Genomic DNA, 56,057 nt, shown 5'->3' with positions numbered 1-56,057 from the left:
GACCGAGATCCAGTCCTCGGCGCGGGCCCCGTCGAAGGCGGGCAGCAGGGCCGTGGCCGCCTTGTGGAAGCCGTTGGACCAGCCGGTGGCCGGGTCGCCGTCGAGCACGGCGGCGGGCAGGGTGTCGGGTCGGCCGGAGTAGCTCGCGTCCGCGTGCGGGTGGTCCACGGGAGCGGGGTGCTCGGGGCGGAACTCCGGGGCCGGTGTGGTCGCCCGGTCCGCGGCCCGCCGGGCGCGGACCGTCGCCGTGCCGGTGCGCAGTCCGTCCGCGCGGGCGGTCACGCGGACGGCGCCCGGGCGGGTGGCGGACCGGACGATCGCCAGCGCCTTGCCGTGGAAGGCGGTGCGGGTGCTCGCCTGGTAGCGCTCGGCACTCTCCTGGCGGCCGTTGTCGAGCCCGGCCAGCGAGCCGCCCGCGACGTCGAAGGAGATCAGGTGCTCGGCGCCCGGCACCACCACCCCGTGCCGGTCGACCACCTCGGCGGTGACGAAGACCAGGGAGCGGCCGTCGGCGTCGACGCTCTCGCGGTCCGGGGTGAGGCGCAGGGCGTGCGGCGCCCCGGCGGTGCGTAGGACGTCGGTGGCGACCGCCCTGCCGCCGCGCCGGGCGACGGCCTTCAGCTCGCCCGCCTCGAAGGGCACCCGCCAGGTCAGGTGCAGCTTGCCCGCGCTGCCGTTCGGGCTGGTGTAGCTGCCGGGGTGGGGGCCGTCGGTGAAGGTCTTGTCGTCGCCGGTGGCCTCGGTGGTCTCCAGGTAGGTCCGGCCGTCGACGGTCTTCTTGGTGTCGAAGCGGCGGGTGCCGAGCGAATTCCCGTTCAGGTACAGCTCGACGGTGTCGACATTGGTGTACGCCCAGACCTCGACGGTGTCGCCCTCGCGGTGGTTCCACGTCGTCGGCAGCAGGTGGACCATCGGCTCGTCCGTCCACTGGCTGCGGAACAGGTGGTACATGTCCTTCGGGAACCCGGCCGTGTCGACCGCGCCGAAGAAGGACGCCTTCACCGGGAAGACGTCGTACGGCGTGGGCTCCCCGATGTAGTCGATGCCGGACCACAGGAACTGCCCGGCGAACCACCTGCGGTCCCGGTCCTTCTTGTGGCCGTACTCGCCGCTCATCGTCCAGGAGGCGAGGTTGTTGTCGTAGGAGGAGGTGGCCCGCCCGCCCGGGGTGTGGTTCTCGCCGGTGTTCAGGTGCTCGGGCTCCTGGTAGGTGCCGCGCGTGGAGGTCTCGGAGGACGACTCGGACTCGAACAGGAACAGGTGCGGGTAGGCCGCGTGCAGGTCGTCCACCGACTTGGCGGTGTTGTAGTTGAGGCCGAGTCCGTCCAGCTTGGCCAGCATGAGGTCGGCCGCGGAGCCCTTTGCGGGCAGCCGGCGGTACTTGTCGGAGCCGATGACCAGGGGGCGGGTGTCGTCGGCGGCGCGGATGGCGTCGATGATCCGGTCGGCCATGGCGAGTCCGGCGGTGGCGGTGGAGTCGGGGACCTCGTTGCCGATGGACCACATGACGACGGCGGGCGAGTTGCGGGCGGCGAGCACCATCTCGGTGGCGTCCTTCTCGCACCACTCGTCGAAGAACCGTCCGTAGTCGTAGCTGTTCTTGCCGGTGCGCCAGCAGTCGAAGGCCTCCACCAGCATGATGATGCCCATCTCCTCGCAGACCTCGATCATCTCGGGCGAGGGCGGGTTGTGCGAGGTGCGGAAGGCGTTGACACCCATCGACTTCATGATCGTCATCTGGCGGCGGATCGCGTCGACGCTGACGGCGGCGCCGAGCGCGCCGAGGTCGTGGTGCAGGTCGACGCCCTTGATCTTGGCGTACCTGCCGTTGAGGTGGAAGCCCTCGTCGGGGTCGACGCGGAAGGTGCGGATGCCGAAGGGAGTGCGGTACGTGTCGACGGTCCGGCCGCCGACGCGCAGTTCGGTGTGCAGGGTGTAGCGGTGCGGGCTCGCGAAGTCCCAGAGCCGCGGGCGGGCGACGGTGAGTTCATGGGTCTCGGACGCCGCGTCCGTGACGTCCACCGTGGAGGCGGTGCGGGCCACGGTACGTCCGTCCGCGTCCTTCACCACCGAGCGGACCTCGACCTCGCGCGCGGTCCCCGAGGCGTTCACCACCGACGTCTCCACCCGGACGACGGCGCTGTCCTCGCCCACCCGCGGTGTGGTGACGTACGTGCCCCAGCGCGGTACGTGCACCGGCTCGGTGACGACCAGGCGGGCCTCTCGGTAGATGCCGCTGCCCGAGTACCAGCGGCTGCTCGGCAGTTGGTTGCGCACCCGCACCGCGAGGACGTTCTCGGTGCGGCCGTCGGTGTGCACCAGGTCGGTGAGGTCGAGGGCGAAGCCGGTGTAGCCGTAGGGGTGGTGGCCGGCCTTACGGCCGTTGCAGTGGACGACGGAGTCCATGTAGACGCCGTCGAACTCGACCGAGATCCGCTTCCCGGCGAGGGCGGGCGACAGCGTGAAGGCGAGGCGGTACCAGCCCAGGCCGCCCGGCAGGAAGCCGGTGCCGCTGGTGGTGCCGTGCTCGGTGGTGGGTGTCTGCTCGATGCTCCAGTCGTGCGGTACGGCGACCTCGCGCCACGCCGAGTCGTCGTGGGCGGGGTCGGCGGCGTCCGTGGTGTCCTCGGCCGCGCCGTCGAGGTCGACCAGCCGGAAGCGCCAGCCGTCGCGCAGGGCGACGGTGCTGCGGCCCGCGGCGCCGCCGGTCGCGTCCGCGGCCCACGCCGACGGGGCGGCGAGCGCCATCCCGGCGGCGGGTGTGGCGGCGGAGGCGATCAGAACCGATCTGCGCGTGACCGTCATGGCGGATCTCCCTCATCAGAACTCATCGAGGCTCATCAGAACTCAGAAGTACTCACAAGCGATCGCGAACAAACAGATTCTGACGTCGAGCCATACGCGCCCGTCAAGGCCACGGAAAGCACTTTCTGTCCCGCCCCGACCGGCCCGCGCGGTGACCTGCGCGGCGGCCGGTCCCCGTGTGCCCGGTGGGTTCGGGTCCGCCCGAGGCCCGAACCCACTAGGCTGGGAAGAAGGTGACGCGCTGATCACTGTGAGTGTGCGCAATGGAGTGGCGACGATGAGTCCGGTCAACCCGTTCGACGATGCCGCCACGGCCCGCGCCGTCGTCGACGGCTCCGGCACCTTGCGGGAGTGGAACGAGGGCGCCCGCCTGCTGCTCGGCCACCCGGCCGCCGAAGTCGTCGGCCGCCCCGCCGCCGACCTGCTCGCGGACGACCGCGACGGCACACCTCCCGGACACGACGACGACCGGTGGAGCGGCACCCTGGACCTGCGCCACCGCGACGGGCACACCGTGTCGGTCTGGGTGCTCGCGCACCGCAGACCGGCGGCGGACGGCGCCCCACCCACGTGGCTCGCCGTCACCCCCTTGCGATCCGGTCCCGAGCCGGAGGACGACCCACTGGTCAGAGCGGCCCTCACCCAGTCGCCCTGCGCCATGATGATCTTCGACGACCGGCTCCTGCTGCGCGGGGTCAACGACGCCATGGCGCGGCTGCTGGGGCTCCCGCCGGACCGTGTGCGCGGACTGCGGGCCACCGACTTCGGCGACCGGCCGCAGAACGCGGAACTGGAGCGGCAGATGCGGCGCGTGCTGGCCTCCGGTCGCCGGCACGACATGCAGGCCAGTCTCAAGGCCGTGGGCCAGAGCCGCGCCCACGCGTGGAACGCCCGTATCGCACCGCTGACCGACGCCGGCGGCCAGGTACTCGGCGTGTGCGTCAGCGCCCACGACTTCACGGAGCAGCACCGCGCCCGCGAGCGGCTGCAACTGGTCAACGAGGCCAGCGTGCGCATCGGCACCACCCTCGACGTCACCCGTACGGCGCAGGAGCTGGCGGACGTGTGCGTCCCTCCGCTCGCCGACTTCGTCAGCGTCGACCTGCTGGACCCGCGCGAGCACGGCGGCGAGCCCGCCACCGTGGTCGAACCGCCGGTCGGCCTGCGCCGCACCGCGCACCGCTCGGTCTCCGCCGACTGCCCGCAGTCGGTGGCCGAGACCGGGCAGCTGGACGTCTATCCGGCCGGCTCGCCCCAGGCCGAGTGTCTGCTCTCGGGCCAGGCCATCGTGGCCTCGGTGGCCTACGGCGACCTCGAACGCTGGCTCCAGTGGGACCCCGCCCGCCTGCGACGGGTGCGGGAGTACGGCATCCACTCCACGATGTCGGTGCCGCTCCAGGCCCGCGGCACCACCCTCGGCGTCGCGGTCTTCACCCGGTTCCGGCGCCCCGACCCCTTCACCCACGACGACGTGCTGCTGGCCGAGGAGGTCAGCGCCCGCGCCGCGGTCTGCATCGACAACGCCCGCCGCTACTCGCGCGAGCGCGAGGCCACGCTGACCCTGCAGCGCAGCCTGCTGCCCCGGTGGCTGCCGCCAACCGCCGCGGTGCAGGCGGCGTCCCGCTACCTCCCCGCGGCCCGCTCGGGCGTCGGCGGCGACTGGTTCGACGTCATCCCGCTGTCCGGGATGCGGGTGGCCATGGTCGTCGGGGACGTGGTCGGCCACGGCATCCCCGCCTCGGCCACCATGGGACGGCTGCGGACCGCCGTGCGCACCCTCGCCGACATCGACCTGACGCCCGAGGAGTTGCTCACCCACCTCGACGACCTGGTGGTGCGGCTGTCCGAGGAGTCCGGCGACGACCGGGCGGGCGAGGTGGGCGCGACGTGCCTGTACGTGGTGTACGACCCGGTGTCCCGGCGCTGCTCCATGGCCCGGGCCGGACACCCGGCGCCCGTCCTGGTCCCGCCGGACGGTCCGCCCGAGCAGGTCGAGCTGCCCTCCGGGCCGCCGCTGGGCGTGGGCGGGCTGCCGTTCGAGTCGGCCGAGCTCGAGCTGCGCGAGGGCAGCGTGCTGGCGCTGTACACCGACGGTCTCGTCGAGAGCCGGGACCGGGACACCGACGCCGGCCAGGCGCTGCTGCGCGAGGCGCTGGCCGCCCCCGCCGACTCCCTGGACGCCGCCTGCGACCGGGTGCTGCACCGCCTCCTGCCGTCGGGCAGTTCGGCCGACGACGTGGCCCTGCTGCTGGCCCGGACCCGGGGACTGCCCGCCGGTCAGGTCGCCACCTGGGACATCCCGGCCGACCCGGCCCTGGTCGCCCCGGTTCGCAAGCAAGTCCTCGAACAGCTTTCCGACTGGGACCTGCTGGAGGCCACCTTCACCGCCGAGCTGGTCGTGAGCGAGCTGGTCACCAACGCCATCCGGTACGGTTCCCCGCCGATCCGGCTCCGGCTGATCCACGACACGGCCACCCTGATCTGCGAGGTCTCCGACACCAGCCACACCGCGCCGCATCTGCGCCGGGCCAGGACCTGGGACGAGGGCGGGCGCGGTCTGCTCCTGGTGGCTCAGCTCACCCAGCGCTGGGGCAGCCGGCACACGGCCGAGGGCAAGACCATCTGGGCGGAGCTGGGACTGCTCGACGACGAGGAGTGAGCCCCGCTCGACGGTGAGCCCCCTCGATGCGGAGTGCGCCCCCTCGTTTCCCGGACCGCGCGGCGGGACACTCGGCAGTACGGGCGTACGGGCGCCGGCTGCGCCGGGACCGTGCGCGAGAGCCTGACGGGAGTGTGGAGAAGCGATGGCGAACACGCCCCAGCCACTGCGCCGGACGGCCCTGCTCGCGAGCGGGGTGGCGCTGCTCGGTCTGCTGACCGCCTGCGGCGACGAGAGCGCCACGTCGAGCGGCACCCCGCAGCCGAGCGAGGCCGTCCGCACGGTCGGCGCGGACCCGGGCAGCGGTACCGCGACGCCCGGCGACACCGCGCCGTCGCTCGGTGCCAAGCCCACCGACACCGCGGGCTCGGCCTCCGCCTCGGCCCGCACCGACGCCCGCTGCCACACCTCGGAGCTGCGGGCCGCCGTCGGCCGCGTGGACCCGGGGGCCGGTCAGCGCAACTTCCCCGTCGTCCTGACCAACACCTCCGACCGCACCTGCACGGTGTACGGCTATCCGGGCGCCGCCTTCGTGGACGCGTCCGGCAAGCAGCTGGGCCCGGACCCCGAGCGGGCGCCGGGCTCCCCCGACACGGTCACACTGACGCCGGGCAAGAGCGCGTGGGCCGGGCTGTCGTTCTCCAGTCCGCAGATCAGCGGGGCCCGCACGGCCACCCCAGCGGCGCTGCTCGTCACCCCGCCGGACGAGCGGGAGCCCCTCAAGGTGAAGTGGACGGCCGGCGAGGTCCCGGTCGGCGGCAACGCCTCGTCGGTGTCCGTCACCGCCCTGGACGCGGGCACCGGCCCCTGAGACGCCGGTCCCCTGGTCAGTGACCGGCGATCGGGTGCGGCGCGTAGGGCCGCTCCAGTTCCTCGGTCTCCTTCTCGGTGAGCGTCAGTTCGACCGCCGCCACGGCGTCCTCCAGGTGGCCCGGCCGGGAGGCACCGACGATGGGCGCGGTGACCGTGTCCCGGTGCAGCAGCCACGCCAGGGCCACCTGGGCGCGCGGAACACCGCGCTCGCCGGCGATGCGGGTGACGGCCTCGACCACGGCGCGGTCGCCCTCCTGGTAGAGGGTGCTGCCGAAGGTGTCGGTGGTGCTGCGCTCGGTGGCGGTGTCCCAGTCGCGGGTGAGGCGGCCGCGGGCGAGCGGGCTCCAGGGCAGCACGCCGACGCCCTGGTCCGCGCAGAGCGGCAGCATCTCGCGCTCCTCCTCGCGGTAGACGAGGTTGTAGTGGTTCTGCATGGACACGAACTTCGTCCAGCCGTGCCGCTCGGCGGTGTACTGCATCTTGGAGAACTGCCATGCGTACATCGAACTGGCCCCGATGTAGCGGACCTTGCCCGCCTTCACGAGGTCGTGCAGGGCCTCCATCGTCTCCTCGACCGGGGTGTGCGGGTCGAAGCGGTGGATCTGGTAGAGGTCGACGTAGTCGGTGCCCAGGCGGCGCAGGCTGTGGTCGATCTCGGTCATGATCGCCTTGCGGGACAGTCCGGCGCCGTTCGGGCCGGGCCGCATCCGGCCGTTCACCTTGGTCGCGAGCACGATGTCGTCGCGGCGGGCGAAGTCGGCCAGCGCCTTGCCGACGATCTCCTCGCTGGTGCCGTCGGAGTAGACGTTGGCCGTGTCGAAGAAGGTGATGCCGGCCTCCAGCGCCTGCCGGATCAGCGGGCGCGAGGCCTCCTCGTCGAGGGTCCACTCGTGCGTGCCGCGGTCGGGAACGCCGTAGGTCATGCACCCCAGGCAGATCCGCGACACGTCCAGGCCCGTCGAACCGAGCTTCACGTACTGCATCGTTGCCGCTCCTGTCTTCGTCGATCACCGCTACCAGGGCGAGCGTACGTCGTCGTGCGGGCTGGAACCTGGTCCGGGTCAGTGCCGTTCGAGCAGGTCCAGGGCTCGTTGCCAGCCGAACTCCGGGCGCCCGCCGTCCTCCCCCGGGTCCCCGGTGTACGGGTCGCCGAAGCGCACGCCCATGCCGCGCAGCCGGGCCAGGCTCTCCCGGTACGCGGGGTGGGAGGCCAGTGCGTCGGCCACGCACGGCAGGACGGCGACGGGGACACCGAGGCCGCACGCCTCGCACAGGGTGGCCACGGCGAGGGTGTCGGCCAGGCCCGCGGCCCACTTGTTGACCGTGTTGAAGGTGGCCGGCGCGACCACGACGGCGTCGGGCGCCGGGAAGGGCCGCGGCTCGCCCGGCGTGCGCCAGGCCGAGCGGACCGGGCGGCCGGTAAGCGCCTCGACGGCGGCCGCGTCGAAGAAGCCGCCCATGGCGACCGGCGTCGCGATGACCCCGACCTCCCAGCCGCGCCCCCGCGCCGCGTCGATCAACCCACCGACGCCCTCGGCCACGCCCGCGGCGCAGACGACGACGTAGAGGAAGGGCCTCGCGGCCCGGTCGCTCCCGCTTCCAGCCTGTTCGCTCACCCAGGAACCCTACTGGGCGGGCCCCGGGTTGAGGTTGCGCCGGTCCCGCCCGTGGACTCGTACGGGAACCGGACGGCGACAAAAGGGGGACGCGCCGATGTCAGCGGGCGCCCGGAAGGGTCCCGGCGTCCTCGGCGGTCTCGACGCCGATCGCGCCCACGGGGCAGGCGCGGGCCGCCTCCCGTACCAGCGCGCTGCCGCCGCCGTCCTCCCGTCCGGGCCGCAGCGTGCTGTAGCCGTCGTCGTCCTGGGTGAAGACGTCAGGGGCGGTCAGGGCGCACTGTCCCGCGCCGATGCAGGTGTCCTTGTCGATGGCGATACGCATGTCCGGAGCCTCCTACCAGGCCACGGGGAGTTCCAGCATGCCCTGGATCGTGTCGCCGGGTTTGAAGGGGATCTCGTCGGCCGGTGCGGCCAGGCGCAGCGCGGGCAGCCGGTCGAAGAGGGTGTGCAGGGCGATCTCCAGTTCGGCGCGGGCCAGGTTCTGGCCGAGGCACTGGTGGATGCCGAAGCCGAAGGCGACGTGGTGGCGGGCCGGGCGGTGCCAGTCGAGGGCGTCCGGGTCGGGGTAGACACTCTCGTCGCGGTTGATGACGGAGGTCGAGAAGACGACCCCGTCACCGGCCCGGATGGTCTGCCCGTCGACGTCGATGTCCTCGGTGGCCATCCGCAGCAGCCCGTCGGCGATCGACAGGACGCGCAGCAGCTCCTCCACGGCGTCGGGCAGCAGCGCGGGGTCCGCGCGCAGTTCGGCCAGCCGGCCGGGGTTGGTCAGGAGGGCGTAGGTGCCCAGCGAGATCATGTTGGCGGTGGTCTCGTGGCCGGCCACCAGCAGGATCACCGCGAAGGCGATCAGCTGCTCGCGGTCGATCGCGCCGTCGGACGACTGCCGCCGGACCAGGTCGTCCAGCAGGCCGTCGCCGGGTGCCCGCCGCTTGCGGTCGACCAACTCCCCCAGGTACGCCTCCAGTCGGTCACGGGCGTCCGCCGTGTCGGCGGGCAGGGGGCCGCGCAGCAGCCGGCGGGACTGTTCCTCGAAGAAGTCGTGGTCGGCGTAGGGGACCCCGAGCAATGCGCAGATCACCATCGACGGCACGGGCAGCGCGAAGGCCGACACCAGGTCGGCGGGCGGGCCCTGGGCGATCATCGCGTCGAGCCGTTCGTCGACGATCCGCCGGATGCGCGGGCGCAGCGCGGCAGCGCGTTTGAGGGTGAACTCCGGGAGCACCATCTTGCGCTGGGCGCGGTGCTCGGGGTCGTCCACTCCCAGCAGGGCGGTCCTGCGCCCGCGTACGGCGGCCAGGCGCGCCGAGGTGGCGGGGAAGCCGTCGCGGGTGCGGTCCGTCGACAGCCGCTGGTCGGCCAGCAGCCGGCGGGCGGCGGTGTGCCCGGTCACCAGCCAGGCCGGGCGGCCGTCGAAGAGCGTGATCCGGGTCAGCGGCCGGGCGGCGCGCAGCGGGTCGTAGCCGGCGGGCGGCTGGTAGGGGCAGGTCCGGTCCTGCGGGAAGGCGACGGCGGGCGCCGCGCCCTCGTCCCGCGCCGGGTCCGGGTTCGCCGTGGTGCCGGTGTTCGTCGTCGTGTCGGTGTTCGTCGTCGTGTCGGTGTCCGTCATGGAAGACCTCGCAGACGAAGAGTGCGTCGTGATCTTCATTAGATGCCCCAGGCATCTATGAGGCGACGTCAAGTTCGGCCAGATCGGTGGCGGGGGCAGACTGGCCGGGGAACACCGGTCGGGGACGGCCGGGCCCCACCGTGCCGGTCGGGTGCGCGTCGCACGTGGCTCGTTCGCGACCTCCGGCGGCCCCGGCGGTGCCCGCGGACTGGCCGAGCGGCACGGTGTGCCGACCGGCCGCCGGACCCGCTCCGTCCGGTTGCCCGCGCGGCCCTGGGGTACGAGGGGCAGGATGCGGTAAGGATGGTCACGCGCCGGTCGGGGGCGCCCATCGGTCCGGCCGGCCTGACGACACGACGACACGGACGGATGCACATGCCTCTTGACGGTGAATACGAACCCAGCCCGACGCAGTGGGTGCGCGAACAGGTCGAGTTGTACGAGAGCTCGGGCGGCACCGAAGGCACGACCCTGATGGACACCGGTCTGCCCGTGATCCTGCTGACCACCCGGGGCGCGCGGAGCGGCAAGCTGCGCAAGACGCCGCTGATGCGCGTCGAGCACGAGGGCCGGTACGCCGCGGTCGCCTCCCTCGGCGGGGCTCCCAAGCACCCGGTCTGGTACTTCAACGTGACCGCCGATCCCCGGGTGGAGCTCCAGGACGGCCCGGTGAAGCGGGACATGACGGCCCGTGAGGTCACCGGCGCGGAGAAGGCCGAGTGGTGGGAGCGCGCGGTCGCGGCGTTCCCGCCGTACGCCGACTACCAGAAGAAGACGGACCGGGAGATCCCCGTCTTCGTCCTGGAGCCGTCCGACGCGGGCTGAACCGGGTGCGCCGAACTTTCCCGGATCGGCGCGCATGGACCGGCGGGTGCCGGGAAGACGTCGCTCAGGCCCCGCCGCGTTCCCCCGTCGCGGCGGGGCTTTCCGCCGTCTCCCGCGCCAGCCGGTCGGTGACGTCGAGGAAGACCTGCCCCGCCTCGGGGACGGTGCGCGCGATCGACCTCTTGATGCGCACGGCGACCTCCTCCACCCGTTCGCTGTCCAGGCCCGGCACCAGGTCGACGCGGGCCGCCACCAGGGTCGAGTCCAGGCCGGTCTTCATGGTGAACAGCGCCTCGACGCTGTCGATCTCCGGCTGGGCCCGCAGCAGCGCCCTGATCCGGCCGCTGGCCTCCGGGTCGGCGGCCTCGCCGATCAGCTGGTCGCGGGCCTCGCGGCCCAGGCGGTAGGCCACGTAGACGAGCAGTGCCCCGATGGCGAGCGAGGCGCAGGCCTCCCACACCACCTGCCCGGTGACCATGTGCAGCACCATGCCGGTCATGGCCAGGCAGACGCCGAGCACCGCGGTCCCGTCCTCGGCGACGACCGTGCGCAGCGCCGGGTCCCGCAGTCCGTCGGCGAGCCCGCCCTGACCCCGCACCTGGTGCAGGGCCCGCAGCAGGGAGCCGCCCTCCGCGAGCAGGGCGACGCCGAGCACGATCAGTCCGGCCACATAGCCGCTGAGCTTCTCGTCCGCCCCCGTGCGCAGGGCCTCGACGCCCTGGAAGAAGGAGAAGCAGCCTCCCATGACGAAGATGCCGACGGCCGCGAGGAGCGACCAGAAGAACCGTTCCTTGCCGTAGCCGAAGGGGTGCCGCCGGTCGGCGGGGCGGCGGCTGCGGCGCAGGGCGGCGAGAAGGAAGATCTCGTTCATGCTGTCCGCGACCGAGTGTGCCGCCTCCGACAGCAGCGCGGGCGAACCCGCGACGAACCCGCCCACCGCCTTGGCGGCGGCGATCACCAAGTTGGCCACCAGGGCCACGAGCACGGTGACGCGCGTCCTGCGGTCGGCCTTCCGGCCCGGCTTGTCTTCCCCACCTGTCCCACTCACGAAGCCCCGACTGCCCCGGCCGGCGCGACTCACACCCCGCTTTGCGGGTGGCCGCCAGTGCCGACCGGCGAAAACGGGGAACGCCTACACAGGGACACACGGACAGCGGAAGGGCAGGGCCATGAGCGGCGACGACGGGACGCCCGGGAACAGCGGCTACGGAAGGAAGGCGTTCAAACGGTCCCGGAGCCACTTCGCGGACCGGATCACGGCGGACGGCCGGGACGGCTGGCCGGTGGCGGCCGGCCGCTACCGGCTGGTGGTGAGCCGCGCGTGTCCGTGGGCGAGCCGTGCTCTGGTCTCGCGGCGGCTGCTCGGCCTGGAGGACGCCCTGTCCCTGGCGGTCGCCGACCCGATCCAGGACGACCGCAGCTGGCGCTTCACGCTGGACCCGGACGGCCGCGACCCGGTCCTCGGCATCCGCTACCTCAGCGAGGCCTACGACCGGCGGGAGACCGGCTACCCGGGCGGGGTGAGCGTGCCCGCGGTGGTGGACGTGCCCAGCGGGGCCCTCGTCACCAACGACTACCAGCAGATCACCCTCGACCTCGCGACGGAGTGGACCGCCCTGCACCGGCCGGGCGCCCCCGACCTGTATCCGCGGGCCCTGCGCGACGAGATCGACGAGGTGATGGCCGGGGTCTACGAGGACGTCAACAACGGCGTGTACCGGGCGGGCTTCGCCACCGGCCAGGAGGAGTACGAGACCGCGTGCGCGGGTGTGTTCCGACGCCTGGAGCAACTGACGCCCCGGCTGGAGCGGCAGCGCTACCTGGTCGGGGACACGATCACGGAGGCGGACATCCGGCTGTTCACCACCCTGGTCCGCTTCGACGCCGTCTACCACGGCCACTTCAAGTGCAACCGCTGGAAGCTGACGGAGAACCCGGTGCTGTGGGCCTACGTCCGTGATCTCTTCCAGACGCCCGGGTTCGGGGACACCGTCGACTTCGACCACATCAAGCGCCACTACTACCAGGTGCACACCGGCATCAACCCGACCGGCATCGTGCCCATGGGCCCGGATCGGACCGGCTGGCTCACGCCCCACCACCGGGAGGAGCTGGGCGGGCGCCCGTTCGGCGAGGGCACCCCGCCGGGACCGGTCAGGGCCGACGAGGAGGTTCCGGTGCGGGGCAGGCCCTGACCCGCACCGGAACACGAACGACCACTCGACAGATACGGCCATTCAGCGCACAGCAGGCAAGGAGATCCTCATGGCGAAGCTGAAGAAGAAGAAGCTCCCCCTCGCCTACAAGCCCGTCGGGTTCGCGCTCGGCTGGCTCGGCGGCACCCTGGCCGGGATGGCGTTCCAGAAGACCTGGAAGATCATCCGGGACGAGGACGACGCGCCCGACGCCCTGGACCCGGACCGCGGCTGGGGCGAGATCCTGCTGGCCGCCGCGATCCAGGGCGCCATCTTCGCCGCGGTGCGCAGCGCCGTGGACCGCACCGGCGCCAAGGCCATCCAGCGCTCGACCGGCACCTGGCCGGTGCCCGACAAGGGCGGCCGGGACTGACCGCCTAGCCCTGCTTGGGCGCCGTCGGCGCGAGGGCGTTGCGGAGGGTGAAGGAGTGCCCGGCCGGGTCGGAGAAGCCGCGCTCCTCGTGCGGGCCGGCCGGGTCCTTCGCCTCCACCGGGCGCCCGCCGAGCCCCACGATCGCGCGCTCGGCCTCGTCCAGGTCCGCCACCACGAAGTCCAGGTGGACCTGGAGGGAGTTCTCCGGGCGCGGCCAGCTCGGCGGGGTGGCGTTCACGTCCCGCCGGAAGGCCATGCGGAAGCCGCCGGGGCCCTCGATCTCGATGCGGTTGGCGCTCACGTCGCTCTCCTCGGCGCCCAGCAGCTCCTTGTAGAACTCGGCGAGCCGCTCGGGTTCGGCGCAGTCGAGCACCACGACGCCCGCGTTGACCAGTGCCATGTCTCCTCCGAAGGATTCCGGGCGCGGGGCGTCGTGCCCCGTGCCCTGTACCTTGCGGATATCCCGGCCCGGCCGAAGCAGTCGGTGGGCAACCGCCCCCGACGCCATGACCGGTTGGTCACGACGGTGCCGCGGCGGGCCCGCCCCGTCCCGGTCGCGTCGGCCCGTGCTGCCGGGTGGCCGCGGGAATGGCACGATCACTTCGGAGGTTGCAGTCCCTGCCGCCCGTTCCGTCCCCTAGTTGCGAGGTCCCGATGAACACCATGCGCGCCGTCGGCCAGGACGTCCTGGGCGGTCCCGAGGTCCTGAAGGAGGTACGGCCCGAGCGTCCCGAGCCGCGCCCGAACGAGGTGCTGGTGCGGGTGCGCGCCGCCGGGGTGAACCCGACGGACTGGAAGCACCGGGCCAACGGCGGCTTCCTCGGCGAGCCGCCCTTCGTGCTGGGCTGGGACGTGTCGGGCGTGGTGGAGTCGGTGGGGATCGGCGTCGCCGCGTTCCGGCCCGGTGACGAGGTCTTCGGCATGCTGTCCTATCCCTTCGGCCACGGGTCGCACGCGGAGTTCGTCACCGCTCCCGCGCGCACCTTCACCCACAAGCCGTCGGGGATCGACCACGTCCAGGCGGGCGCCCTGCCCCTGGTCTCGCTGACGGCGTGGCAGGCCCTGGTGGAGCGCGCGGACGTACAGCCGGGGCAGCGGGTGCTGATCCACGCGGCGGCCGGCGGTGTGGGCCATGTGGCGGTGCAGATCGCCAAGGCCCGGGGTGCTCACGTGATCGGCACCGCCAGCGCGGGCAAGCACGAGTTCCTGCGCTCGCTCGGGGCGGACGAGACCGTGGACTACCGGGAGACGGACTTCGCCGAGGCCGTCAAGGACGTCGACGTCGTCCTTGACACGATCGGCGGCGACACCTCCCTGCGGTCCCTGCGCGTGCTGCGCCCGGGTGGAGTCGTGGTGTCGATCCTGCCGGTCGGGTCGGACGAGTTCTTCGAGGAGGCCGACCGGCTGGGCGTGCGGGCGGTGCGGATGCTGGTCGACGCCGACCGGGCCGGCATGGAGGAGATCGCCCGCCTGGTCGAGTCGGGGAAGCTGCGGGCCACGATCGCACAGACGTTCCCGCTGGCCGAGGCGGCACGGGCACACGAACTGGGCGAGACCGGCCGCACCACGGGCAAGCTCGTCCTCGTGGTCGACTGATCGTTCACCCCTCCCGGTCGGCGGGCCGGCGGTGCCGCTGTGAGATTTCGATGACATATGTCAATCGAACATGCTCAAACTCGCTCGATCGGGGTAACTTTCCGAGCGGACTGGGTAGTTGAGCCCCCGGAAGCAGGCCGGAAAGGCCGCGACAGGCTGGAGGCAAGGTTCGTGCGGCAGGAATCCGCGTCGCCCACCCGGCATCTCCGTGTGCGCCACCACCGAGGGCACACGGTGCTGGAGTTCCGGGGCGAGATCGACATCGCCTCCGCGGCGGAGATCGCCCCGCACCTGGACCGGGAGACGGCACGTCCCGGCGCCCGGGTCGTGCTGGACCTCGGCGGCATCGAGTTCTTCGACTGCTCCGGGCTGCGGCTGCTGTACCGGGCCCGCAGCCAGGTGCTCGACCGGGGCGGGCAGGTGCGCCTGGTGTGCGCCCACCCGCTGACCCTGCGCATGCTGCGGATCACCGGTCTGGCGCGGCTGCTGCCTCCGTGGCCGACCCTGGAGGAGGCCCTGGGCGTCAGCCGGCCGGCCGGGCGTCGAACAGGGCGCTGACCGACTCGCCGTTGTGGATGCGGCGCACCGCCTCGGCGAGCGCCGGGGCGATGGACAGGATCCGCAGCTTGTCCGTGTGGTCGTCCACCGGCACCGGCACCGTGTTGGTGCACACGATCTCCAGCACGTCCGGCTGTTCGCTGAGCCGGCCGAGCGCCCCGGCCGCGAACAGCCCGTGCGTACAGGCGAGGCGGATGGTGCGCGGGCCCGACTCCCGGAGCCGGTCGAGGAGTTCCAGCACCGTGCTGCCCTTGGCGATCTCGTCGTCCAGCACGATGACGTCGCGCCCCGCGACGTCCCCGATCACCGCGCTGATGCTGACCCGGTCGTCGGCGTACCGCTGCTTCGCGCCGGCCGCCACCTGGGCGCCGAGCATCCGGGCGAACGCCGCGGCCTCCTTGGCGTTGCCCAGGTCCGGCGAGACGACGGTCGCCCGGGACAGGTCGTACTGCCGGAAGTGCGCGGCCAGCTCCCGCAGCGCGTGCAGGTGGTCAACCGGGACCGAGAAGAAGCCGTGGACCTGGGGCGAGTGCAGGGTCATCGCGAGGACCCGGCCCGCCCCCGCCGCCACCAGCAGGTCGGCCACCAGGCGCCCGCCCAGCGAGATGCGCGGGGCGTCCTTCTTGTCGGAGCGGGCGTAGGAGTAGTGCGGCATGACCACGGTGATGCGGCCGGCCGACGCCCCGCGGGCCGCGTCGCACATCAGGAGCAGCTCGACGAGGTGTTCCTGGACCGGCTTGACCAGCGGCTGGACGAGGAACACGTCCCGCTCGCGGCAGTTGGCCATCAGCTGCACCTCGAGGCAGTCGTTGGCGAACCGGCTGACCCGGGTGGGGCTGAGCGGCACGCCCAGCTGGGCGCAGACCTCCTCGGCCAGGTCGGGGTGGGCACTACCGCTGAACACGGCGATGTCTCGCACGGACCGCTCCTCGGGTGTTCCTGTCCGGCCGGAATCCCCAGCTTACGGAAATCCTGTTGCGCCGCTCCCGGGGCCCCGGGCCATGATGGCGCGGTCCGTGCCCCGCCGCTCCCCTCACGTCAGGAACCCGCACATGCGCCGACTCCTCGGAATCCCCCAGCGCCCCTTCCGGCTCACGGCTTTCGAGGACTCCGCCCCGCATGCGCACTTTGAACATCGGCATCCTGGCCCACGTCGACGCAGGTAAGACCAGCCTCACCGAACGGCTCCTGTTCGACCACGGCGCCATCGACCGGCTCGGCAGCGTCGACGCCGGCGACACCCGTACCGACGACGGCGGCATCGAGCGCCGCCGCGGCATCACCATCCGCTCCGCCGTCGCCGCCTTCACCGTCGGCGACACGCGGGTCAACCTGATCGACACCCCGGGACACTCCGACTTCGTCGCGGAGGTCGAGCGCGCCCTGGAGGTGCTCGACGGCGCGGTGCTGCTGCTGTCCGCCGTCGAGGGCGTACAGGCGCGGACCCGCGTCCTGATGCGCACCCTGCGGAGGCTGCGGCTGCCCACGCTCGTGTTCGTCAACAAGATCGACCGGGCCGGGGCGCGCACCGACGGTCTGCTCGACGACGTCCGGCGCCTGCTGACCCCGCACGTCGCGCCGCTGACCGAGGTGGCGGACGCCGGTACCCCACGCGCCCGGGTCACCCGGCGCCCGCCCGACGGACGGACCGCGGAGGCGCTGGCCGAGGTCGACACGGACGTCCTGACGGCCCTGGTCGACGGACCCGAGCCCAGCGCAGAGGACCTGGCAGCCGCCCTGGCCTGCCGTACCGCCGACGGCTCGTTCCACCCGCTGTACCACGGCTCCGCGCTCGGCGGCCAGGGCGTCGCGGAGCTGGTCGAGGGCCTGGTCGGCCTGGTCCCGGCCGCCGCGCCCGGGACGTCCCGCGGCGCGGAACCGCGCGGCACGGTCTTCGCGGTGCGCCCGGGACCCGCGGGTGAGCGCACGGCGTACCTCAGGCTGTACGACGGTCAGGTGTGCCCCCGCCGGCGGCTCACCTTCCTGCGGCGCGAGTCCGACGGACGGACCACCGAGGTCTTCGGCCGGGTGACGCGCCTCGACGTGGTCGGCGGGGACGCCACGCTCACCGCCGGGAACATCGCCGCGCTCACGGTTCCCGGGGGCCTGCGCGTCGGCGACCGGCTCGGTGAGCTGTCCGACCGCGCGCCGCAGTTCGCGCCGCCGACCCTGCAGACCCTGGTCCGGGCGGTGCGCCCGGAGCAGGCGGCGCCGCTGCGCTCCGCCCTGCTGGCGCTGGCCGACCAGGATCCGCTGCTGCACGCCCGCCGGGCGGCGTCCGGCGCCACCGCCCTGCTCCTGTACGGCGAGGTCCAGCTGGAGGTGCTCGCGGCGACGCTGTCCGAGGACTTCGGCATCGAGGCGGAGTTCACGCCGGGCCGCGTCCGGTTCCTGGAGCGTCCCGCCGGTACCGGTGAGGCGGCGGAGGAGATGCCGTGGCTCGACCACACCCGCTACTGGGCGACGATCGGGCTGCGTGTCGAGCCGGGTGCGCGGGGCTCGGGCGGGGAGTTCGCCCACGAGACGGAACTCGGCGCGCTGCCCCGCGCCTTCCACCAGGCCGTCGAGGAGACCGTGCACGCCACCCTGCTGACCGGGCTCACCGGCTCGGCGGTCACCGACTACCGGGTGACGCTGGTCCGCTCAGGTTTCTGCTCGCCGGTCAGTACGGCCGCCGACTTCCGCGGGCTGACGCCGATCGTGCTGCGCCGTGCCCTCGCCCGGGCGGGGACCGTGCTGTACGAGCCGTACCTGGCCTTCGAGGCGGAGGTCCCGGCGGACACGCTGGCCGCGGTGACGGCCCTGCTGGCCTCGCTGGGCGCGGACTTCACCGGTACGACGGGCGGCGACCCGTCCTGGACCGTCACCGGGGAGGTGCCGGCCCGGCGGGTGCGGGAGGCCGAGCTGCGGCTGCCGGGGCTGACGCGCGGGGAGGCGGTGTGGACGTCCCGCCCTTCCGCGGACCGTCCGCTGAAGCCGGGAAACGGTGGGCCTGGCAAGGGAGTTGGGGGGCATCAGGGTGAGTAGGAAGGAGGGCCGTCGCCATGACGACTCCCGTCAAGAAGCCCACGCCTGCCGCCGAGAGGCCCGCGCGCCGCATGCCCGGCTGGGCGAAGGCGCTGACCGCGCTGGTACTGGTGCTCGTCGTGCTGTTCGCGGGACTGCGCCTGAGTGTCGTGCCGGGGCTGAAGGACCTGTTCGGCTCCGAGACGCAGGACCGTTCGGGCCCGGCGCTGCTGAAGTCCGTCCAGGACATCAGCCGTTACGACGCCGCGTCGGGCAACTTCCAGGTCGTCGTGGACCTGGAGAAGGACGCCAAGTTACTGCCCGACGCGATCCGCGGCACCCGCACCCTGTACGTCGGGGCCGGCACCGTCGACGCCTTCGTCGACCTCGGGAAGGTGGGCGAGGACGACGTGACGGTCAACGGCGAGCGGACCTCGGCCACGCTGCGGCTGCCGCACGCGGCGCTGGGCGAGCCGGCGCTCGACCCCGACCGTTCCTACGCGGTCTCCAAGCAGCGCGGGCTGCTCGACCGGCTCGGCGACCTGTTCTCGGACAACCCCAACGGCGAGCAGGCCGTGCAGAAGCTCGCGGCCCGGCACATCGGCGACGCGGCGAAGGACAGCGAGCTGAAGGCGCGGGCGGAGAGCAACACCACCGCCATGCTCCGGGGGCTGCTGACCTCCCTCGGCTTCGAGGAGGTGCGGGTGACGTACGGTACCTGAGGTCCGCCGTGGGCACCGTCGCGCTCCCCCGGAGAGGATTCCGGGCGGCGCCGGCGCGCCGAGCGCGGTGGTGCCCACCAGCAGCCAGGCCACGTAGTCGCCGATGTGCCCGGACTGCGGCCGCCCCGGGGGCGGCACCCGGCCCGGCGCGGCGAGCAGCCCCGGCCGCCCGACGGCGCCGGCCGCCAGTGCCACGGCCGGCACGGTCGACGGGAGTCCCAGGCCGACACCCAGGGCGTCCAGCGCACGGAGGTGTGGACCGGCCCGGCGGAGCCGGCCTCGCTCACGGCATGCGCCACCGCGTTGCCGAAGGCCGGAACCGCACCGGCCGCGAGGGCCCCGGCCAGCGGCAGCGCGGGGCCCGCAGTCATGGTGTCCGGTACGCGGCCGAGCCGCTGCCGGGTCTCGGGCCCGTTGACGTGCCGCCGGTGCCGGCGCACAGGTTCCGGGTGGCGGCGCGGCCCGCAGGTCACCACGCCCCGCACCGTGGCGCCGATGCCGCCGGCGAGTACGACTGCGGCGACGAGGGTCCAGCCGTTCACCGGCCGGTCACCGCCCGCCGCGGAAAACCGGGCGCCGGTGGGCGGGGCACGCGGTACGGCGGGCATCCTCGGCGGATCGGCGGGTAAGCGCCCTACCACGCGGGGACGTTGACGACTGGAGGACCGACATGACTCGTGCCGTCTCGAGGCCCCGTTCCTGGCCGCGCCCCCGCCCCGCCAAGCCCCGGGAGGACGACCGTCGCGAACGGCACACGCTCGCCCTGCCGTTGCGGCTGCTGGCGACGGCGTGCGCGTTCGTCTTCATGGTGGCCTTCGCGGTGGTGCTGGCGCGGCTGACCCTGCAGCCCTCCCCCGCGTCCGAGGCCCTGACGCACACCAACCTGCACCCCGGCCGCTCGCTGGAGGCCTATCTGGACCAGCCCGCCCTGCGCGACGCGGTCAAGCAGATCGGCGGGAACATCCTGCTCGGCGTGCCGTTCGGTGTCCTGGTCCCGGTCGTCGCCCCCCGCACCCGCGGTGTGCTGCGGGTGCTGCTGCTGACGGCCGTGGTGATGCTGCTGGTGGAGTCCGCCCAGGGCGTCCTGGTCACCGGGCGGGCCTTCGACGTCGACGACGTCATCCTCAACACCGGTGGGGCGCTGATCGGTTACCTGCTCCTCGGCCGGCGGATGAGCCGCACGGTGCACGCGCGCGGGGGACGTACCTGAGAGCGGGCCGTCCGGTCCGTACCAAGGTATTGACCCGCCCTTATCTCACTACTCGAATAAAGAGGCGACACCTCCAACCCCCACCTCGGTCGGCGCCTCCGTGCGAGGCGCCGTACGGAAGGGAGAGCCGTGGCCCGCCCACGCCTGCTCCGCAGATGTCTCCTCGCCGCCGCCCTGTCCGCCGGACTGGCCGCCTCCCTCGTGACCGGCCCCGCCCAGGCGGCCCCGGAACCGTCCCGGGCCGCCGGGAGCGTCGGCGACTCCTCCTCCGCGGCCGCCGCCGTCGCCTTCTCCGACACCTTCGACGGCCCGGCCGGCGCGGCCGTCGACTCCTCGAAGTGGCAGATCGAGACCGGCGACAACGTCAACAACCACGAACGGCAGTACTACACCTCCGGCAACCGGAACGCGGCCCTGGACGGCCAGGGCCACCTGGTGATCACCGCCCGCAAGGAGAATCCGGCCAACTACCAGTGCTGGTACGGCACCTGCCAGTACACCTCGGCCCGGCTCAACACCTCCGGGAAGTTCACGGCGCAGTACGGGCACGTCGAGGCGCGGATGAAGGTGGCGCGCGGGCAGGGCATGTGGCCGGCCTTCTGGATGCTGGGCACCCCGGTGAACTGGCCGGACTCCGGCGAGATCGACATCATGGAGAACGTCGGCTTCGAGCCCTCCACCGTGCACGGCACCCTCCACGGCCCCGGCTACTCCGGCTCGGGCGGCATCGGCGCCGGCTACACCCTGCCGGGCGGCCAGGCCTTCGCGGACGCCTTCCACACCTTCGCCGTCGACTGGGCGCCCGACTCGATCACCTGGTCGGTGGACGGCACCGTCTACCAGCGGCGCACCCCGGCCGACCTGGGCGGGAGGCAGTGGGTGTTCAACAGGCCGTACTTCCTGATCCTGAACCTGGCGGTCGGCGGCTACTGGCCGGGCGACCCGGACGGGTCCACGGTCTTCCCGCAGACGCTCGTCGTCGACCACGTCTCGGTGACGACGGGCGACTCACCGGCCGGCGGCGCGATCCGGGGACTGGCCGGCAAGTGCGTGGACGTCGCCGCGGCGAACACCGCCAACGGCACGCCGGTGCAGCTCTACGACTGCAACGGCACCGCGGCCCAGCAGTGGACGGTGGGTTCCGACGGCACGGTCCGGGCGCTCGGCAAGTGCCTGGACGTCAGCGCCGGCGGCACGGCGGACGGCACCGTCGTCCAGCTGTGGGACTGCAACGGCAGCGCCGCCCAGCGCTGGGTCGTCACCGCCGCGCGCGACATCGTCAATCCCCAGGCCGACAAGTGCCTCGACGTCACCGGCAACAACTCGGCCAACGGCACCCGGCTGCAGATCTGGACCTGCACGGGCGGCGCCAACCAGAAGTGGACGGTCGGCTGAGGCACGGGGCCGGGGCCGGCGCCGTGGCTCCGCCTAGTGCGGCATCCAGGTGAACTTGTCCCCGCCCACCCAGCGGACCACGTCCGGGTCGTCCAGGTCGTGGACCGTGATGCCGAACGCGGCGGCGGCCTCCAGGACGTCGGTGACGGCCTTGGCCTCACCGACCACCTGGCCGTCGATCTCCACGATCCGGAACGGGGGCGGCCCCGGCTGCACCCCGAGCACGAGGATCCGCGGACTGCCGATGTGCGGGCTGTCGATCTCGGTCATGTCTAGAGGGTAGGCCGCAACCCGTGGGAGCGAGGACCCCGCCGCGTGGCAGGCACGGGCGCGGCCGCCCGGCTCGTGGTGCGGGTCCCGGTGCTCTGGGGAACCCTGGACATGCCGGTGGAGGCCGGTGGGGACCGGCCGAGGTCGCACGAGGAGGTGGCGATGGACCCCGTCGAGGCGCTGGAGCGGATCGCGTTCCTCCTGGAGCGGGCCCAGGCGCCGACCTACCGTGTCCGTGCCTTCCGCACCGCGGCGGGGGTGCTCGGCGGGCTGTCGGCGGCCGAGCTGCGCGAGCGGGCGGGATCACTGGAGTCGCTCAAGGGGGTCGGGCCCAAGACGGCGCAGGTGGCGCGCGAGGCGCTGGACGGACAGGTGCCCGGCTATCTCGCCAAGCTGGAGAGCGAGGCGGACACCCCGCTCGCCCGGGGCGGTGAACGGCTGCGGGAGCAGTTGCGCGGCGACTGCCATCTGCACTCGGACTGGTCCGACGGCGGCAGCCCGATCGAGGAGATGGGCCGGACCGCGGCGGCGCTCGGCCACGAGTGGGCGGCGCTGACCGACCACTCCCCGCGGCTGACGGTGGCCCGCGGCCTCTCCCCCGCCCGGCTGCGCGAGCAGTTGGACGTGGTGGCGGAGCTCAACGCGACCTGGGCTCCCTTCCGGCTGCTGACCGGCATTGAGTGCGACATCCTCGACGACGGCTCGCTCGACCAGGAGCCGGAGCTGCTGGAGCGGCTCGACGTGGTGGTCGTCTCCGTGCACTCCAAGCTGCGGATGGACGCCCGCTCGATGACCCGCCGGATGGTGACCGCCGTCCGCGATCCGCACGCGGACGTGCTCGGCCACTGCACCGGGCGGCTGCTGACCGGGCGGGGGCGGCCGGAGTCGGAGTTCGACGCGGACGAGGTCTTCGCCGCCTGCGCCGAGTCGGGCACGGCCGTGGAGATCAACAGCCGCCCGGAGCGGCTCGACCCGCCGCGGCGGCTGCTGCGCCGGGCGGTGGCGGCCGGCGTGCTGTTCTCCGTCGACACCGACGCGCACGCGCCCGGTCAGCTGGACTGGCAGATCCACGGGTGCGCGCGGGCCGAGGAGTGCGGGGTGCCCCCGGAGCGTGTGGTCACCACCTGGTCCCTGGACGAGCTGCTGGCCTGGACGCGTGAGGGCCGTACACCGTCCGGAGTGGCAGGCCGCTGACGTGGTACCCGCCCGCCGATCAACGGGCCGGAAGGGACCAGGAAGGGGACAGTCGCATGGAACGGGCGGCCGTGTTCGACGTCGACGGAACCCTCGTCGACACCAATCACCTGCACGTGACGACCTGGTGGGAGGCGTTCCGGCAGGCGGGGCACCGGGTGCCGATGCACGCCGTCCACCGGGCGGTGGGGCTCGCCTCCACCGACCTGATCGCACACCTGCTGGGCGAGGACCGGGACGCGGACCAGGACGCCGGGCTGAGCGCGGCCCACAAGGCTCTGTACGGACAGTACTTCGACCGGCTGCCCCCGCTGCCGGGCGCCGGGGACCTGCTGCGCCGCCTCGCCGGCGACGGCTGGACGGTGGTCCTCGCCACCTCGGCGGGCGGGGCGGAGCTGGGTGCGCTGCGGCGGGCCATCGACGCGGACGACGCGATCGCCGCCACCGCGAGCGCCGACGACGTGGACGCGGGCAAACCGGCGCCGGAGCCGGTCGAGCACGCCCTGGAACTGGCCGGGGTGCCGCCCGAGCGGGCCGTCTTCGTCGGCGACACCGTGTGGGACATGCGCGCGGGCAGCAGGGCCGGGGTGCGCTGCGTGGGCGTGCTGTGCGGCGGTCTGCCCCGCGCCGACCTGGAGGAGGCGGGCGCGGAGGCGGTCTACGCCGACCCGGCCGGCCTGCTGGCCTCCCTCGGCGGGAGCCCGCTGGCATGAGTCACGGGCCCTCGTACCTCACACCCCGCACACCCCCCGTCGATACGAGTCCGCCGGTCACGCCGGCACCCGGTACCGCATGAGCGCTGTGACACACACCCTCCGGGAGGCACTCCGGGGCCGGCGGCCCCTGGCCGCGGTGTGGTGGGAGGCGTGTGCCGTCGGACGGGCCGCCCGAGCCGCCTGGCAGGGGCCGGGGCGCGAACGCGACCTGGTGGTGCAGTCGCTGAAGGCCGCGGGCGCGGCACTGCTCGCCTGGGCCGTGGCGGGGGTGTGGCTGGACGATCCGATGGCCCTGATGGCGCCCTGGGTGGCGCTCGTCCTCGTGCAGGCCACCGTCTACAGCTCGGTGCGGCAGGCCGGGCAGCAGTTCGCGGCGATCTGCGTCGGCGCGCTGGTGGCGTCGGCGGCGCAGGCGATCACGGACGACAACACGGGAGCGCTGGTGCTGTCCCTGCCGGTGCTGATGCTGGCCGCGAACTGGTCCCGTTTCGGCCCGCAGGGCATCTACACGGCCACCACGGCGGTGTTCGTCCTGGCCTCCGGCACCACGGTGTCGGCAGCCGCGGTCGGTCACCGGGTGGGACAGGCGGCGCTCGGGGCGGTCATCGGCGTGGCGGTCAACGCGCTGGTGCTGCCCCCGGTCCACCTCCGGGACGTACGGGAGAACCTCGCGGCGCTGGCCCGGGAGTCGGGTGACCTCCTGCACTCCGTCGCCGCCGATCTGCGGGAGACCCAGTGGGACGCGAGCGCGGCCGACTGGTCCCGGCAGGCCGCGTGGCTGGAGCGGCGGCTGGAGGCGCTGCACTCGGCCCGGTCGTGGAGCCGGGAGAGCCTGCGCCTGACCTCGGGCCCGCTGCGCCGGCTGACCCGCCGGCCCAAGGATGTGCCGTCGGAGGACGAGGACCGGCGGTGGAGCCGGGTCACCGGGAACCTCACCGCGCTGACCCGGGCCCTGGCCGTGGCGGCCGACGAGGACCGTACGCCCGCGCCGCCCGAGGGGCCGGTGCTCGAACTGTACGCGCGCCTGCTGCGGCTGATCGGCGACGCCTGCCACGCCGAGGGGGCTCGGCTGTTGGGCGAGCGGGCCGGGGCCGATCCGGAGGAGGCCACCGGGGAGACGATGGAGGAACTGCACCAACGGTTGCAGGAGGGCCTGCGGGAGCAAGCCGGACACGGCGCCGCGCGGACCGCGGTGCTCGGCGCCCTGCTCCTCCAGGCGGAGAACCTGTGGACCGAGGTCGTGCCCGAGTCCCAGGAGCCCGCCGAGCAGTGACGCACATCACCCCAAACCGCGACAGACGGTGGAACACCGGCCGGTCGTCCACCGTTGAACAGACCGTGGGTACGGATGGGACAGTGTCCCCGGGCCTCACCTATTGCCCACAGGGACGATCGTTCGGCTGAAGCCCTGTGGAGCCTTTCGCCGAGAGGCGACCGCCATCCGTATCCGCCCCAAGCCGCCCCGGCCGTGATTCCCCCGTCGCGGTCGGGGCTTCCCCATGTCCACCCACTCCCTGCCCGCTCCGCGCGTGCCCTTCCCGGGCCGCGGGTACCCGGTGCTCTCCGCACGGGCGTACGGCCGAGAGGAGCACAGGGTGAGCAGCGCGACGGGCAGCAGGATCGTGGTCACGGGTGCCACGGGCAACGTGGGCACCAGCGTGGTGCGGCTTCTCTCCGAGGATCCGGAGGTGGGGTCCGTGCTGGGGCTGGCCCGGCGGATCCCCGGCTGGTCGCCCGCGAAGACGGAGTGGGCGGCGGTCGACCTGGCCTCCGAGCAGACCGATCTGACCGGCCACTTCGCCGGCGCCGACGCCGTCGTCCATCTGGCCTGGGCCTTCCAGCCGACGCACGACCCGGCGACGACCTGGCGCACGAACGTACTCGGCTCCCTCCGGGTCTTCGAGGCGGTGGCCGCGGCCGGGGTCCCGGCGCTGGTGCACGCCTCGTCGGTCGGCGCGTACTCGCCGGGGCCCAAGAGCCACACGGTGGACGAGTCGTGGCCGACGCACGGCTGGCCGGACGCCGCGTACTGCCGGGAGAAGGCCTATCTGGAGCGGACGCTGGACACCTTCGAACGCGACCACCCGGGCATCCGGGTGGTGCGGATGCGGCCGGCCTTCCTCTTCAAGCGGGAGTCGGCCAGTGAGCAGCGCCGGATCTTCGGCGGCCGGTTCCTGCCGGGTCCGGCGGCTCGTCCGGAGCTGCTCCCGTTCCTGCCGGACGTCCCCGGTCTGCGGGTGCAGGCCCTGCACACGGACGACGCGGCCCGGGCCTACCGGCTGGCGGTGCGGTCCTCGGACGCCCGGGGCGCGTTCAACCTCGCGGCCGAGCCGCCGGTGGACGCCGAGCTGCTGGGCGAGCTGATCGGGGTGCGCCCGGTCCGGCTGCCCCGCACCGCGGCCCGCTCGGCGGTCGCCGCCGCGTGGGGGATGCGGCTGCTGCCGGCCTCACCGCACCTGTTCGACGCAGTGCTGCGGCTGCCGCTCATGGACTGCACACGAGCCCGGGTGGAGCTGGGCTGGCACGCGACACGCACGGCCACGCAGGTGCTGGAGGAGTTCCTGCGGGGCCTGCGGCAGGGCGCGGGGGCGGACACGGAGCCGATGCGCGGGCGCAAGGTGGGCTGATCAGCCCTCCGGGGGGCGGCGCGTTGGGTCGGCGCTCCCCGATGCCCGCGCAGGCGCGTGCGGTGCGCTCAGCCGGAGGACTCGTCGGGCACCGGATGCTCGGGGTGCACGGCGCCCGAGTGCGGCTCGCCCGTGCGGCCCGTGCCCGCCTCGTCGGTGTCGGGCACGTCGGGCGCGGGCCGGGTCTCCGCGTCGCCGGAGGTCTCCCCGTCGTCCTCGGGCCGTTCGTCGTCCAGGCCCTGCCGGTGCTCGCGCTGCTCGCGGGTGGGCGAGGCGGCCTCCCACGGGTCGTCGTGGTCGCCGGCCTGCTGGTCCGGCATGTCGCGAGGGACGGGGGCACCGCTCTCCCCCGGTCCTTCGTGGCGGTGGTCGGACACGGCGCGCTCCTTTTCCCGCGGTTCTCCTGGTGCTCCGGTCGCCCGACGGCCGTACGGGATCGTCCGACGGTCCTCGGAGCGACGTCGGGTACCTCCGCGGTGACCGGCGAAACCTCAGTGCGGTGCCCGCTCCTCGAGCGCCGTGCGCCAGGCGGGGACCGGGTATTCGGGGGCCGGTTCGGGGCGCCTGCCGCCGCGTGCGAAGAAGTCGGCCAGCGGCAGGATCGCGGCGCCGACGGTGACGGCGTCCGGGCCGAGGCGCCCCAGGTCGACGGTCACCTTCCGGGCGGGGTGGCGCAGCGCGTAGGACACGGCGTGGCGGCGAACGGCGGGCAGGAAGCGGGTGCCGAGCTGCAGACCGGCCCAGCCGCCGATGAGGATGCGCTCCGGCTGGAAGAGGTTGATCAGGTCGGACAGGCCGGCGCCCAGGTACTCGGCGGTCTCCTCCAGCACGGCGAGTGCGACCGGGTCGGGCGCCTCGCCGTCGGCCGGGTAGGCGGCGGCGAGCATCGCGGTGAGGGCGGTCTCCTCGTCGGTGCCCTCCGGCACCCGGCCGTCCTCCTCCCGCCAGCGGGCCAGCAGCGACTCGGCGCCCGCGTACGCCTCCAGGCAGCCGAGCGCTCCGCAGCGGCAGCGGCGGCCCCTGACCCGGACCGTCAGGTGCCCCCATTCGACCGCCCGGCCCTGCTCGACCTCGGGGGTGACGAGGCTGGCACCGACACCGGAGCCGAAGAGGACCACGACCGCGTTGCGGGCGCCGCGCCCGGCGCCGAACCACATCTCGGCCTGGCCCAGGGTCTTGGCGCCGTTGTCGATGAGGTACGGGACGGTGTCGGGCAGCGGGGAGCCGGCGCGCAGCAGGGCCTCCAGCGGGACGGCGTCCCAGCCAATGGTCTGGCCGTGCACGACGGCGCCGCGGTCGGCGGTGTGCTCCACGATGCCGGGGACGCCGATCCCGGCGCCCAGCAGCCGCTCGGGCGGGAGTCCGGCCGCGGCCAGCACCTCGGCGACGCCCTCGCGGATGTGGCCGACGATGACGCCGACGTCGTAGCGCTGCGGGGCCAGCGGGCGTTCGGCGCGGGCGAGTTCGGTGAGCGTCAGGTCGAACAGCTCGACCCGCACCCGGGTCTCGCCGACGTCCACGCCGATCATGTGGCCGCTGGCGGGGGCCACGCGCAGCAGGGTGCGGGGGCGGCCGCCGTCGGAGTCGACGCTGCCGGCCTCCTCCACCAGTCCGTCGGCGACCAGGTCGGCGACCACGTTGCTGACGGAACCGGAGCTGAGTCCGGTCGCCGGGCCCAGCTCGAAGCGGCTGAGCGGTCCGTCGAAGTAGAGCCGTTGCAGCACGGCCGTACGGTTGGCCCTCCTCAGGTCACGCACCGTGCGCCCGTTCCGCCCCGCCATGTGGTTCCTCCCGTACCGTGCCCGGTCTGCAAGATACCTCTGCCGTACGACCGTACGCGACTTCCCTTGGCACTTAATTCATGCTATGAACCCGCCTCCCGGAAATACGGTGGCGACTCTCCCCGTAGACTATCTACGCTAGGTGAAAACCTAGAGATCCTAGGTTGCCATTCGACCAAGGGGAGGCTCCCGTGAGAGCACTCGACGAGCAGGACGTCCGCGGCTCCTTCATCAACTGCTCGAAGGGCGAGGCCAAGCGCCTGGCCGTCCCCCGCGACCTGGACGAGCGCCCCTGGGACGATCTCGACTTCCTCGGCTGGCGGGATCCCGGGGCGCCCGACCGCAGCTATCTGGTCGCGGACCTCGACGGGCGGCTCACCGGTGTGGCGCTGCGCTTCCAGCCGGCCAGGAGCGGCTTCTTCCAGCGCAGCATGTGCGCGCTCTGCCTGACCACCCATCCCCGGGGCGGTGTCTCGCTGATGACGGCACGCAAGGCCGGAGCGGCCGGCCGCGAGGGCAACTCGGTCGGCCTGTACATGTGCACCGACCTCGCCTGTTCCCTGTATCTGCGGGGCAAGAAGGTGTCGCAGAGCGGCGCCCGCTTCGAGGAGAGCCTCAACCTGGACGAACAGGTCGCCCGCACGCTGGGGAATCTGTCCGCGTTCGTCGCCAAGGTGACCGGCTGACCCGTCCGGCGGCGCCCGGCGCGTGAGAGGGGGTCCGGCCGCCCGCGTCCGGCTACCGTCCTGATCGGACACGTTCGAGGCGCCTGCGGAAGGGAACAGCCCGAGGATGCGGGATGTGCTTGAGGCCGCGAGGACGGCTCTGCGGCGGGTGAAGTGGCTGAGGGACCCCATGGTCGTGCAGGCCCTGCGCTCCGCCGCCGCGGCATCGATCGCCTATGTCATCGCGGTACGGCTGAGCCCCGACAAGTCGGCGGCGCCGCTGACCGCGCCCCTGACCGCGCTGCTGGTCGTCCAGGTCACCCTGTACGCCACGCTGAAGATGAGCTTCCGCCGGGTGAACGCGGTGGTCGCCGGTGTCCTGGTCGCCATCGCCTTCAGCCAGTTGGTCGGGCTCAGCTGGTGGAGCCTGGGTCTGATCATCGTGGCGGCGCTGGGCGTCGGGCACCTGGTGCGCGCCGAGGAGTTCACCGCCGAGGTGGCGATCAGCGCCATGCTGGTGCTCGGCGTCACCTCGCACGGGAGCCTGGCGTGGGCCCGGGTGGTGGAGACCCTGATCGGGGCGATCGTCGGTCTGGTCTTCAACCTGATCCTCGCCCCTCCGGTCTGGGTGGAGCAGGCCGGCGAGTCGGTCGTGGGACTGGCCCGGCAGGTGCGCCAACTGCTGCTGCGGATGGGCGAGGAGGCGGCCGGCAGCACGCCGTTCCACGAAGCGGCGGCCCGGCTGCACGAGGCCCGCCGGCTCGACCACGACATCGGTGAGGTGGACGAGGACCTGCGCCAGGCCGAGGACAGTCTGCGGTTCAACCCCCGGGTGCGCGAGGGACTGCTGCACCGGGTCGTGCTCCGCACCGGCCTCGACACCCTGGAGATCTGCACGGTGGTGATGCGGGTCCTCGCGCGCAGCTTCACCGACCTGGCCAAGGAGCGCGAGCCGGAACCCCTCTTCGCGCCGGAGACGGGGGCGGCGATCCAGCAGTTGCTGTCCGAGATCGCCGATGCCGTGGTGAGCTTCTCGGTGCTGGTCACCAGCAGCGTGAGCGAGAACGCCGAGTCCGCGGAGGAGCGTCTGTCCACCGAGCTGCGACAGGCCGCGAGCACCCGGGACAGGCTGGCCGACCTGCTGCTCGACGAGGTCCGGCGCGACTCCCGGCAGTGGCAGCTGCGGGGCGCGGTGCTGGCCGAGGTGAACCGGATCATCGACGAGATGGACACCGAGCACCGCTCCCGCCGCCTCCTGGAGGAGCTGGACCGCCACACGCGCGAGCAGCGCGAGCGCATGCCGCGGCTGACCCGGCTGCGGGACCGGGCGCGCGCCGGGCTGCGCAGGCGGAACCGCGGCACCACCGCGCGGCGTTCCTCTTGAGGACGGCGAACAGCGCACGGCCGACGAAGGCTCGTGAGCGGCGAATGAGGGGGCGTTCGGATGACCGACACCAGTGTGCGGATCGACGGGAACCGGCTGTCACTGCCGGGAGGTGCGACGGTCCGCTTCATACGCACCCTGCGGCTGCCGGAGACGGGCACGCATCCGCTGCCGCCCGGGCTCGGGGAGTTCCCGGTCCGCCGGGTCTCCGACTACGCCGACCGCGTGCCCGACGCGTGGCGGGCGCGCGGCGGCGTGATGCTGCCGGTGTACCTGCGTGAGGCCATGTGGCTGAGTTTCGCGGGCACGAGGGAGCCCGCCGCGCTCCAGGTGGGGGTGGGCAAGGTGTGCGCGGTCTCGGGCCGGCCCTGGAGCGACCGGCTGTCCCGGGCCCCGCAGAACTACGTGGTGCTTCCCCGCCAGCCCTGGCTGGACGGCATCAACTCCGGCACTGGCACGGTCCGTCAGTTCGTGGCGGTGCCGCTCGGCATGGGGGCGACCGTCGAGGGCCAGGTCACCGGCGAGGAGGTCTGGGGCGGCGTCCAGTTGCAGGCGTTCACCCTCAATGACACGGAGCTGGCCCGCTGGCGCGAGGAGGAGCGGCGCCGCGCGGAGTCGGCCCGCGTGGCGGCCCGTTCCGGCGGCGCCTTCGGGGCTCCGGCACCGGCGTCGGCCCCGGCCGCCCCGGGCTCGGCCGCTGGGTACGGCGGTGCGCCCCGGCCCCTGTCCGCGCCCGCCATGGGGCTCGGCGTCGGCGGCTCCATGCGCCAGGAGGTGTACCGCGACCAACGGCCGTCGACGGACTGGGCCGAGCGGCCGGCGGGCCGGGTCTTCGTGCACCTGGTGACGCCGCCCCAGTGGCAGCGCATCACCGGCGAGGCGCCGCCGCCGTCCCCCGTGGACCGGGCCGCCTACACCCGGGCCGGTCTGCCCTGGTACGACTACTACGACCAGGACGCCCACGATCTCGCGCCCACCGGACCGCTCCAGGACGTGCAGCCGGTCGGGGACTGGATCGGCGACGACCACGAGCCCTGGCAGCCGCCCGCGCCCCACCAGGTCCACCCGCTGGGGGACGCGACGGGCAAGCCGGTGCAGGACGGGGACTGGTAGCCGGCAGGACCGGTGGAGACGGGACCGGTGGAGACGAGCGCCGCCCCACGGACGCGGACCGGCACGGGAGGGCCGTATGAGCGGTGACGGATGGAGCAGGCGGCGCTTCGTCGGGCTGCTCGGGCGCACGGCCGCCGCGACCGCGGCCCTCCCCACGCTCGCGGCGTGCGGCGGCACGGGAGGAGCACAGGCGCCGTCCGCGACGCCCACCGCGCCCCGGGCGAGCGGTGGTGCGTCGGGCAGGGAGCGGGAGGCCTCCGGCCCTCGCCCGCTCCTCCTCGGCACCTACACCTCCGTCGAGGGCGGCGGCAAGGGCATCGCGCTCGCCGAGTACGAACCGGACACGGGCCGGATCACCGGCCGCGGTGTCCTCGCGGAGGTGGACGATCCCTCGTACCTGGCGGTGCGTCCCGACGGCCGGACCCTGTACGCGGTCGAGGAGCGCAAGGACGGGGCGGTGACCGCCGTCCGGCTGTCGGACCGCAGGGTGCTGGGCAGCCGGAGCACCGGCGGCGCGGCGCCCTGCCATCTGTCGGTGCACCCCGGCGGGCGTTGGCTGTTCAGCGCCAACTACGGCTCCGGAAGCGTCGCCGTGCACCCGATCGACGCCTCGGGCGCGCTGGGCGAACGCACCCACCTGGTCACGCACTCCACTCCCCCGCCGGGCCCGGGACAGCGGGGCCCGCACGCCCACCAGGTCGTCACCGCGCCGGACGGGAGCCATGTCCTCGCCGTGGACCTCGGCACGGACACCGTGTACACCTATCGCCTGGACGAGGGCGCGGGGAGACTCACCGAGGTCTCGCGGGCCCGGACCCTGCCGGGCGCCGGGCCCCGGCACCTCACCTTCCACCCCGGCGGCCGCCACGCCTACCTCGCCAACGAGCTCGACGACACCGTCGCGGTCTGCGCGTACGACCCCGCGACGGGACGCCTGACCATCGGCGAGGCCCAGTCCACCGGGGCGGGCACGGGCCGGGCGCGGGGCACCAACTACCCGGCGCAGCTCCTGGTCACGGCCGACGGCGCGTACGCCTTCCTCGCCAACCGGGGGCACGACAGCCTCACGCGGTACGCGGTGGAGGCCGACGGCGCCCGGCTCCGGCTGCTCGGCACGGTGCCGGTGGGCGGCGGCTTCCCGCGGCAGATCGCCTTCTCCCCGGACGGCGGGCTGCTGTTCGCGGCCAACCAGCGCTCCGGCACCGTCACCGCGTTCCGCGTGAGCGCGGACGACGGCGGGCTGCACCCCGCGGGAGAGCCGTTCGCCTCACCCGTCGCCGTCTGTGCGCTGCCGCTGTAGGGCCCGCGGGCAGGAGGCGGCGCTCGCCCGGGCGAGCAGCACGTGCACCCGCTCCGTCAGCTGCGCGATCTCGTCGGCGGGCGCGTGGAACGGCAGGCGTACGTCGCCGTGGTCACGGACCCGTTCGACGCGCAGGGTCAGTCCGTGCCGGTCGACGGCGAGCGGCCGCACCCGGACCGCTCCGTGCAGGCTGTCCGGGTCGACGAGCCGGGTCAGCCGCTGTACGGCGTCGCCGTGGCAGTCGGCGAGATGGGTCAGCAGCCGTGCCTCGGCCAGGGCCAGCGGATCGGGCTCGGCGGCGGTGAACTCGTCGACGTCGACCACCACGGTCCCGGACGCCCGGCGCAGCACCACGCGGGTGGGCCGGAAGGCCAGGTGCCCGTCCGCCACGGCGAACCAGCCGGCGAGCCAGAGCCGGGCCCTGATCCGGCCCCGCACCGGGACGGGCGCCACGTCGGCGAACTCCAGCACGGCGGACGGCTCCCCGCGGGGCGCGCACACCGCCGCCGCGAGCAGGGCGCTGTCCTCGGGCACGTGCAGGAGCACCCGGCCGTCGTCGGACACGGTGTGCGCGCCGACGAACTCCTCCCGGCCGCCCTCCGCGGTCACCGCGCAGGACCACGCGGCGGCGAGCACCGAGCGGGCCTGCTCCGCCGCGGCGGGCGCGGCCGTCCAGGTGTGGCTGTCACCCATCCCATCCTCCGTTCGGCAATTCATTAGGTAAGGCTCACCTAACCTATCGGAGTTCGGGGAGTGCGCCAACCATGACACCGGCCCGGCCCGCGGTCCGGCGCGGCGGCCTCAGGGCGCGATGGCTCCCAGCAGCGCCCGCGCGCACAGGTCCCGCACCTGCGCGCGAGCGGGCTCCGGGTCCCGCAGCCACTCCAGGCAGACCGCGGTGGTGAAGGCCAGCCAGCCGCGCACCGCCAGCCGTACGTCGCCGCGTTCCCCGAAGGCCGGGCCGAACTCCGGGTCGGCGGCAAGAGCGGCGAGGATCTGGCGTTCCTGCGCGGCGAGCGCCTTCTGGTAGACGCGGCGCACCGCGCGGTCGCCGGCCGCGTCGGCGCGGTGGAAGGCGCGGTAGCCGTGCGCGTGGGCCCGCACGTACTCCAGGTAGGCGTCGAGGCCCGCGGTGAGCTGCTCGCGGACCGGGACGCCGGGCACGGCCGCCGTCATCCGCAGCATGCGCTCGCTCTCGCGCTCGACGACCGCCGCGAAGAAGTCCCGCTTGTTCGGGAAGTAGTGGTACAGCAGTCCGCGGGAGACCCCGGCGATCTCGGCGACCTGCTCGATCCAGACCTCGTCGTAGGGGCTCTCCGAGAACAGTCGCGCGCCCACCGAGAGCAACTGCTCCCGGCGCTCGCCCGTGCTGAGCCGGCGGCGGGTGCGCTCGCCCTGGTTCGCGGCCATGCCCGCACCTTACTTGACGCCGGTTCAACAACGGGTCGAGACTGGGGCGCGTTATTGAACCCATGTACAACACGCTCGCCTCGGCTCGTGCAACACGCCGCTGCGTCAAGGGAGATCGCGTCATGGCCCAGACAGCGAGGGAACCGGCCCGGGACGGACTGCCGAAGGGCTTCCGCAGCGCCGAGCTGGGCTGGCCCGAACTGCACCGCATCCCGCACCCCCCGTACCGGCTGCCCCTGCTCGGTGACGTGGTGGGCGCGAGCCGGCGCACGCCGATGCAGGACTCGTTGCGGTACGCGCGGCGGCTCGGGCCGATATTCCGGCGGCGGGCCTTCGGCAAGGAGTTCGTGTTCGTGTGGGGCGCCTCCCTCGCCGCCGACCTGGCGGACGAGACGCGGTTCGCCAAGCACGTGGGCCTGGGCGTGGCCAACCTGCGCCCGGTGGCCGGGGACGGGCTGTTCACGGCGTACAACCACGAGCCCAACTGGCAGCTCGCGCACGACGTGCTGGCGCCCGGGTTCAGCCGCGAGGCCATGGCCGGGTACCACGTGATGATGCTGGACGTGGCCGCGCGGCTCACCGACCACTGGGACCTGGCCCAGGCGTCGGGCCGGGCGGTGGACGTGCCCGGCGACATGACCAAGCTGACGCTGGAGACCATCGCGCGCACCGGTTTCGGGCACGACTTCGGCTCCTTCGAACGCCCCCGCCTCCACCCCTTCGTCACGGCGATGGTCGGCACGCTCGGATACGCGCAGCGCCTCAACACCGTGCCCGCTCCGCTCGCCCCCTGGCTGCTGCGCGACGCGAGCCGCCGCAACGCCGCCGACATCGCGTACCTCAACCGCACGGTCGACGACCTCGTCCGGGCACGCCGGGCGGCCGGTGGTTCCGGCGGCGGGGGCGACGGGGGCGACCTGCTCGACCGGATGCTGGAGACGGCCCACCCGGAGACCGGTGAGCGGCTGTCGCCGGAGAACGTGCGCCGACAGGTCATCACCTTCCTCGTCGCCGGGCACGAGACCACCTCGGGCGCGCTCTCCTTCGCCCTGCACTACCTCGCCCAGCACCCCGACGTCGCGGCCCGGGCCCGCGCCGAGGTGGACCGGGTGTGGGGCGACACCGAGACGCCCGGTTACGAGCAGGTGGCCAGGCTGCGCCAGGTGCGCCGGGTACTGGACGAGTCGCTGCGGCTGTGGCCGACCGCCCCCGGTTTCGCGCGGGAGGCCCGCGAGGACACGGTGCTCGGCGGCACCCACCCGATGCGGCGCGGGGCCTGGGCTCTGGTGCTCACGGGCATGCTGCACCGCGACCCGGAGGTGTGGGGTCCGCACGCCGAGCGGTTCGACCCGGACCGCTTCGAGGCGAAGGCGGTGCGGTCGCGCGCCCCGCACACCTTCAAACCGTTCGGGACGGGGGCGCGGGCGTGCATCGGGCGGCAGTTCGCGCTGCACGAGGCCACACTGGTCCTCGGACTGCTGCTGCGCCGCTACGAGCTGCGGCCGGACCCCGGCTACCGGCTGCGGGTGACCGAGCGGCTGACGCTCATGCCGGAGGGGCTGCGCCTGCACCTCGACCGGCGGACCGCGTCGACGCCCGCACCCGCTTCCCGCACGGACGTCCCCGGGGAAGCGGGCGAGGAAGGCGCCGGGAACGCCGGCTCAGCGTCCCGCTGTCCAGTGCACCGGGCGGGTGACTGAGTCCGGCAGCCTGGTGCCGGGACCGCCCTTGGCCGCGTTGACCTGCGGCTGGGTCAGGAAGAAGGCGCCCGTGAGGTCCGCTTCGGACAGGTCGGCGTCGCGCAGGTCCGCGCCGATCAGATCGGCGCCGCGCAGGTCGGCCCCGGTGAGGTCGGCGGCGATGAGGCAGGCCCCGCGCAGATCGGCCCCGGCGAGGTCGGCGCCTTTCAGGCGGGCGCCCAGCAGGTCGGCGTTGCGGCGGTTCTTCTTCCGGCCGCGGGTGCCGGCCCGGACCAGTTCGCTGGTGCGCAGCAGGAGCACGTTGACCCGCTGCCGGTGCGCGGCCACGTCGAGGACGGCCAGCTCTTCCGGGGTCCCCCCGGCGAGGCGTTCGGTGTCGGCGAGGGCGCCGCTCAGGTCGGCGTGGACCGGGCGGGCGGCGGGCAGGGTGAGGGCCTCGGTGAGGTACCGGAGCAGTTCGTGCAGTTGGCGGACGACCGGGAACACGTCGAACATGCGCCGGGTCCGCTCCGGCGGGCCGGTGCGCCAGTCCCGGCCGCCGAAGGTGACCTGCGAGACCCGCTGTCCGGCGCCGAAGCAGTCGTAGACCGTGCAGCCGGCGAAGCCGCGCTCCCGCAGCGTCGCGTGGATGCCGCAGCGATGGTCGGTGCGCAGGTTCGCGCAGGGGGTGCCGGCGTCCTTGTCGACCGCGAAGTCGGCCGAGCGGGCGAACGGCAGGGCCACGCAGCACAGGCCGAAGCAGCTCCCGCAGTCGCCGCGCAGTTCCGCACCGGCCTCTGTGCCCGGCCGGTCCGCCGTGTGTTCTCGCATGTCGTCGAGGATACTGGCCGCCGGCACCCGGGCCGCAGGACGGCCCGGCGCGACCGGTCAGGTCTCCAGCGCGGACAGGTCCAGCCGGGCCAGCCGCTCCGGGTCGGACAGGATGTACAGGCCCGTGATGAGACCGTCGGCGACGGTGACGTAGGTGACCGACCGCGCGTGCCCCTCCGACACGGCGACGGTGCCCACCGCGCCGTTGACCAGGACGACGCGGGCGAGTCCGGCGAGGTGGCGGAAGTGGAACGCGCCGGTGGCGACCGTGCGCGCGCCCCGCACCACCTTGGAGGCGGCCACGCCGCGGGCCAGGGCACCGGCGTCGGCCCGCAGCACCACGTCCGGGTGGAGCACGGACACCAGCGCCTCGAAGTCACCGGCGCGGCTCGCGGCCAGGAACGCCTCGACCGCCCGGCGCTGTGCGCCGAGGTCCGGTTCGGCGGCGGGGGTCGCGTCGCGCACCCGGCGCCGGGCCCGGCTGGCGAGCTGTCTGGTGGCGGCCGGGGTGCGCTCGACGACCGGCGCGATGTCGTCGAAGGGCACGGCGAACATGTCGTGCAGGACGAACGCCAGCCGCTCGGCCGGTTCCAGGGTCTCCAGCACCACCAGCAGGGCGATGCCCACCGAGTCGGTGTGCAGGGCCTCCGCCTCGGGGTCGGCCTGGGGCAGGGCCCGCAGCACGGGGTCCGGCACGAAGGAGTCGAAGCCCTCGGTCATCGGCTCCTCGCGGCGCGCGGTGCGCGAACGCAGCAGGTCCAGGCAGATCCGGCCGGTCACGGTGGTCAGCCAGGCGCCGAGGTTGTCCACGCCGTCCCCGCCGGAGCGGCTGAGCCGCAGCCAGGCTTCCTGCACGGCGTCCTCCGCCTCGGCCTGTGAGCCGAGCATGCGGTAGGCCACCGCCTTCAGCTGTCCGCGGTGCTCCTCGAACCGCTCCGCGAGACGCTGCTGTCCCCGCGCGTCCTTCACGTCCTGCTCCCCTCGCACGCCCCGCTCCCCCGTCACGCCGCTACCGTCCGAAGACTTCGAAGGTCACCGCCGGCTTCCCGCCGAACCGCTCCCCGGCGGCCCGGGCGAAGCCGGTGAGGAACCCACGCGCGTACGTCTCCGGGTCCTCCTCGGTCAACACCTCGATGTACGTGCGGTGTTCGAGCAGCGAGCGCACCGCGCGCTCCAGACCCGGTGTGGCGTCCACGGCGTGGGTGGGCGAGGAGGATCCGGCGACCGCGACCCAGCGCACGCCGTTCCAGGGTTCGAGGCCCTGCTCGGTCAGCTCCGGGAAGATCCACCGGTTGCCGGCGTCGGCCGCCGCGTCGAGCGTGGCACGGCCGACGGCGACGTGGTCCGGGGTGTTCCAGGCGACACCGCCCCAGGTGTCCCGGTGGTTGAGGGTGATGACCAGTTCGGGCCGGTGACGGCGGATCGCGGCGGCGATGTCGCGGCGCAGCGCGGTGCCGTACTCGATGACGCCGTCCCGGTGGTCCAGGAACTCCACCTCGCTCACCCCGACGACGGCGGCGCTGGCCCGCTGCTCCCGTTCACGCAAGGGGGCGCACTCGTCGGGCGGCAGCGTGTCGATGCCCGCCTCGCCCCTGGTCGCGAGGACGTAGGCGACCTCGCGACCCTCGTCGGTCCAGGCCGCGATCGCCGCCGAGCAGCCGTACTCCAGGTCGTCCGGGTGCGCGACCACGGCGAGGGCGCGGTGCCAGTCGCCGGGCATGGGCTCCAGTTGCGTGATCGTCGGCTCTGTCATGCCCGCACACTAACCCGCGCCGCCGGCGTCCCGCCCGGAAGGGGAACGCGTCGCCGTTCAGGCCTCGTCGCGGGCGAGCGCGAGCAGCCGGTCCAGGACGCGGGGGCCGCCGGCCCGTACGCCGTCGTGCTCGAACTCGTCGGTGACCCAGGTGCGCAGGCCGCGGATCGCGCGGGCGGTGGTCAGCGCGTGGGCGGTGTCGACGTACATGTCGTCGTGGTAGACGGCAGCGGCGGCCGGCACCTCGTTGACGGCGAGGCGGGCCGGATCGTACAGCGGGGTCCAGTCGGTGCGGGCCGCGAGCAGGTCGGCGGTCTCGCGCAGCGGGCGCAGTGCCGGGTCGCAGTCGAACATCCAGGGGTGGACGGACTCGCCGGTGAAGAGCAGCGGTTCGTCGCCCGCGAGCGCCTTGGCGGCGTCGAAGCGCGGGAACTCGGCGCGGACCCGCTCGGCGGACCAGTCGGTGGGCCGGGCGTCCTGGCCGTAGATGGCCTCGTGGACCAGGGCGTACAGCGGGTGGCCCGCGTACGACAGCAGGCCCTGTGCCTCCTCCTGGAAGGCGTCGGAGAGTTCGTGCCCGTTCGGGGTGCGGACGAAGGCGTCCTCCAGCAGGAAGTGCAGGCGGTGGCTGCCCTCACTGCCGCCGAGCATGATGCCGAGGGACTGGAACGCCTCCACGGTGAGGCGGTAGCCGTTCGGGAGGACCACGTCGTGGGTCAGGAGGTGGTCGGCGATGCGGCGGGCGCGCTCGACGTCCTGCGGGTAGCGGGCGTAGTGCGCGGCGACCTTGCGCTCGATGCGGGGGTAGGCGGCCCGGTAGACGTCGTCCGCGTGGGCGTCCAGGGAGGGCAGACCGCCGGTGATGAGGGCCGCGCTCAGTCCCTGGGGGGCCAGCGACAGGTAGGCGACGGTGCAGAAGCCGCCGAAGCTCTGGCCGAGGACGGTCCAGGGTGCGCCGCCGGTGACCTGGGGGCGGATGGCCTCGCAGTCGCGGACGATGGCGTCGGCGCGGAAGTGGGTGAGGTAGTCGGCCTGCTCGGCGGGGCCGCCGCGCAGCGGGAGCGTCTGGCGGTTGGCCGGGGTGGAGGCACCGGTGCCGCGCTGGTCCAGGAGCAGGACCCGGTACTCCTTCAGGGCGCGGCCGAGCCAGGCGGGACGGCCGATGAAACGGTTCGCCCCGAAGCCGGGTCCGCCCTGGAGGTAGACCAGCCAGGGCAGGTCCTTGTCGGCCTTGTCGCTCGCGACGGCCTCGCGGGCGTACAGCTCGATCGTCTCCCCGGTGGGGTCGGCGTGGTCGAGGGGCACGGTGAAACGGCGGTCGGTGAGGACGACGCCTGGCTGGCGGTAGCTGACGCTCAAGGGGTCTCCCGGGGCGGACGGATCTGGCGGCCGATTCTTTCGGCCGTGTCCCAGTTCAGCACACCGTCCTGCGGCCGCCGACCCCCGGGATCATGGAATCGTGCTGACCGGCCGGTCAGCGGGCGGCGAGGCTGGAGCGCCGTACCACCAGCTCCGGCTGGAGGACGACCCGCCGGTGCGGGTGGGTCCGGTCCGTGCCCTCCAGCTCGGTCTCCTCCAGGAGCAGCTCGGCGGCCATGGCGCCCATGGTGACGGCGGGCTGGCGCACCGAGGTGAGCGGGACGGCCGCGGCGGCGGCGAACTCGATGTCGTCGTAGCCCACGATCGCGAGGTCGTCGGGGACGCCGATCCCGGCGGCGTACATGGCCTGGAGGACGCCGAGGGCGAGCAGGTCGTTGGCGCAGAAGACGGCGGTCGGCCGATCCGCGAGCCCCAGGAGGCGGGCGCCGGCGTCGCGGCCCGCGGCGACGTCGAGGCGCTCGGTGGGCAGTTCGCGCAGCGCGTCGGGGCCGAGCCCGGCCTCGGCGAGCGCGGCGAGGGCGCCGGTGCGGCGGTCGCGCACCTGGTTGAGGCCGGGCGGGCCGCTGACGTAGGCGATGGAGCGGTGTCCGGCGTCCACGAGGTGGCGTACGGCCAGCGCGCCGCCCGCGACGTCGTCGACGGACACCGAGCACTCGGTGGTGCCCTCGGCGACCCGGTCGACCAGCACGAAGGGGATGTTGTGGCGCCGGAAGCCCTCGATGTTGCGGCCGGTGGCGTCGGCGGGGGTGAGCAGGACGCCCCGGACCCGCTGCTCGGCGAAGAGCGAGAGGTACTCGGCCTCCTCCCCCGGGTTCTGCGCGCTGTTGCAGACCATCACGCCGAGTCCGGCGTCGCGGGCGGCGCGCTCGGCGCCGCGGGCGACGTCGACGAAGAACGGGTTGCCCATGTCCAGGACGAGCAGCCCCATGATGCGGCTGCGGCCCGCGCGCAGCTGGCGCGCGGACTCGCTGCGGACGTAGCCCAGCCGGTCGATCGCGGACAGCACCCGCGCGCGGGTCTCGGTCGCGACGGTGTCGGGGCGGTTGATGACGTTGGAGACCGTGCCCACGGAAACTCCGGCGGCGCGGGCGACGTCCTTGATACCCACGGAATGGGCCATCGGGCAGGGACCTCCGAGGTCGGGGTGGGTGTGGGAGGGGCGGCCGCGGGACCTTCACACAGTACCCGGACCGCCCCGGTGCGACCCCCGTCAGGCGAGGTGGAACACCTCGGTGAGGGGCTTCATCGCCTCGTCGGGGCGGGCCCCGTCGAGGGACTCGAACAGCGGGCCCATCTCGGCCTGCCAGCGGGCGTTGACCTCGGTGGCCTCCATGCCGGCCCGGGCGGCGGCGAAGTCCTCGGTCTCCAGGTAGCCGACGAGCAGGCCGTCGTCACGCAGGAAGAGCGAGTAGTTGTGCCAGCCGGTGGCGGAGAGCGCCTCGCACATCTCCGGCCACACGGCGGCGTGGCGTTCGCGGTACTCCGCGATGCGGTCCGGACGGACCTTGAGCAGGAAACAGACGCGCTGCATGGACTGCCGCTCCGTACAGGGGGTGGTGACTCAGGGGTGGTGACTAGAAGTTGAACTGGTCGACGTTGTCGGCGGTGAACACGGTCGGCTTGCCGAGGTTGATCACACCGTCCTTGCCGATGGTGTACTCGCCCATGGCGCCCGCCTTGAAGGTCTCGCCCTCCTTGCCGGTGATCTGCCCGGAGGACAGGGCGACGGCGGTGCGCGCGGCCAGCTCGCCGAGCTTGGCCGGGTCCCACAGCTCGAACGCCTCGACGGTGCCGTTCTTGACGTACTTGCGCATGTCGTTGGGGGTGCCGAGGCCGGTCAGCTTGACCTTGCCCTTGTACTTGGAGCCGGACAGGTACTGGGCGGCGGCCTTGATGCCGACGGTGGTCGGGGAGATGATCCCCTTCAGGTTCGGGTGCTCCTGGAGCAGGCCCTGGGTCTGCTGGAAGGACTTCTGGGCGTCGTCGTCGCCGTAGGCGACCTTGACCAGCTTGATGTCCTTGTACTTCGGGTCCTTCAGCTCGTCCTTCATGATCTCGATCCAGGCGTTCTGGTTCGTCGCGGTCTGCGCGGCGGACAGGATCGCGATCTCGCCCTTGTTGCCGATCTGCTCGGCCAGCTGCTGCACCTGGGTGCGGCCGATGTCGTCGGCGGACGCCTGGGAGATGAAGGCGTTGCGGCACTCGGGGTTGGTGTCCGAGTCGTAGGTGACGACCTTGATGTCGTTCTTCATCGCCTGCTTGAGCGCGGTGCACAGGGCGCCCGGGTCCTGCGCGGAGACGGCGATGGCGTCGACCTGCTGCTGGGTGAGCGTGTTGACGTAGGAGACCTGGCCGGCCGTGTCGGTGCCGCTGGAAGTGCCGACCTCCTTGTAGCTGGAGCCCAGCTCCTTGACGGCCTTCTCACCGCCCTTGTCCGCGACGGTGAAGTAGGGGTTGTTGACCTGCTTGGGCAGGAAGCCGACGGTCAGTCCCTTCTTCGTCTCCGCGTTCGGGTCGGCCTTGCCCGCCGCGGCGGCCTTGCCGCCCTCGTCCTTGACGTCCTCCTTCGTGGTGCCGCCGCAGGCGGTGGCGGCCAGGGCGAGGGAGGTGACGGCGGCGAGGGCCGCGCAGGTACGGCGGATGGACGACTTGCGCATGGTGGGTTCCTTACGAGGGTGGACGGAGCCGGTGACGGGTTACGGGGTGGGGACGGGCGCCTTGGACGGGGGCGTCGGTGCCGCCCTGCGTCCGGCCCTCGCGAGGGAGAGCTGCCGGGCGAGGCGGGGGCCGAGCACGGACAGGACGAGCAGGACGCCGGTGACGACGATCTGCGACTGTGCGGAGACGTCCTGCAGGCTCATCACGTTCTGCAGCGCGCCGAGCAGGAACACGCCCGCGATCGCCCCGCCGAGCGTGCCCTTGCCGCCGTCGAAGTCGATGCCGCCCAGGAGTACGGCGGCGACGACGGACAGTTCGAGGCCGGTGGCGTTGTCGTAGCGGGCGCTGGCGTAGTGCAGGGCCCAGAAGACGCCGGTGAGGGACGACATCAGGCCGGTCAGCGTGAACAGGATCAGCTTCTGCCGCTTGACCCGGATGCCGGCGAAGCGGGCGGCCTCCTCACTGGCGCCGATGGCGAACAGCGACCGGCCGAACGGCGTGGCGTGCAGGGCGACCACGGCGATGGCCAGCAGCACCAGGAAGGGCAGGAAGGCGTACGGCAGGAAGGTGCCGTCGACGCGTCCGGCCGCGAAGTCCAGGTACTGCGAGGGGAAGTCGGTCACCGCGTCGGAGCCGAGCACGATCTGCGCGATGCCCCGGTAGGCGGCCATGGTGCCGATGGTGACGGCGAGGGAGGGCAGTCCGAGCCGGGTGACCAGCAGGCCGTTGATCAGCCCGCAGACCACGCCGAGCAGCAGGCAGACCGGGATGATCGCCTCGATGGTCATGCCCTGGTTCCACAGGGCGCCCATGAGCGCGCCGGACAGGCCCGCGGTGGAGGCGACCGACAGGTCGATCTCGCCGGAGACGACCAGCAGCGTCATCGGCAGGGCGATGAGGGCGATCGGCAGGGTGTTGCCGATCAGGAAGGACAGGTTGAGGGCGTTGCCGAAGCCGTCGACGAAGCCGAAGGAGAGCAGCAGGACGACCACGAGGAGGGCGCCCACCACGGTGTCCCAGCGGACGGCGCGCGTCAGGGAGGTGTCAGCCATGGCGGGCGTTCCTCTTCTTCAGGGCGTTGGCCACGCGCAGCGCGACGATCCGGTCGACGGCGATGGCGAGGATGAGCAGGATGCCGTTGATGGCCAGCACCCACACGGAGCTGACGCCGAGGGCGGGGAGCACGCTGTTGATCGAGGTCAGCAGCAGCGCGCCGAGGGCGGCGCCGTAGACGCTGCCGGAGCCGCCGGTGAAGACGACGCCGCCGACCACCACCGCGCTGACGACGGTCAGTTCGTAGCCGTTGCCGGTGCCGGAGTCGACGTTGCCGAACCGGGCCAGGTAGAGCGCGCCGGCGAGTCCGGCGAGGGCGCCGCAGAAGGTGTAGGCGGCCAGGATCCGCTTGCGGACCGGGATGCCGGCCAGCCGGGCGGCCTCGGGGTTGGAGCCGAGCGCGTACAGCTCGCGCCCGCTGCCGAAGTGCTTGAGGTAGTACGCCGTGGCGAGGAGCACCGCCAGGGCGATCATGGCCAGCCAGGGCACGGCCGAGAGGCCGCCGGAGCCGAAGTCGACGAAGCCGCCGGGCAGGTCGGCCGCGGTGATCTGGCGGGAGCCGACCCAGATGGAGTCGATGCCGCGGATGATGTAGAGGGTGCCGAGGGTGACGACCAGGGCGGGCACCTGGCCGAGGCTGACCAGAAGGCCGTTGAGGAGGCCGAAACCGATGCCCAGCAGCACCGCGAGCAGCACGGCCACGACGGGGTTGCCGCCGCCCTGGAGGTAGGTGCCGGCGGCGAAGGCGCTGATGCCGAGGGTGGAGCCGACGGACAGGTCGACGTTGCGGGTGATGACGACCAGGGACTGTCCGGTGGCGACCAGGACCAGGATGGTCGCGTTCAGCAGCAGGTCCTTGATGCCCTGCTCGGACAGGAACTCGCTGTTGCCGGCCTGGGTGATGGCGATCATCACCAGGAAGACCAGCAGGATGGCCAGTTCGCGCATCTTGAAGACGCGGTCCACCAGCCGGGTGGCGCCCGCCTTGGGTACGTCGGCCGCGGAGGCCTTCTCGGGTGCGGTGACCGTCATGCGGCGGCCCTCCCCGTGGCTGCGGCCATCACGGTCTCCTCGGTGGCGTCGGTGCGGGGTATCTCGGCGGTCAGTCGGCCCTCGTGCATCACCAGGACGCGGTCGGCCATGCCGAGGACCTCGGGCAGGTCGGAGGAGATCATCAGGACGGCCACGCCGTCGGCGGCGAGTTGGCTCAGCAGCCGGTGCACCTCGGCCTTGGTGCCGACGTCGATGCCGCGGGTGGGTTCGTCGACGATCAGCACCTTGGGGCCGGTGGCCAGCCACTTGGCGAGGACGACCTTCTGCTGGTTGCCGCCGGACAGGGTGGCGACGGTGTCGGCGATGCGGGCGTACTTGACCTGGAGCTTGACCGCCCAGTCGAGGGAGCGGCTGCGCTCGGCGCCCCGGTCCATGAGCCCGGCCCTCACGGTCGTCCGCAGCCCGGTGAGGCCGATGTTGCGCTCGATGGACATGTCCATCACGAGGCCCTGGGCGCGGCGGTCCTCCGGGACGAGCGCGAGGCCGGCGGCCATCGCGGTGGAGGGGGCGCCGTTGACGAGCGGCTTCCCGTCGACCTCGACCTCCCCGGCGTCCCAGCGGTCGACGCCGAAGACGGCGCGGGCGACCTCGGTGCGTCCGGCGCCGACCAGTCCGGCCAGCGCGACGATCTCACCGCGCCGCACCTCGAAGGAGACGTCGGTGAAGACTCCCTCGCGGGTCAGCCTGCGTACCCTCAGGGCGGTCTCGCCGGGCGTGACCTCCTGCTTGGGGTACAGCTCGTCGAGGTCGCGCCCGACCATGCGGCGCACCAGGTCGTCCTCGGTCATGCCCTCAAGGGGCTCGCTGGCGATCCAGGCGCCGTCGCGCAGGGTGGTGACCCGGCGGCAGATGCGGAAGATCTCCTCCAGGCGGTGGGAGATGAACAGCACCGCGGCGCCCTGTTCGCGCAGGGTGCGCACCACGCCGAAGAGCCGGGCCACCTCGCTGCCGGTGAGGGCCGCGGTCGGCTCGTCCATGATCAGGACGCGGGCGTCGAAGGAGAGCGCCTTGGCGATCTCGACGATCTGCTGGTCCGCGATGGACAGGCCGCGTGCGGGCCGGTCGGGGTCGAGCTCGACACCGAGGCGCCGCATCAGCCGTGCGGTGGCGTCGTGGGTCGCCTTGTGGTCGATGCGGCCGAGGGCGCGCCGCGGCTGGCGGCCCATGAAGATGTTCTCGGCGATCGACAGGTCGGGGAAGAGGGTGGGCTCCTGGTAGATCACGGCGATGCCGGCGTCGCGGGCGTCGCCGGGGCCGTGGAAGACGACCGGTGCGCCGTCGAGCAGCACCTGGCCGGCGTCCGGCCGGTGCACTCCGGCCAGTGTCTTGATGAGGGTCGACTTTCCGGCGCCGTTCTCTCCGGCGAGGGCGTGCACCTCGCCGGGGAACAGCTCCAGGGAGACGTCCCGCAGCGCACGGACCGCGCCGAAGGACTTGGAGACGTCCCTGAGCGCCAGAACCGGGGCCGTACCCGTGTCGGACGGGTGGGTCATTGGGGGCTCCTCGACGACGCCGGCGGGACGGCCCTCACGGCGTCGTGAAAGGTTTCAACTAGGTTGCCGGGGACGTTAGGCAGCGAGGCCATGTCACGTCAATGGTTCCGGGTCGAAAAACTTCCGATCTCCGAAGGTCACGGCCGAGTCACAACGAGCGGGACCGGCCGGAAGGGTTGACACCCCTTCGGGAGGCTCATAACTTCGCGTTCTGAATCGTTTCACAGACCGGTCGGGCTCACAGCGGGCCACGACCCGATGCCACAGGAGCCCCGAAGTGACCGAGCTCGCCGCGGTGAAGGCCGCGCTCAGGACCCAGGCCGTCGAGACGCCGTCGTGGGCGTACGGCAACTCGGGCACCCGCTTCAAGGTGTTCGCCCAGGCCGGTGTCCCGCGCGACCCGTTCGAGAAACTGGACGACGCGGCGAAGGTGCACGAGTTCACCGGCGTGGCCCCGACCGTGGCCCTGCACATCCCGTGGGACCGGGTCGAGGACTACGCCGCGCTGGCGGCGCACGCCGAGAAGCGGGGGGTGCGGATCGGCGCGATCAATTCCAACACCTTCCAGGACGACGACTACAAGCTGGGCAGCGTCTGCCACCCGGACGCGGCGGTGCGCAGGAAGGCCGTCGACCACCTGCTGGAGTGCGTCGACATCATGGACGCCACCGGGTCGCACGACCTGAAGCTGTGGTTCGCCGACGGCACCAACTACCCCGGCCAGGACGACATCCGCTCCCGGCAGGACCGGCTGGCCGAGGGCCTGGCCGAGGTGTACGAGCGGCTCGGCGAGGGGCAGCGGATGCTGCTGGAGTACAAGCTCTTCGAGCCGGCGTTCTACACGACGGACGTGCCGGACTGGGGCACGGCCTACGCGCACTGCCTGAAGCTGGGCGAGAAGGCGCAGGTCGTGGTCGACACGGGGCACCACGCGCCGGGCACGAACATCGAGTTCATCGTGGCGACGCTGCTGCGGGAGGGGAAGCTCGGCGGGTTCGACTTCAACTCCCGGTTCTACGCGGACGACGACCTGATGGTCGGGGCGGCCGACCCGTTCCAGCTGTTCCGCATCATGTACGAGGTGGTGCGCGGGGGCGGGTTCAACTCCGACGTGGCGTTCATGCTCGACCAGTGCCACAACATCGAGGCGAAGATCCCGGCCATCATCCGGTCGGTGATGAACGTGCAGGAGGCCACGGCGAAGGCGCTGCTGGTCGACGGTCCGGCGTTGGCCGCGGCGCAGGCCGCGGGGGACGTACTGGAGGCCAACGCCGTGCTGATGGACGCGTACAACACGGATGTGCGGCCGTTGCTTCGGGAGGTGCGGGAGGAGTCGGGGCTGGACCCCGAGCCCATGAAGGCGTACCGCTCCTGCGGGTGGGCGGAGAAGGTCGTCGCCGAGCGGGTGGGTGGGCAGCAGGCCGGGTGGGGCGCCTAGTCCGTAAGCGTCTGCCGGATTTCTGTTGTTCGCGGGCTGCGGGTCGTTCGTGGTTGATCGCGCAGTTCCCCGCGCCCCTTGCAGGGGCGCATCTCCGCCCGTCGATCGAAAAGGCACCGTCATGACATCTCACCCTGAGGCCTCCGCCCTCCTCGCCCGTTCCCGTCGGCTCGGCGCCGATCCGCGCAACACCAACTACGCCGGTGGCAACGCGTCCGCCAAGGGCACCGGAACCGATCCCGTCACGGGGGGTGATGTGGAGCTGATGTGGGTCAAGGGGTCCGGCGGGGACCTCGGCACGCTCACCGAGGCGGGACTCGCCGTGCTGCGGCTGGACCGGATGCGGGCGCTCAAGGACGTCTACCCGGGCGTCGAGCGCGAGGACGAGATGGTCGCCGCCTTCGACTACTGCCTGCACGGCAAGGGCGGTGCCGCGCCCTCGATCGACACGGCGATGCACGGGCTGGTCGGGGCCGCCCACGTGGACCATCTCCACCCGGACTCCGGGATCGCGCTGGCCTGTGCGGCGGACGGCGAGAAGCTGACCGCCGAGTGTTTCGGCGACACCGTGGTGTGGGTGCCGTGGCGGCGGCCCGGGTTCCAGCTCGGCCTGGACATCGCGGCCGTCAAGGAGGCCAACCCGCAGGCCGTCGGCTGCGTGCTCGGCGGACACGGCATCACCGCCTGGGGCGACACCTCCGAGGAGTGCGAGCGCAACTCGCTGCACATCATCCGCACCGCCGAGGCCTTCCTGGCCGAGCGCGGAAAGGCCGAGCCCTTCGGTCCGGTGATCGACGGTCACCAGGCGCTGCCCGAGGCCGAGCGGCGGGAGCGGGCGGCGGCGCTGGCCCCGTACGTCCGTGGGCTGGCCTCACGGGACCGGCCGCAGGTCGGGCACTTCACCGACGCGGACGTGGTGCTGGACTTCCTCTCCCGCGCCGAGCACCCGCGGCTCGCCGCCCTCGGCACCTCCTGCCCGGACCACTTCCTGCGCACCAAGGTCCGGCCGCTGGTCCTGGACGTGGCGCCGACCGCTCCGCTGGACGAGGCCGTCGCACGGCTCAAGGAGCTGCACGCGGCCTACCGCGAGGAGTACGCCGCCTACTACCGGCGGCACGCCGGGCCGGACTCCCCCGCCATGCGCGGCGCCGACCCCGCGATCGTGCTGGTGCCGGGCGTGGGCATGTTCAGCTTCGGCAAGGACAAGCAGACCGCCCGGGTGGCCGGCGAGTTCTACGTCAACGCGATCAACGTGATGCGCGGGGCCGAGGCGGTGTCGACGTACGCGCCGATCGAGGAGTCGGAGAAGTTCCGCATCGAGTACTGGGCGCTGGAGGAGGCCAAGCTCCAGCGGATGCCGAAGCCCAAGCCGCTGGCCACGCGCGTCGCGCTGGTGACCGGCGCCGGCAGCGGGATCGGGAAGGCCATCGCGCGGCGGCTGGTCGACGAGGGTGCCTGTGTGGTCGTGGCCGACCTGAACGCGGAGAACGCGGCGGCGGTCGCCGACGAGCTGGGCGGGGCCGACAAGGCCGTCGCCGTGGGCGTCGACGTCACGTCGGAGGAGCAGATCGCGGAAGCGTTCCGGGCCGCGGTGCTCGCGTTCGGCGGGGTCGACCTGGTGGTCAACAACGCGGGGACCTCCATCTCCAAGCCGCTGCTGGAGACCACGGCCAAGGACTGGGACCTCCAGCACGACATCATGGCCCGGGGCTCCTTCCTCGTCTCGCGCGAGGCGGCCCGGGTGATGACCGCGCAGGAACTGGGCGGCGACATCGTCTACATCGCGTCGAAGAACGCGGTGTTCGCCGGTCCCAACAACATCGCCTACTCCGCCACCAAGGCCGACCAGGCCCACCAGGTGCGCCTGCTCGCCGCCGAGCTGGGCGAGCACGGCATCCGGGTCAACGGCGTCAACCCCGACGGCGTGGTGCGGGGTTCGGGCATCTTCGCGGGCGGCTGGGGTGCCCAGCGCGCGGCGGTGTACGGGGTGCCGGAGGAGAAGCTGGGCGAGTTCTACGCGCAGCGGACGCTGCTCAAGCGCGAGGTGCTGCCCGAGCACGTCGCGAACGCCGTGTTCGCGCTGACCGGCGGCGACCTGACCCACACCACCGGACTGCACGTCCCGGTCGACGCCGGCGTCGCCGCCGCGTTCCTGCGATGAGCACCGCCGTGGACGTGGGGGCGTACGCCGCGGTCGACCTCGGCGCGTCCAGCGGGCGCGTCATGGTCGGCCGCGTGGGTCCCGACCGGCTGGAGCTGGCCGAGGCGCACCGCTTCCCCAACCGGCCGGTCCGTACGCCCGACGGGCTGCGCTGGGACGTCCTCGCGCTCTACGCCGGTGTGCTGGACGGTCTGCGGGCGGCGGGTCCGGTGGACTCGGTCGGCGTGGACAGCTGGGCCGTCGACCACGGCCTGCTGGACGCGGACGGGGCGCTGCTCGGCAACCCCGTGCACTACCGCGACGCCCGCACGGAGGGCGTCGCGGAGCAGGTGTGGGCGACGCTGCCGGCCGGGGAGCTGTACGCGGCGACGGGCTTGCAGTACGCGCCCTTCAACACCCTTTACCAGCTCGTCGCCGCCCGGGGTACGGCCCAGTTCGCGGCGGCGCGGCGGCTGTTGCTGATCCCCGACCTGCTGACCTACTGGCTGACCGGCGAGCAGGGCACGGAGCTGACCAACGCCTCCACCACCCAGCTGATCGACCCCCGCACCCGGGACTGGTCGCGGGAGGTGGCCGACCGGCTGGGGATCGATCTCGGTCTGTTCGCGCCGCTGCGCCGGCCCGGTGACGCGGCGGGGCTGCTGCGTCCCGAGGTGCTGGAGGAGACCGGGCTGGCGGGCCCCGTGCCGGTGACGGCGGTCGGTTCGCACGACACCGCCTCCGCGGTGGCCGCCGTACCCGCCTCGGGTGAGCGCTTCGCCTACATCTGCACCGGCACCTGGTCGCTGGCCGGTCTCGAACTGACCGCTCCCGTGCTGTCGGAGGAGAGCCGGGCCGCCAACTTCACCAACGAACTCGGCCTGGACGGCACCGTCCGCTATCTGCGCAACATCATGGGCCTGTGGCTGCTCCAGGAGTGCGTACGGGCCTGGGGCGACCCCGATCTGGGTGACCTGCTGCTCGCGGCGGCGCGGGTGCCGGCGCTGCGGTCGGTGGTGGACGCGGGTGACCCCGCGTTCCTGGCGCCGGGGCGGATGCCGGAGCGGATCGCCGAGGCGTGCCGCGTCTCGGGGCAGCCGGTGCCGCGGACGCCCGCCGAGGTGACCCGGTGCATCCTCGACTCGCTGGCGCTGGCCCACCGCGCGGCCGTCGAGGAGGCACAGCGGCTCGCCGGGCACCCGGTCGACGTCGTGCACGTGGTCGGCGGCGGCACCCGGAACGCGCTGCTGTGCCAGCTGACCGCCGACGCCTGCGGCCTGCCGGTGGTGGCGGGGCCGACGGAGGCCGCCGCGCTCGGCAACGTCCTGGTGCAGGCCCGCGCCCACGGCCTGGTCGGCGACCTCGCCGGGATGCGCCGGCTGCTGGCGCGCACCCAGTCGCTGACCCGGTACGAACCGCGCGGCGGCACGGCCCGCTGGCGGGCGGCCGCGGCCCGACTCGCCGACCGGTAACCGGGGCTCCCGCGAGCCCGGTCGGCCGACTAATCTGCACTCATCATTCATCCGATGATCGAACACAAGGAGCCGCGATGCGTGTCGCACTGTTCCTGACCTGCGTCAACGACACGCTCTATCCGGACACCGGCCGTGCCGTGGTAAAGCTGCTCACCAGACTCGGCGTCGAGGTCGATTTCCCGATGGCCCAGACGTGTTGCGGGCAGGCGCACTACAACACCGGCTACCGGCACGAGGCCGAACCGCTGGCCCGGCACTTCGCCGGCGTCTTCACGGACTACGACGCGATCGTGACGCCCTCGGGCTCGTGCGGCGCGATGGTGCGGGAGCTGTATCCGCGGATGGGTGAGCGGGCCCGGGCGGAGGGGCGCGGGGACACGCTCGCGGCCACACTGGCACCGGTGGTGCCGAAGACGTACGAGCTGACGGAGTTCCTCGTGGACGTGCTGGGAGTGACGGACGTGGGGGCCTACTACCCGCACACGGTGACGTACCACCCGACCTGCCACGGGCTGCGGAGCCTGGGCCTGGGCGACCGGCCGCGGCGGCTGCTGGAGGCGGTGAAGGGGCTGGAGCTGGTGGAGCTGCCGGGCGCCGAGGAGTGCTGCGGGTTCGGCGGCACCTTCGCCGTGAAGAACTCCGACGTGTCGGCGGCGATGGGCGCGGACAAGGTGCGCAACGCGGAGTCGACCGGCGCGGACGTGCTGTGCGCGGCCGACAACTCCTGCCTGATGCACATCGGCGGGACGATGACGCGGCTGCGCACGGGCATGCGTCCGGTGCACATCGCGGAGATCCTGGCGAGCACCGAGGAGGTGGCGGCCGGATGAGCGGGACCTTCGTGGGGATGCCGGCGTTTCCCGAGGCGGCGCGGGAGGCGGTGGGCAACACGACGCTGCGCGGCAATCTGCGCCACGCCACCCACACCATCCGCGAGAAGCGGGCCCGCGCGGTCGCCGAACTGGACGACTGGGCGGCGCTGCGCGAGGCCGGGAAGCAGATCAAGGACCACACGCTGCGCCACCTCGACCGGTACCTGGTGCAGGTGGAGGAGGCGGTCACGGCCGCGGGCGGCACCGTGCACTGGGCCGCCGACGCGGACGAGGCGAACGAGATCGTCACCCGGCTGGTCCGGGAGACCGGCGAGTCGGAGGTCGTCAAGGTCAAGTCGATGGCGACGCAGGAGATCGGTCTGAACGAGGCCTTGGAGGCGGCGGGCATCCACGCCTACGAGACCGATCTCGCCGAGCTGATCGTGCAGTTGGGCAAGGACCGGCCCTCGCACATCCTGGTGCCGGCCATCCACCGCAACCGGGGCGAGATCCGCGACATCTTCCGCTCCGAGATGGGCGAGTGGGGCCGTCCGGCGCCCGAGGGCCTGACGGACACCCCCGCCGAACTCGCGGAAGCGGCCCGGCTGCACCTGCGGGAGAAGTTCCTGCGGGCCAAGGTCGGCATCTCCGGCGCCAACTTCGTGGTGGCCGAGACCGGCACGCTGGTGGTCGTGGAGTCCGAAGGCAACGGGCGGATGTGCCTGACCCTGCCCGAGACGCTGATCTCGGTCGTCGGCATCGAGAAGGTCGTGCCGAGGTGGCAGGACCTGGAGGTGTTCCTGCAGACCCTCCCCCGCTCCTCGACGGCCGAGCGGATGAACCCGTACACGTCGATGTGGACCGGCACCACCGACGAGGACGGCCCCAGCACCTTCCACCTGGTCCTGCTGGACAACGGCCGTACCGACACCCTCGCCGACGAGGTCGGCCGCCAGGCGCTGCGCTGCATCCGCTGCTCGGCCTGCCTGAACGTGTGCCCGGTCTACGAGCGGGCGGGCGGCCATGCCTACGGCTCGGTGTACCCGGGCCCGATCGGCGCGATCCTCAGCCCGCAACTGCGCGGCACCGGGAGCGAGATCGACGCCTCCCTGCCGTACGCGTCCTCGCTGTGCGGTGCCTGCTACGAGGTGTGCCCGGTCGCCATCGACATCCCCGAGGTGCTGGTGCACCTGCGGGAGCGGGTGGTGCAGGGCGGACCGGCCGTCCGGGGCGGCAACCGGGTCGTCCTGAAGCCCGCCAAGGGGCACGCCGCCGAGCGGGCGGCGATGCGGGCTGCGCAGTGGACGTTCACACACCCCGGCGCGCTGCGGACCGGGCAGCGGCTGGCCTCGCGCACCCGCCGGCTGCATCCGCGCACGCTGCCCGGTCCCGGCCGGGCGTGGAGCGGCAGCCGGGACCTGCCGGCGGTGCCCGCGGAGCCGTTCCGGGACTGGTGGCAGCGCACGCACGGCGGGAAGGGCGGATCGAAGTGAGCAGCAGGGAACGCGTACTGGGCCGGGTACGGCGGGCGCTGGCGGACGTGCCGGACGACGCGAGGCCCTACGAGGAGGCCGTCGCCAGGAACTATCTGCGCGAGCACGGGCGGCGGTCCGTCGCGCAGACGGTGGACCTGCTCGCCGAGAACCTGGCGGACTACCGGGCGGTCGTGCACCGCGCTGACGAGGAGGAACTGGCGCTGCTCATCATGCGGTTGCTCGCCCAGCGCGGTCCCCGGTACGTACTGGTGCCGCCGGGCCTGCCGCCCGCGTGGATGTCGGCCGCCGATCCGACGCGCGTGCACGACCGTGCGGTGAGCACGCCGCACGAGCTGGACCGGGTGGAGAGCGTCGTGACCGGCTGCGCCGTCGCCGTCGCCGAGACCGGCACCCTCGTCCTGGACGGCTCCCCCGACCAGGGCCGCCGCCGCATCACCCTGGTCCCCGACCACCACATCTGCGTCGTACGGGTGCCCGACCAGGTCGTGTCGTCGGTTCCCGAGGCCCTCGAACGCCTCGACCCGAGGCGGCCGTTGACATGGATCTCCGGTCCCTCCGCGACCAGCGACATCGAGCTGGACCGCGTCGAGGGGGTGCACGGCCCGCGCACCCTGGAGGTGGTGCTGCTGAGCGGCTCGTAGCGCTGCCGGGGTGTCGCTGACTACACCCCCCGATACGGGTCCTGCACCCAGTGTGGTCCGGCCCCACTCTCCGTAGCGTCTTCCACGAGGCACCGCACAGGGCGTGCCACACGGAAGGTGATCACGATGTTTCGCTCCGGCGCACGAGGCAATCACGACCCGGGCCCCGCCTCCGAGGCCCTCCGGCTGGTCAAGGTGACCCGGACGTACGGCTCGGCGGAGAACGCCGTGACCGCCCTGGACGGGGTGACGCTGAGCCTGGGGCGCGGCACGTTCACCGCGGTGATGGGGCCGTCCGGCTCGGGCAAGTCCACGCTGCTGCAGTGCGCGGCGGGCCTCGACCGGCCGGACGGCGGCATCGTGTGCGTGGACGGCAAGGAGCTGACGGGTGGCGGCGAGGCGGAGCTGACGAGGTTCCGGCGCGGCCGGGTCGGGTTCGTCTTCCAGCAGTACAACCTGCTGGAGACGCTGACCGTCGCGCAGAACACGGTGCTGCCGCTCAAGCTGGCCGGGCGTCGCGTCGACCGCAGGCGGGCGCGGGAGGTCCTGACGTCGGTCGGTCTCGGGGACCGGCTCGGTCACCGTCCCGACCAGCTCTCCGGCGGTCAGCGGCAGCGGGTGGCGATCGCGCGGGCGCTGGTCACCGAACCGCGGGTGATCTTCGCGGACGAGCCGACGGGCGCGCTGGACACGCGCAGCGCCCGGCAGGTGCTGCTGCTGCTCCAGGAGGCGGTGCGGGTGCACGGGCGGACCGTGGTGATGGTGACGCACGACCCGGTCGCCGCCTCGTACGCCGACTCGGTGGTCTTCCTCGCCGACGGCCGGCTGGCGGGGCGGATGGACGCGCCGACGCCGGACGCGGTCGCGGAGCGCCTCGCGCACCTGGGCGACGACGTGCCGGCGGGGGTGTGAGCGATGTTCGTACTGGCTCTCCGGTCGATCCGGCGCCGTCCCGGACGGTTCCTGGCGACGCTGCTGTCCGCCTTCCTGGGGGCGGCCATCATCATGACGTTCAACTCGATGCACGACACGGCCGGGCAGGGCGGTGTCGACCCGGTCAGCTCGGAGACGCTGGGCACGGCGGCGGGGGTCGTCGGCGGGTACGGGACCCTGCTGGTGTTCTTCGCGGTGGCCTCGACGCTGACGGTCAACGTGCGTCAGCGCACCGCCGAGCTGGAGCTGCTGCGCTGCTCGGGGGCGACCCCGGCGCAGCTCAAGCGGATGGTCGTGGGTGAGGCGGTGGCCGTGGCCCTGGTGGGCGCGGTGCTGGCGATCGGCCCGGCGATGCTCGGCGGGCGGGCGCTGCTGGACGTGTTCAAGGACAGCGGCCAGGTGGCCCGGTCCGTGGACTACTCCTTCGGCCCGGTCGCACTGCTGACCGGCATGGACATCACCCTGCTCGCGTCCGCCGGCGCCGCGTTCCTGGCGGTACGGCGTCTGACGCGGGGCAGCCGGGGGCGGGCCGGGACGAAACGCTTCCTGGCGTACGCCGCGCTGGGCACGGGGGCCGTCAGCGCCTGCTCGACCTTCTTCTTCTCCGCGACGGACGAGGCGCTGATGGCGGCACCCGCCTACGGGGCGATCCTGCTGTCGGTCGGTTTCGCGCTGCTGTCGCCGCGGCTGCTGAAGGGCGTGCTCGACCGGCTGCCGCTGAGCGGCGCGAGCGGCTGGCTGGCCGTGCGCAACCTGCGTGAGCGGGCGAGTCATCTGGCCGGGATCCTGGTCTCGCTGATCCTGTTCACCGCGGTGTCCACGGCGACGCTGACGATGCAGTCGGTGGAGAGCGACGCGGTGCGGGCGTCGGGGCTGGTCAAGTCGGTCGACGCCAAGAACCTGGAGACGCTGAACCTCACGGTGGTCGGCATCATCGCGGTGTTCGTCTGCGTGATGCTGGTCAACTCGCTGTACGCGGCGACGACGTACCGCTCGCGGGAGTTCGGCCAGCAGCGCCTGGCCGGGGCGACGCCGGGGCAGGTGCTGGGCGTGGTGGCCGCCGAGGGCGTGATCCTCACGGTCACGGGGGTGTTCTTCGGCACGGTGGCCGCGCTGGCCGGTGTGGTGCCGTTCACGGTGGTCCGCACCGACGCGGTGCTGCCGGACCAGTTCCTCGGGGTGTGGCTCACGATGGTGTCGGTGTCGGCGGCTGTGACGCTGGGGACGAGCCTGGGCACGGCCCGGCGGGTGCTGCGCACCCCGGCGGTGGGCGCGGTGACGCTGGCCGCGTGAGCGGCGGGGAGGGGGGCGGCCGCCGGGGGGGGGGCCCCCCCCACCCCGCGGGAGTTCTGGACTCCGGGGAGGAGGGCGTTGGGT

At 73.2% G+C, this 56,057-nt stretch carries 51 protein-coding genes (1 of these 51 cut by a window edge); 28 read left to right on the top strand and 23 right to left on the bottom strand.

The features are described 5' to 3' along the window. On the bottom strand, positions 1-2,805 hold the 5' portion of the coding sequence (locus ACZ6IM_RS28610) for a glycoside hydrolase family 2 TIM barrel-domain containing protein (protein ID WP_469560291.1). It extends 282 nt beyond the left edge of the window; the window shows 2,805 of its 3,087 coding nt (coding positions 1-2,805); it begins with the start codon at positions 2,803-2,805; the stop codon falls past the left edge of the window. A 277-nt stretch (positions 2,806-3,082) separates the two neighbouring features. Here ACZ6IM_RS28610 and ACZ6IM_RS28605 point away from each other — a divergent pair, with 277 nt between their 5' ends. Both ACZ6IM_RS28605 and ACZ6IM_RS28600 read left to right on the top strand, forming a co-directional pair. Next, positions 3,083-5,464: a SpoIIE family protein phosphatase gene (locus ACZ6IM_RS28605; protein WP_052842653.1), complete on the top strand. Its 2,382-nt coding sequence runs from the start codon at positions 3,083-3,085 to the stop codon at positions 5,462-5,464. Positions 5,465-5,609: 145 nt separating this feature from the next. Next, the gene (locus ACZ6IM_RS28600; protein ID WP_052842652.1) at positions 5,610-6,275 is read left to right on the top strand and encodes a DUF4232 domain-containing protein; all 666 of its coding nucleotides are present in this window, start codon (positions 5,610-5,612) and stop codon (positions 6,273-6,275) included. Between the two features lie 16 nt (positions 6,276-6,291). Here the strand turns inward: ACZ6IM_RS28600 and ACZ6IM_RS28595 are convergent, their stop codons facing one another. From ACZ6IM_RS28595 to ACZ6IM_RS28580, 4 genes are all read right to left on the bottom strand, one after another. Beyond that, complete coding sequence (locus ACZ6IM_RS28595) at positions 6,292-7,260, bottom strand: aldo/keto reductase (protein WP_052842651.1); 969 nt, start codon at positions 7,258-7,260, stop codon at positions 6,292-6,294. A gap of 78 nt (positions 7,261-7,338) precedes the next feature. Continuing rightward, positions 7,339-7,893 carry a flavoprotein gene (locus ACZ6IM_RS28590; RefSeq protein ID WP_052842650.1) on the bottom strand — a complete coding sequence of 185 codons (555 nt, stop codon included), beginning with the start codon at positions 7,891-7,893 and terminating at the stop codon, positions 7,339-7,341. A 100-nt stretch (positions 7,894-7,993) separates the two neighbouring features. Then, entirely contained in the window at positions 7,994-8,218 is a 225-nt protein-coding gene (locus ACZ6IM_RS28585; protein ID WP_469560285.1) for a ferredoxin, read from the bottom strand. Positions 8,219-8,230: 12 nt separating this feature from the next. Further along, entirely contained in the window at positions 8,231-9,505 is a 1,275-nt protein-coding gene (locus ACZ6IM_RS28580; protein WP_469560282.1) for a cytochrome P450, read from the bottom strand. 375 nt (positions 9,506-9,880) lie between these two features. On the opposite strand from ACZ6IM_RS28580, the gene ACZ6IM_RS28575 reads away from it, so the two are divergent. After that, positions 9,881-10,330, top strand: a complete 450-nt coding sequence (locus ACZ6IM_RS28575; RefSeq protein WP_052842647.1) for a nitroreductase family deazaflavin-dependent oxidoreductase — start codon at positions 9,881-9,883, stop codon at positions 10,328-10,330. A gap of 64 nt (positions 10,331-10,394) precedes the next feature. On the opposite strand, the gene ACZ6IM_RS28570 is transcribed toward ACZ6IM_RS28575, so the two are convergent. Next, positions 10,395-11,315, bottom strand: a complete 921-nt coding sequence (locus tag ACZ6IM_RS28570; RefSeq protein WP_052842646.1) for a cation diffusion facilitator family transporter — start codon at positions 11,313-11,315, stop codon at positions 10,395-10,397. Positions 11,316-11,499: 184 nt separating this feature from the next. Between ACZ6IM_RS28570 and ACZ6IM_RS28565 the strand changes: the two genes are divergently transcribed. Together ACZ6IM_RS28565 and ACZ6IM_RS28560 are read left to right on the top strand one after the other, a co-directional pair. Then, entirely contained in the window at positions 11,500-12,525 is a 1,026-nt protein-coding gene (locus tag ACZ6IM_RS28565; protein ID WP_052842645.1) for a glutathione S-transferase family protein, read from the top strand. A 70-nt stretch (positions 12,526-12,595) separates the two neighbouring features. Further along, positions 12,596-12,898 (top strand): DUF4235 domain-containing protein, encoded by a 303-nt coding sequence (locus ACZ6IM_RS28560; protein ID WP_469560279.1) that lies wholly within the window; start codon positions 12,596-12,598, stop codon positions 12,896-12,898. A 4-nt stretch (positions 12,899-12,902) separates the two neighbouring features. Here the strand turns inward: ACZ6IM_RS28560 and ACZ6IM_RS28555 are convergent, their stop codons facing one another. Then, positions 12,903-13,298 carry a VOC family protein gene (locus tag ACZ6IM_RS28555; protein WP_052842643.1) on the bottom strand — a complete coding sequence of 132 codons (396 nt, stop codon included), beginning with the start codon at positions 13,296-13,298 and terminating at the stop codon, positions 12,903-12,905. Positions 13,299-13,552: 254 nt separating this feature from the next. Here ACZ6IM_RS28555 and ACZ6IM_RS28550 point away from each other — a divergent pair, with 254 nt between their 5' ends. Together ACZ6IM_RS28550 and ACZ6IM_RS28545 are read left to right on the top strand one after the other, a co-directional pair. Further along, entirely contained in the window at positions 13,553-14,494 is a 942-nt protein-coding gene (locus ACZ6IM_RS28550; RefSeq protein WP_052842642.1) for an NADP-dependent oxidoreductase, read from the top strand. A gap of 171 nt (positions 14,495-14,665) precedes the next feature. Beyond that, positions 14,666-15,052: an anti-sigma factor antagonist gene (locus ACZ6IM_RS28545; RefSeq protein WP_052842641.1), complete on the top strand. Its 387-nt coding sequence runs from the start codon at positions 14,666-14,668 to the stop codon at positions 15,050-15,052. Here ACZ6IM_RS28545 and ACZ6IM_RS28540 read toward each other — a convergent pair. Further along, complete coding sequence (locus ACZ6IM_RS28540) at positions 15,018-15,971, bottom strand: ribose-phosphate diphosphokinase (protein WP_052842640.1); 954 nt, start codon at positions 15,969-15,971, stop codon at positions 15,018-15,020. The two genes, ACZ6IM_RS28545 and ACZ6IM_RS28540, sit on opposite strands and share 35 nt — an antisense overlap. Before the next feature lie 200 nt (positions 15,972-16,171). Here ACZ6IM_RS28540 and otr(A) point away from each other — a divergent pair, with 200 nt between their 5' ends. The 4 genes from otr(A) to ACZ6IM_RS28520 all read left to right on the top strand — a co-directional run bounded on the left by otr(A) (position 16,172) and on the right by ACZ6IM_RS28520 (position 21,385). Next, the gene (gene otr(A) / locus ACZ6IM_RS28535) at positions 16,172-18,079 is read left to right on the top strand and encodes a tetracycline resistance ribosomal protection protein Otr(A) (protein ID WP_469560274.1); all 1,908 of its coding nucleotides are present in this window, start codon (positions 16,172-16,174) and stop codon (positions 18,077-18,079) included. A 17-nt stretch (positions 18,080-18,096) separates the two neighbouring features. Beyond that, positions 18,097-18,780 (top strand): DUF4230 domain-containing protein, encoded by a 684-nt coding sequence (locus ACZ6IM_RS28530; RefSeq protein ID WP_469560271.1) that lies wholly within the window; start codon positions 18,097-18,099, stop codon positions 18,778-18,780. A gap of 670 nt (positions 18,781-19,450) precedes the next feature. Continuing rightward, complete coding sequence (locus ACZ6IM_RS28525; RefSeq protein WP_469560268.1) at positions 19,451-19,990, top strand: VanZ family protein; 540 nt, start codon at positions 19,451-19,453, stop codon at positions 19,988-19,990. 129 nt (positions 19,991-20,119) lie between these two features. Beyond that, positions 20,120-21,385, top strand: coding sequence for a ricin-type beta-trefoil lectin domain protein (locus ACZ6IM_RS28520; RefSeq protein WP_052842636.1), 1,266 nt, complete (start codon positions 20,120-20,122; stop codon positions 21,383-21,385). A 33-nt stretch (positions 21,386-21,418) separates the two neighbouring features. Here the strand turns inward: ACZ6IM_RS28520 and ACZ6IM_RS28515 are convergent, their stop codons facing one another. Next, positions 21,419-21,655, bottom strand: coding sequence for a hypothetical protein (locus tag ACZ6IM_RS28515; protein ID WP_052842635.1), 237 nt, complete (start codon positions 21,653-21,655; stop codon positions 21,419-21,421). A 162-nt stretch (positions 21,656-21,817) separates the two neighbouring features. Here ACZ6IM_RS28515 and ACZ6IM_RS28510 point away from each other — a divergent pair, with 162 nt between their 5' ends. The 4 genes from ACZ6IM_RS28510 (at position 21,818) to ACZ6IM_RS28495 (ending at position 26,192) form a co-directional block, all read left to right on the top strand. Then, positions 21,818-22,849 carry a PHP domain-containing protein gene (locus tag ACZ6IM_RS28510; RefSeq protein WP_052842685.1) on the top strand — a complete coding sequence of 344 codons (1,032 nt, stop codon included), beginning with the start codon at positions 21,818-21,820 and terminating at the stop codon, positions 22,847-22,849. Between the two features lie 56 nt (positions 22,850-22,905). Further along, positions 22,906-23,562 carry an HAD family hydrolase gene (locus ACZ6IM_RS28505; RefSeq protein ID WP_052842634.1) on the top strand — a complete coding sequence of 219 codons (657 nt, stop codon included), beginning with the start codon at positions 22,906-22,908 and terminating at the stop codon, positions 23,560-23,562. 79 nt (positions 23,563-23,641) lie between these two features. Next, positions 23,642-24,838: an FUSC family protein gene (locus tag ACZ6IM_RS28500; protein WP_469560263.1), complete on the top strand. Its 1,197-nt coding sequence runs from the start codon at positions 23,642-23,644 to the stop codon at positions 24,836-24,838. A 322-nt stretch (positions 24,839-25,160) separates the two neighbouring features. Continuing rightward, entirely contained in the window at positions 25,161-26,192 is a 1,032-nt protein-coding gene (locus tag ACZ6IM_RS28495; protein WP_469560260.1) for an SDR family oxidoreductase, read from the top strand. Between the two features lie 68 nt (positions 26,193-26,260). Here the strand turns inward: ACZ6IM_RS28495 and ACZ6IM_RS28490 are convergent, their stop codons facing one another. Together ACZ6IM_RS28490 and ACZ6IM_RS28485 are read right to left on the bottom strand one after the other, a co-directional pair. Next, entirely contained in the window at positions 26,261-26,569 is a 309-nt protein-coding gene (locus tag ACZ6IM_RS28490) for a hypothetical protein (protein ID WP_052842632.1), read from the bottom strand. A 114-nt stretch (positions 26,570-26,683) separates the two neighbouring features. After that, positions 26,684-27,973 (bottom strand): ROK family transcriptional regulator, encoded by a 1,290-nt coding sequence (locus ACZ6IM_RS28485; RefSeq protein ID WP_052842631.1) that lies wholly within the window; start codon positions 27,971-27,973, stop codon positions 26,684-26,686. 191 nt (positions 27,974-28,164) lie between these two features. Between ACZ6IM_RS28485 and ACZ6IM_RS28480 the strand changes: the two genes are divergently transcribed. The 4 genes from ACZ6IM_RS28480 to ACZ6IM_RS28465 all read left to right on the top strand — a co-directional run bounded on the left by ACZ6IM_RS28480 (position 28,165) and on the right by ACZ6IM_RS28465 (position 32,435). Then, positions 28,165-28,659 carry an FBP domain-containing protein gene (locus ACZ6IM_RS28480; protein ID WP_052842630.1) on the top strand — a complete coding sequence of 165 codons (495 nt, stop codon included), beginning with the start codon at positions 28,165-28,167 and terminating at the stop codon, positions 28,657-28,659. 106 nt (positions 28,660-28,765) lie between these two features. Next, positions 28,766-30,022, top strand: coding sequence for an FUSC family protein (locus tag ACZ6IM_RS28475; RefSeq protein WP_469560255.1), 1,257 nt, complete (start codon positions 28,766-28,768; stop codon positions 30,020-30,022). A 60-nt stretch (positions 30,023-30,082) separates the two neighbouring features. After that, positions 30,083-31,135, top strand: a complete 1,053-nt coding sequence (locus ACZ6IM_RS28470) for a hypothetical protein (protein WP_052842629.1) — start codon at positions 30,083-30,085, stop codon at positions 31,133-31,135. A gap of 76 nt (positions 31,136-31,211) precedes the next feature. Then, positions 31,212-32,435 (top strand): lactonase family protein, encoded by a 1,224-nt coding sequence (locus ACZ6IM_RS28465; protein ID WP_469560251.1) that lies wholly within the window; start codon positions 31,212-31,214, stop codon positions 32,433-32,435. Here ACZ6IM_RS28465 and ACZ6IM_RS28460 read toward each other — a convergent pair. Then, the gene (locus ACZ6IM_RS28460) at positions 32,403-33,128 is read right to left on the bottom strand and encodes a DUF2470 domain-containing protein (protein ID WP_052842627.1); all 726 of its coding nucleotides are present in this window, start codon (positions 33,126-33,128) and stop codon (positions 32,403-32,405) included. The genes ACZ6IM_RS28465 and ACZ6IM_RS28460 overlap by 33 nt on opposite strands. Before the next feature lie 108 nt (positions 33,129-33,236). Next, positions 33,237-33,845, bottom strand: coding sequence for a TetR/AcrR family transcriptional regulator (locus tag ACZ6IM_RS28455; RefSeq protein WP_052842626.1), 609 nt, complete (start codon positions 33,843-33,845; stop codon positions 33,237-33,239). Positions 33,846-33,967: 122 nt separating this feature from the next. Here ACZ6IM_RS28455 and ACZ6IM_RS28450 point away from each other — a divergent pair, with 122 nt between their 5' ends. Beyond that, positions 33,968-35,545, top strand: a complete 1,578-nt coding sequence (locus tag ACZ6IM_RS28450) for a cytochrome P450 (RefSeq protein WP_052842625.1) — start codon at positions 33,968-33,970, stop codon at positions 35,543-35,545. On the opposite strand, the gene ACZ6IM_RS28445 is transcribed toward ACZ6IM_RS28450, so the two are convergent. The 10 genes from ACZ6IM_RS28445 to ACZ6IM_RS28400 form a co-directional block, all read right to left on the bottom strand. Next, entirely contained in the window at positions 35,507-36,355 is an 849-nt protein-coding gene (locus ACZ6IM_RS28445; RefSeq protein ID WP_469560246.1) for a pentapeptide repeat-containing protein, read from the bottom strand. The genes ACZ6IM_RS28450 and ACZ6IM_RS28445 overlap by 39 nt on opposite strands. A 57-nt stretch (positions 36,356-36,412) precedes the next feature. Continuing rightward, on the bottom strand, positions 36,413-37,342 hold the full coding sequence (locus ACZ6IM_RS28440) for a sigma-70 family RNA polymerase sigma factor (protein ID WP_052842624.1): 930 nt from the start codon (positions 37,340-37,342) through the stop codon (positions 36,413-36,415). A 22-nt stretch (positions 37,343-37,364) separates the two neighbouring features. Next, complete coding sequence (locus ACZ6IM_RS28435) at positions 37,365-38,108, bottom strand: PIG-L deacetylase family protein (RefSeq protein ID WP_052842623.1); 744 nt, start codon at positions 38,106-38,108, stop codon at positions 37,365-37,367. A 57-nt stretch (positions 38,109-38,165) separates the two neighbouring features. Further along, the gene (locus tag ACZ6IM_RS28430; RefSeq protein WP_052842622.1) at positions 38,166-39,467 is read right to left on the bottom strand and encodes an alpha/beta fold hydrolase; all 1,302 of its coding nucleotides are present in this window, start codon (positions 39,465-39,467) and stop codon (positions 38,166-38,168) included. 115 nt (positions 39,468-39,582) lie between these two features. Continuing rightward, positions 39,583-40,608 (bottom strand): LacI family DNA-binding transcriptional regulator, encoded by a 1,026-nt coding sequence (locus ACZ6IM_RS28425; protein ID WP_052842621.1) that lies wholly within the window; start codon positions 40,606-40,608, stop codon positions 39,583-39,585. Between the two features lie 90 nt (positions 40,609-40,698). Further along, positions 40,699-41,019: an L-rhamnose mutarotase gene (locus tag ACZ6IM_RS28420; RefSeq protein ID WP_052842620.1), complete on the bottom strand. Its 321-nt coding sequence runs from the start codon at positions 41,017-41,019 to the stop codon at positions 40,699-40,701. A gap of 43 nt (positions 41,020-41,062) precedes the next feature. After that, positions 41,063-42,145: a rhamnose ABC transporter substrate-binding protein gene (gene rhaS, locus ACZ6IM_RS28415; protein ID WP_052842619.1), complete on the bottom strand. Its 1,083-nt coding sequence runs from the start codon at positions 42,143-42,145 to the stop codon at positions 41,063-41,065. Positions 42,146-42,184: 39 nt separating this feature from the next. Beyond that, complete coding sequence (locus ACZ6IM_RS28410) at positions 42,185-43,198, bottom strand: ABC transporter permease (protein ID WP_052842618.1); 1,014 nt, start codon at positions 43,196-43,198, stop codon at positions 42,185-42,187. Continuing rightward, positions 43,191-44,231 (bottom strand): ABC transporter permease, encoded by a 1,041-nt coding sequence (locus ACZ6IM_RS28405; protein WP_052842617.1) that lies wholly within the window; start codon positions 44,229-44,231, stop codon positions 43,191-43,193. The genes ACZ6IM_RS28410 and ACZ6IM_RS28405 overlap by 8 nt, the downstream gene beginning before the upstream one ends. Further along, a complete protein-coding gene (locus ACZ6IM_RS28400) occupies positions 44,228-45,745 on the bottom strand; it encodes a sugar ABC transporter ATP-binding protein (RefSeq protein ID WP_052842616.1) in 1,518 nt (505 codons plus the stop codon). Before ACZ6IM_RS28400 ends, ACZ6IM_RS28405 begins: the two co-directional genes overlap by 4 nt. 277 nt (positions 45,746-46,022) lie before the next feature. Here ACZ6IM_RS28400 and rhaI point away from each other — a divergent pair, with 277 nt between their 5' ends. The 8 genes from rhaI to ACZ6IM_RS28360 all read left to right on the top strand — a co-directional run bounded on the left by rhaI (position 46,023) and on the right by ACZ6IM_RS28360 (position 55,973). Next, complete coding sequence (gene rhaI / locus ACZ6IM_RS28395; protein ID WP_052842615.1) at positions 46,023-47,183, top strand: L-rhamnose isomerase; 1,161 nt, start codon at positions 46,023-46,025, stop codon at positions 47,181-47,183. Positions 47,184-47,304: 121 nt separating this feature from the next. Beyond that, on the top strand, positions 47,305-49,344 hold the full coding sequence (locus ACZ6IM_RS28390) for a bifunctional aldolase/short-chain dehydrogenase (protein WP_469560237.1): 2,040 nt from the start codon (positions 47,305-47,307) through the stop codon (positions 49,342-49,344). Then, the gene (locus ACZ6IM_RS28385; RefSeq protein WP_469560234.1) at positions 49,341-50,795 is read left to right on the top strand and encodes a rhamnulokinase; all 1,455 of its coding nucleotides are present in this window, start codon (positions 49,341-49,343) and stop codon (positions 50,793-50,795) included. Before ACZ6IM_RS28390 ends, ACZ6IM_RS28385 begins: the two co-directional genes overlap by 4 nt. A gap of 77 nt (positions 50,796-50,872) precedes the next feature. Beyond that, entirely contained in the window at positions 50,873-51,628 is a 756-nt protein-coding gene (locus ACZ6IM_RS28380; protein WP_469560231.1) for a (Fe-S)-binding protein, read from the top strand. After that, positions 51,625-53,103, top strand: coding sequence for a LutB/LldF family L-lactate oxidation iron-sulfur protein (locus ACZ6IM_RS28375; RefSeq protein ID WP_469560228.1), 1,479 nt, complete (start codon positions 51,625-51,627; stop codon positions 53,101-53,103). Before ACZ6IM_RS28380 ends, ACZ6IM_RS28375 begins: the two co-directional genes overlap by 4 nt. Further along, a complete protein-coding gene (locus ACZ6IM_RS28370; RefSeq protein WP_469560225.1) occupies positions 53,100-53,747 on the top strand; it encodes a LutC/YkgG family protein in 648 nt (215 codons plus the stop codon). The genes ACZ6IM_RS28375 and ACZ6IM_RS28370 overlap by 4 nt, the downstream gene beginning before the upstream one ends. Before the next feature lie 126 nt (positions 53,748-53,873). After that, positions 53,874-54,659: an ABC transporter ATP-binding protein gene (locus ACZ6IM_RS28365; protein WP_052842609.1), complete on the top strand. Its 786-nt coding sequence runs from the start codon at positions 53,874-53,876 to the stop codon at positions 54,657-54,659. Between the two features lie 3 nt (positions 54,660-54,662). Next, the gene (locus ACZ6IM_RS28360; protein WP_469560222.1) at positions 54,663-55,973 is read left to right on the top strand and encodes an FtsX-like permease family protein; all 1,311 of its coding nucleotides are present in this window, start codon (positions 54,663-54,665) and stop codon (positions 55,971-55,973) included. Positions 55,974-56,057: the final 84 nt, after the last annotated feature.

The organism is Streptomyces sp. NPDC042336 (assembly GCF_055581985.1).
Note: the sequence above shows the minus strand (reverse complement) of the source record. Positions and strands in the feature narration are given on the sequence as shown.

Excerpts from the sequence above, each read along its gene's own strand:
- ACZ6IM_RS28605 (WP_052842653.1), top strand. The coding sequence starts at position 3,083 with ATGAGTCCGGTCAACCCGTTCGACGATGCCGCCACGGCCCGCGCCGTC.
- ACZ6IM_RS28600 (WP_052842652.1), top strand. The coding sequence starts at position 5,610 with ATGGCGAACACGCCCCAGCCACTGCGCCGGACGGCCCTGCTCGCGAGC.
- ACZ6IM_RS28595 (WP_052842651.1), bottom strand. The coding sequence starts at position 7,260 with ATGCAGTACGTGAAGCTCGGTTCGACGGGCCTGGACGTGTCGCGGATC.
- ACZ6IM_RS28585 (WP_469560285.1), bottom strand. The coding sequence starts at position 8,218 with ATGCGTATCGCCATCGACAAGGACACCTGCATCGGCGCGGGACAGTGC.
- ACZ6IM_RS28580 (WP_469560282.1), bottom strand. The coding sequence starts at position 9,505 with ATGACGGACACCGACACGACGACGAACACCGACACGACGACGAACACC.
- ACZ6IM_RS28575 (WP_052842647.1), top strand. The coding sequence starts at position 9,881 with ATGCCTCTTGACGGTGAATACGAACCCAGCCCGACGCAGTGGGTGCGC.
- ACZ6IM_RS28565 (WP_052842645.1), top strand. The coding sequence starts at position 11,500 with ATGAGCGGCGACGACGGGACGCCCGGGAACAGCGGCTACGGAAGGAAG.
- ACZ6IM_RS28560 (WP_469560279.1), top strand. The coding sequence starts at position 12,596 with ATGGCGAAGCTGAAGAAGAAGAAGCTCCCCCTCGCCTACAAGCCCGTC.
- ACZ6IM_RS28555 (WP_052842643.1), bottom strand. The coding sequence starts at position 13,298 with ATGGCACTGGTCAACGCGGGCGTCGTGGTGCTCGACTGCGCCGAACCC.
- ACZ6IM_RS28550 (WP_052842642.1), top strand. The coding sequence starts at position 13,553 with ATGAACACCATGCGCGCCGTCGGCCAGGACGTCCTGGGCGGTCCCGAG.
- ACZ6IM_RS28530 (WP_469560271.1), top strand. The coding sequence starts at position 18,097 with ATGACGACTCCCGTCAAGAAGCCCACGCCTGCCGCCGAGAGGCCCGCG.
- ACZ6IM_RS28525 (WP_469560268.1), top strand. The coding sequence starts at position 19,451 with ATGACTCGTGCCGTCTCGAGGCCCCGTTCCTGGCCGCGCCCCCGCCCC.
- ACZ6IM_RS28515 (WP_052842635.1), bottom strand. The coding sequence starts at position 21,655 with ATGACCGAGATCGACAGCCCGCACATCGGCAGTCCGCGGATCCTCGTG.
- ACZ6IM_RS28510 (WP_052842685.1), top strand. The coding sequence starts at position 21,818 with ATGGACCCCGTCGAGGCGCTGGAGCGGATCGCGTTCCTCCTGGAGCGG.
- ACZ6IM_RS28505 (WP_052842634.1), top strand. The coding sequence starts at position 22,906 with ATGGAACGGGCGGCCGTGTTCGACGTCGACGGAACCCTCGTCGACACC.
- ACZ6IM_RS28500 (WP_469560263.1), top strand. The coding sequence starts at position 23,642 with ATGAGCGCTGTGACACACACCCTCCGGGAGGCACTCCGGGGCCGGCGG.
- ACZ6IM_RS28485 (WP_052842631.1), bottom strand. The coding sequence starts at position 27,973 with ATGGCGGGGCGGAACGGGCGCACGGTGCGTGACCTGAGGAGGGCCAAC.
- ACZ6IM_RS28475 (WP_469560255.1), top strand. The coding sequence starts at position 28,766 with ATGCGGGATGTGCTTGAGGCCGCGAGGACGGCTCTGCGGCGGGTGAAG.
- ACZ6IM_RS28470 (WP_052842629.1), top strand. The coding sequence starts at position 30,083 with ATGACCGACACCAGTGTGCGGATCGACGGGAACCGGCTGTCACTGCCG.
- ACZ6IM_RS28465 (WP_469560251.1), top strand. The coding sequence starts at position 31,212 with ATGAGCGGTGACGGATGGAGCAGGCGGCGCTTCGTCGGGCTGCTCGGG.
- ACZ6IM_RS28460 (WP_052842627.1), bottom strand. The coding sequence starts at position 33,128 with ATGGGTGACAGCCACACCTGGACGGCCGCGCCCGCCGCGGCGGAGCAG.
- ACZ6IM_RS28455 (WP_052842626.1), bottom strand. The coding sequence starts at position 33,845 with ATGGCCGCGAACCAGGGCGAGCGCACCCGCCGCCGGCTCAGCACGGGC.
- ACZ6IM_RS28450 (WP_052842625.1), top strand. The coding sequence starts at position 33,968 with ATGGCCCAGACAGCGAGGGAACCGGCCCGGGACGGACTGCCGAAGGGC.
- ACZ6IM_RS28445 (WP_469560246.1), bottom strand. The coding sequence starts at position 36,355 with ATGCGAGAACACACGGCGGACCGGCCGGGCACAGAGGCCGGTGCGGAA.
- ACZ6IM_RS28435 (WP_052842623.1), bottom strand. The coding sequence starts at position 38,108 with ATGACAGAGCCGACGATCACGCAACTGGAGCCCATGCCCGGCGACTGG.
- ACZ6IM_RS28425 (WP_052842621.1), bottom strand. The coding sequence starts at position 40,608 with ATGGCCCATTCCGTGGGTATCAAGGACGTCGCCCGCGCCGCCGGAGTT.
- ACZ6IM_RS28420 (WP_052842620.1), bottom strand. The coding sequence starts at position 41,019 with ATGCAGCGCGTCTGTTTCCTGCTCAAGGTCCGTCCGGACCGCATCGCG.
- rhaS (WP_052842619.1), bottom strand. The coding sequence starts at position 42,145 with ATGCGCAAGTCGTCCATCCGCCGTACCTGCGCGGCCCTCGCCGCCGTC.
- ACZ6IM_RS28410 (WP_052842618.1), bottom strand. The coding sequence starts at position 43,198 with ATGGCTGACACCTCCCTGACGCGCGCCGTCCGCTGGGACACCGTGGTG.
- ACZ6IM_RS28405 (WP_052842617.1), bottom strand. The coding sequence starts at position 44,231 with ATGACGGTCACCGCACCCGAGAAGGCCTCCGCGGCCGACGTACCCAAG.
- ACZ6IM_RS28400 (WP_052842616.1), bottom strand. The coding sequence starts at position 45,745 with ATGACCCACCCGTCCGACACGGGTACGGCCCCGGTTCTGGCGCTCAGG.
- ACZ6IM_RS28390 (WP_469560237.1), top strand. The coding sequence starts at position 47,305 with ATGACATCTCACCCTGAGGCCTCCGCCCTCCTCGCCCGTTCCCGTCGG.
- ACZ6IM_RS28385 (WP_469560234.1), top strand. The coding sequence starts at position 49,341 with ATGAGCACCGCCGTGGACGTGGGGGCGTACGCCGCGGTCGACCTCGGC.
- ACZ6IM_RS28380 (WP_469560231.1), top strand. The coding sequence starts at position 50,873 with ATGCGTGTCGCACTGTTCCTGACCTGCGTCAACGACACGCTCTATCCG.
- ACZ6IM_RS28375 (WP_469560228.1), top strand. The coding sequence starts at position 51,625 with ATGAGCGGGACCTTCGTGGGGATGCCGGCGTTTCCCGAGGCGGCGCGG.
- ACZ6IM_RS28365 (WP_052842609.1), top strand. The coding sequence starts at position 53,874 with ATGTTTCGCTCCGGCGCACGAGGCAATCACGACCCGGGCCCCGCCTCC.
- ACZ6IM_RS28360 (WP_469560222.1), top strand. The coding sequence starts at position 54,663 with ATGTTCGTACTGGCTCTCCGGTCGATCCGGCGCCGTCCCGGACGGTTC.